This is a genomic window from Aliidiomarina iranensis (assembly GCF_003987135.1).
In the GTDB taxonomy this organism is placed as follows: Bacteria; Pseudomonadota; Gammaproteobacteria; order Enterobacterales; family Alteromonadaceae; genus Aliidiomarina; species Aliidiomarina iranensis.
This window is the reverse complement of record NZ_PIPJ01000007.1, coordinates 1-57,433: the sequence shown is the minus strand read 5'-3', so window position 1 is coordinate 57,433 and position 57,433 is coordinate 1. Positions and strand designations below refer to the sequence as shown.

55 protein-coding genes, 1 tRNA gene and 1 pseudogene (1 of these 57 cut by a window edge) are annotated in these 57,433 nt (G+C 46.5%); 42 read left to right on the top strand and 15 right to left on the bottom strand.

The genetic code is table 11. The annotated features are described in order from the left end of the window. The 5 genes from CWE08_RS09360 to CWE08_RS09340 form a co-directional block, all read left to right on the top strand. Window positions 1-204, top strand: partial view of a cellulose synthase subunit BcsC-related outer membrane protein gene (locus tag CWE08_RS09360; protein ID WP_126767757.1) — the 3' portion only. Its footprint begins 3,162 nt before the window's first position; 204 of the gene's 3,366 nt are visible here — the last part of the coding sequence; its start codon lies beyond the left edge, outside the window; it ends in the stop codon at window positions 202-204. A 68-nt stretch (window positions 205-272) separates the two neighbouring features. Then, the gene (locus CWE08_RS09355) at window positions 273-575 is read left to right on the top strand and encodes a helix-turn-helix domain-containing protein (RefSeq protein ID WP_126767755.1); all 303 of its coding nucleotides are present in this window, start codon (window positions 273-275) and stop codon (window positions 573-575) included. Then, window positions 565-1,758, top strand: a complete 1,194-nt coding sequence (locus tag CWE08_RS09350) for a type II toxin-antitoxin system HipA family toxin (RefSeq protein ID WP_126767754.1) — start codon at window positions 565-567, stop codon at window positions 1,756-1,758. The genes CWE08_RS09355 and CWE08_RS09350 overlap by 11 nt, the downstream gene beginning before the upstream one ends. Before the next feature lie 82 nt (window positions 1,759-1,840). Further along, complete coding sequence (rfaH, locus tag CWE08_RS09345; protein ID WP_126767752.1) at window positions 1,841-2,347, top strand: transcription/translation regulatory transformer protein RfaH; 507 nt, start codon at window positions 1,841-1,843, stop codon at window positions 2,345-2,347. Between the two features lie 400 nt (window positions 2,348-2,747). Continuing rightward, window positions 2,748-3,137 carry an HVO_A0114 family putative DNA-binding protein gene (locus tag CWE08_RS09340; protein WP_126767751.1) on the top strand — a complete coding sequence of 130 codons (390 nt, stop codon included), beginning with the start codon at window positions 2,748-2,750 and terminating at the stop codon, window positions 3,135-3,137. A gap of 73 nt (window positions 3,138-3,210) precedes the next feature. Here CWE08_RS09340 and pgi read toward each other — a convergent pair whose 3' ends face one another. Next, complete coding sequence (gene pgi / locus CWE08_RS09335) at window positions 3,211-4,731, bottom strand: glucose-6-phosphate isomerase (protein ID WP_241973880.1); 1,521 nt, start codon at window positions 4,729-4,731, stop codon at window positions 3,211-3,213. A gap of 439 nt (window positions 4,732-5,170) precedes the next feature. On the opposite strand from pgi, the gene CWE08_RS09330 reads away from it, so the two are divergent. The 17 genes from CWE08_RS09330 (at window position 5,171) to CWE08_RS09250 (ending at window position 22,357) form a co-directional block, all read left to right on the top strand. Further along, the gene (locus tag CWE08_RS09330; RefSeq protein ID WP_126767748.1) at window positions 5,171-6,337 is read left to right on the top strand and encodes a nucleotide sugar dehydrogenase; all 1,167 of its coding nucleotides are present in this window, start codon (window positions 5,171-5,173) and stop codon (window positions 6,335-6,337) included. Window positions 6,338-6,591: 254 nt separating this feature from the next. Then, window positions 6,592-7,752 (top strand): polysaccharide export protein, encoded by a 1,161-nt coding sequence (locus tag CWE08_RS09325; RefSeq protein WP_126767746.1) that lies wholly within the window; start codon window positions 6,592-6,594, stop codon window positions 7,750-7,752. Window positions 7,753-7,806: 54 nt separating this feature from the next. Next, the gene (locus CWE08_RS09320; RefSeq protein WP_126767744.1) at window positions 7,807-8,265 is read left to right on the top strand and encodes a low molecular weight protein-tyrosine-phosphatase; all 459 of its coding nucleotides are present in this window, start codon (window positions 7,807-7,809) and stop codon (window positions 8,263-8,265) included. Window positions 8,266-8,283: 18 nt separating this feature from the next. After that, window positions 8,284-10,566: a polysaccharide biosynthesis tyrosine autokinase gene (locus CWE08_RS09315; RefSeq protein ID WP_126767743.1), complete on the top strand. Its 2,283-nt coding sequence runs from the start codon at window positions 8,284-8,286 to the stop codon at window positions 10,564-10,566. Between the two features lie 43 nt (window positions 10,567-10,609). Further along, entirely contained in the window at window positions 10,610-10,861 is a 252-nt protein-coding gene (locus tag CWE08_RS09310) for a GNVR domain-containing protein (RefSeq protein WP_126767741.1), read from the top strand. A gap of 284 nt (window positions 10,862-11,145) precedes the next feature. Continuing rightward, the gene (locus CWE08_RS09305) at window positions 11,146-11,349 is read left to right on the top strand and encodes a hypothetical protein (RefSeq protein ID WP_126767740.1); all 204 of its coding nucleotides are present in this window, start codon (window positions 11,146-11,148) and stop codon (window positions 11,347-11,349) included. Window positions 11,350-11,375: 26 nt separating this feature from the next. Then, window positions 11,376-11,630, top strand: a complete 255-nt coding sequence (locus tag CWE08_RS09300) for a hypothetical protein (RefSeq protein WP_126767738.1) — start codon at window positions 11,376-11,378, stop codon at window positions 11,628-11,630. A 59-nt stretch (window positions 11,631-11,689) separates the two neighbouring features. After that, the gene (locus tag CWE08_RS09295) at window positions 11,690-12,994 is read left to right on the top strand and encodes a nucleotide sugar dehydrogenase (protein ID WP_126767736.1); all 1,305 of its coding nucleotides are present in this window, start codon (window positions 11,690-11,692) and stop codon (window positions 12,992-12,994) included. Then, window positions 12,994-13,947, top strand: a complete 954-nt coding sequence (locus CWE08_RS09290; protein ID WP_126767735.1) for a Gfo/Idh/MocA family oxidoreductase — start codon at window positions 12,994-12,996, stop codon at window positions 13,945-13,947. Before CWE08_RS09295 ends, CWE08_RS09290 begins: the two co-directional genes overlap by 1 nt. 2 nt (window positions 13,948-13,949) lie before the next feature. Beyond that, window positions 13,950-14,537, top strand: coding sequence for an acyltransferase (locus CWE08_RS09285; protein WP_126767733.1), 588 nt, complete (start codon window positions 13,950-13,952; stop codon window positions 14,535-14,537). Window positions 14,538-14,541: 4 nt separating this feature from the next. After that, window positions 14,542-15,696, top strand: a complete 1,155-nt coding sequence (locus tag CWE08_RS09280; RefSeq protein WP_126767732.1) for a DegT/DnrJ/EryC1/StrS family aminotransferase — start codon at window positions 14,542-14,544, stop codon at window positions 15,694-15,696. Between the two features lie 366 nt (window positions 15,697-16,062). Beyond that, a complete protein-coding gene (locus tag CWE08_RS09275; RefSeq protein WP_126767730.1) occupies window positions 16,063-17,325 on the top strand; it encodes a lipopolysaccharide biosynthesis protein in 1,263 nt (420 codons plus the stop codon). After that, window positions 17,322-18,458 carry a CapA family protein gene (locus tag CWE08_RS09270; RefSeq protein WP_126767729.1) on the top strand — a complete coding sequence of 379 codons (1,137 nt, stop codon included), beginning with the start codon at window positions 17,322-17,324 and terminating at the stop codon, window positions 18,456-18,458. Before CWE08_RS09275 ends, CWE08_RS09270 begins: the two co-directional genes overlap by 4 nt. Next, window positions 18,455-19,627: a carboxylate--amine ligase gene (locus CWE08_RS09265; RefSeq protein WP_126767727.1), complete on the top strand. Its 1,173-nt coding sequence runs from the start codon at window positions 18,455-18,457 to the stop codon at window positions 19,625-19,627. Before CWE08_RS09270 ends, CWE08_RS09265 begins: the two co-directional genes overlap by 4 nt. Further along, complete coding sequence (locus CWE08_RS12425) at window positions 19,600-20,094, top strand: acyltransferase (protein WP_126767725.1); 495 nt, start codon at window positions 19,600-19,602, stop codon at window positions 20,092-20,094. Before CWE08_RS09265 ends, CWE08_RS12425 begins: the two co-directional genes overlap by 28 nt. A 264-nt stretch (window positions 20,095-20,358) precedes the next feature. Beyond that, on the top strand, window positions 20,359-20,622 hold the full coding sequence (locus tag CWE08_RS09255; protein WP_126767724.1) for a hypothetical protein: 264 nt from the start codon (window positions 20,359-20,361) through the stop codon (window positions 20,620-20,622). A gap of 382 nt (window positions 20,623-21,004) precedes the next feature. Beyond that, window positions 21,005-22,357 (top strand): polysaccharide deacetylase family protein, encoded by a 1,353-nt coding sequence (locus CWE08_RS09250; protein WP_126767722.1) that lies wholly within the window; start codon window positions 21,005-21,007, stop codon window positions 22,355-22,357. A gap of 79 nt (window positions 22,358-22,436) precedes the next feature. Here CWE08_RS09250 and CWE08_RS12470 read toward each other — a convergent pair. Beyond that, window positions 22,437-22,852: pseudogene (locus CWE08_RS12470) on the bottom strand (transposase); the annotation flags it as partial. A 175-nt stretch (window positions 22,853-23,027) separates the two neighbouring features. Here CWE08_RS12470 and CWE08_RS09240 point away from each other — a divergent pair. From CWE08_RS09240 to rimI, 17 genes are all read left to right on the top strand, one after another. Continuing rightward, window positions 23,028-24,107, top strand: coding sequence for a glycosyltransferase family protein (locus tag CWE08_RS09240; protein WP_126767719.1), 1,080 nt, complete (start codon window positions 23,028-23,030; stop codon window positions 24,105-24,107). A gap of 542 nt (window positions 24,108-24,649) precedes the next feature. Then, complete coding sequence (locus CWE08_RS09235; protein WP_126767718.1) at window positions 24,650-25,705, top strand: hypothetical protein; 1,056 nt, start codon at window positions 24,650-24,652, stop codon at window positions 25,703-25,705. A 3-nt stretch (window positions 25,706-25,708) separates the two neighbouring features. Next, entirely contained in the window at window positions 25,709-26,950 is a 1,242-nt protein-coding gene (locus CWE08_RS09230; RefSeq protein ID WP_126767716.1) for a glycosyltransferase, read from the top strand. 47 nt (window positions 26,951-26,997) lie between these two features. Then, window positions 26,998-28,116 (top strand): GDP-mannose 4,6-dehydratase, encoded by a 1,119-nt coding sequence (gene gmd, locus CWE08_RS09225; protein WP_126767715.1) that lies wholly within the window; start codon window positions 26,998-27,000, stop codon window positions 28,114-28,116. Between the two features lie 17 nt (window positions 28,117-28,133). Next, window positions 28,134-29,099, top strand: coding sequence for a GDP-L-fucose synthase (fcl, locus tag CWE08_RS09220; protein ID WP_126767714.1), 966 nt, complete (start codon window positions 28,134-28,136; stop codon window positions 29,097-29,099). A gap of 17 nt (window positions 29,100-29,116) precedes the next feature. Further along, the gene (locus CWE08_RS09215) at window positions 29,117-29,563 is read left to right on the top strand and encodes a GDP-mannose mannosyl hydrolase (protein ID WP_126767712.1); all 447 of its coding nucleotides are present in this window, start codon (window positions 29,117-29,119) and stop codon (window positions 29,561-29,563) included. Window positions 29,564-29,698: 135 nt separating this feature from the next. Continuing rightward, window positions 29,699-31,102, top strand: coding sequence for a mannose-1-phosphate guanylyltransferase/mannose-6-phosphate isomerase (locus CWE08_RS09210; RefSeq protein WP_126767711.1), 1,404 nt, complete (start codon window positions 29,699-29,701; stop codon window positions 31,100-31,102). Beyond that, the gene (locus CWE08_RS09205; RefSeq protein WP_126767709.1) at window positions 31,102-31,917 is read left to right on the top strand and encodes a D-hexose-6-phosphate mutarotase; all 816 of its coding nucleotides are present in this window, start codon (window positions 31,102-31,104) and stop codon (window positions 31,915-31,917) included. The genes CWE08_RS09210 and CWE08_RS09205 overlap by 1 nt, the downstream gene beginning before the upstream one ends. 17 nt (window positions 31,918-31,934) lie before the next feature. After that, window positions 31,935-33,311: a phosphomannomutase CpsG gene (gene cpsG, locus CWE08_RS09200; RefSeq protein ID WP_198677144.1), complete on the top strand. Its 1,377-nt coding sequence runs from the start codon at window positions 31,935-31,937 to the stop codon at window positions 33,309-33,311. Continuing rightward, complete coding sequence (locus tag CWE08_RS09195; protein WP_126767706.1) at window positions 33,301-34,062, top strand: glycosyltransferase family 2 protein; 762 nt, start codon at window positions 33,301-33,303, stop codon at window positions 34,060-34,062. Before cpsG ends, CWE08_RS09195 begins: the two co-directional genes overlap by 11 nt. Beyond that, on the top strand, window positions 34,062-34,991 hold the full coding sequence (locus CWE08_RS09190; RefSeq protein WP_126767705.1) for an NAD-dependent epimerase/dehydratase family protein: 930 nt from the start codon (window positions 34,062-34,064) through the stop codon (window positions 34,989-34,991). Before CWE08_RS09195 ends, CWE08_RS09190 begins: the two co-directional genes overlap by 1 nt. Then, entirely contained in the window at window positions 34,988-35,539 is a 552-nt protein-coding gene (locus CWE08_RS09185) for a sugar transferase (RefSeq protein WP_126767703.1), read from the top strand. The genes CWE08_RS09190 and CWE08_RS09185 overlap by 4 nt, the downstream gene beginning before the upstream one ends. Further along, a complete protein-coding gene (locus CWE08_RS09180; protein WP_126767701.1) occupies window positions 35,536-37,437 on the top strand; it encodes a polysaccharide biosynthesis protein in 1,902 nt (633 codons plus the stop codon). Before CWE08_RS09185 ends, CWE08_RS09180 begins: the two co-directional genes overlap by 4 nt. Window positions 37,438-37,463: 26 nt before the next feature. Then, window positions 37,464-38,861 carry a hypothetical protein gene (locus CWE08_RS09175; RefSeq protein ID WP_126767700.1) on the top strand — a complete coding sequence of 466 codons (1,398 nt, stop codon included), beginning with the start codon at window positions 37,464-37,466 and terminating at the stop codon, window positions 38,859-38,861. Window positions 38,862-39,036: 175 nt separating this feature from the next. Further along, window positions 39,037-40,089 carry an NAD-dependent epimerase gene (locus tag CWE08_RS09170; protein ID WP_126767698.1) on the top strand — a complete coding sequence of 351 codons (1,053 nt, stop codon included), beginning with the start codon at window positions 39,037-39,039 and terminating at the stop codon, window positions 40,087-40,089. Window positions 40,090-40,099: 10 nt separating this feature from the next. Beyond that, window positions 40,100-40,552: a hypothetical protein gene (locus CWE08_RS09165; protein ID WP_126767697.1), complete on the top strand. Its 453-nt coding sequence runs from the start codon at window positions 40,100-40,102 to the stop codon at window positions 40,550-40,552. A gap of 7 nt (window positions 40,553-40,559) precedes the next feature. Then, window positions 40,560-41,057 (top strand): ribosomal protein S18-alanine N-acetyltransferase, encoded by a 498-nt coding sequence (gene rimI, locus CWE08_RS09160; protein ID WP_126767695.1) that lies wholly within the window; start codon window positions 40,560-40,562, stop codon window positions 41,055-41,057. Between the two features lie 24 nt (window positions 41,058-41,081). Here rimI and prfC read toward each other — a convergent pair whose 3' ends face one another. Further along, entirely contained in the window at window positions 41,082-42,671 is a 1,590-nt protein-coding gene (prfC, locus tag CWE08_RS09155) for a peptide chain release factor 3 (RefSeq protein WP_126767693.1), read from the bottom strand. A 225-nt stretch (window positions 42,672-42,896) separates the two neighbouring features. Here prfC and CWE08_RS09150 point away from each other — a divergent pair, with 225 nt between their 5' ends. After that, window positions 42,897-44,990, top strand: a complete 2,094-nt coding sequence (locus CWE08_RS09150) for a site-specific recombinase (protein ID WP_126767692.1) — start codon at window positions 42,897-42,899, stop codon at window positions 44,988-44,990. A 227-nt stretch (window positions 44,991-45,217) separates the two neighbouring features. Here CWE08_RS09150 and CWE08_RS09145 read toward each other — a convergent pair whose 3' ends face one another. The 6 genes from CWE08_RS09145 to CWE08_RS09120 form a co-directional block, all read right to left on the bottom strand. Further along, window positions 45,218-46,660, bottom strand: coding sequence for a DASH family cryptochrome (locus CWE08_RS09145; protein ID WP_126767690.1), 1,443 nt, complete (start codon window positions 46,658-46,660; stop codon window positions 45,218-45,220). Between the two features lie 63 nt (window positions 46,661-46,723). Further along, on the bottom strand, window positions 46,724-47,464 hold the full coding sequence (locus tag CWE08_RS09140) for a flavin reductase family protein (RefSeq protein WP_126767689.1): 741 nt from the start codon (window positions 47,462-47,464) through the stop codon (window positions 46,724-46,726). 22 nt (window positions 47,465-47,486) lie between these two features. Continuing rightward, on the bottom strand, window positions 47,487-47,627 hold the full coding sequence (locus tag CWE08_RS09135; RefSeq protein WP_126767687.1) for a DUF2256 domain-containing protein: 141 nt from the start codon (window positions 47,625-47,627) through the stop codon (window positions 47,487-47,489). A 46-nt stretch (window positions 47,628-47,673) separates the two neighbouring features. Continuing rightward, window positions 47,674-49,131: an FAD-binding domain-containing protein gene (locus tag CWE08_RS09130; protein WP_126767686.1), complete on the bottom strand. Its 1,458-nt coding sequence runs from the start codon at window positions 49,129-49,131 to the stop codon at window positions 47,674-47,676. 239 nt (window positions 49,132-49,370) lie between these two features. Further along, window positions 49,371-50,234, bottom strand: coding sequence for a TatD family hydrolase (locus CWE08_RS09125; RefSeq protein ID WP_241973879.1), 864 nt, complete (start codon window positions 50,232-50,234; stop codon window positions 49,371-49,373). Beyond that, on the bottom strand, window positions 50,234-50,872 hold the full coding sequence (locus CWE08_RS09120) for an AhpA/YtjB family protein (RefSeq protein WP_126767684.1): 639 nt from the start codon (window positions 50,870-50,872) through the stop codon (window positions 50,234-50,236). Before CWE08_RS09120 ends, CWE08_RS09125 begins: the two co-directional genes overlap by 1 nt. A 141-nt stretch (window positions 50,873-51,013) precedes the next feature. Between CWE08_RS09120 and serB the strand changes: the two genes are divergently transcribed. Continuing rightward, on the top strand, window positions 51,014-51,661 hold the full coding sequence (gene serB / locus CWE08_RS09115) for a phosphoserine phosphatase SerB (protein WP_126767683.1): 648 nt from the start codon (window positions 51,014-51,016) through the stop codon (window positions 51,659-51,661). Here the strand turns inward: serB and CWE08_RS09110 are convergent. The 4 genes from CWE08_RS09110 to CWE08_RS09095 all read right to left on the bottom strand — a co-directional run bounded on the left by CWE08_RS09110 (window position 51,653) and on the right by CWE08_RS09095 (window position 54,758). Beyond that, complete coding sequence (locus CWE08_RS09110) at window positions 51,653-51,904, bottom strand: DUF2442 domain-containing protein (RefSeq protein WP_241973876.1); 252 nt, start codon at window positions 51,902-51,904, stop codon at window positions 51,653-51,655. The genes serB and CWE08_RS09110 overlap by 9 nt on opposite strands. A gap of 75 nt (window positions 51,905-51,979) precedes the next feature. Next, window positions 51,980-52,681, bottom strand: a complete 702-nt coding sequence (locus tag CWE08_RS09105; protein ID WP_126767681.1) for an ABC transporter ATP-binding protein — start codon at window positions 52,679-52,681, stop codon at window positions 51,980-51,982. Further along, a complete protein-coding gene (locus CWE08_RS09100; protein ID WP_126767680.1) occupies window positions 52,678-53,799 on the bottom strand; it encodes a FecCD family ABC transporter permease in 1,122 nt (373 codons plus the stop codon). The genes CWE08_RS09105 and CWE08_RS09100 overlap by 4 nt, the downstream gene beginning before the upstream one ends. Then, window positions 53,796-54,758 carry an ABC transporter substrate-binding protein gene (locus CWE08_RS09095; RefSeq protein WP_126767678.1) on the bottom strand — a complete coding sequence of 321 codons (963 nt, stop codon included), beginning with the start codon at window positions 54,756-54,758 and terminating at the stop codon, window positions 53,796-53,798. The genes CWE08_RS09100 and CWE08_RS09095 overlap by 4 nt, the downstream gene beginning before the upstream one ends. A 118-nt stretch (window positions 54,759-54,876) precedes the next feature. Here CWE08_RS09095 and radA point away from each other — a divergent pair, with 118 nt between their 5' ends. Next, window positions 54,877-56,250, top strand: coding sequence for a DNA repair protein RadA (gene radA, locus CWE08_RS09090; RefSeq protein ID WP_126767677.1), 1,374 nt, complete (start codon window positions 54,877-54,879; stop codon window positions 56,248-56,250). A 127-nt stretch (window positions 56,251-56,377) separates the two neighbouring features. Here radA and CWE08_RS09085 read toward each other — a convergent pair. Continuing rightward, window positions 56,378-56,454: transfer RNA gene (locus CWE08_RS09085), tRNA-Trp, on the bottom strand. A gap of 103 nt (window positions 56,455-56,557) precedes the next feature. Then, a complete protein-coding gene (upp, locus tag CWE08_RS09080; protein ID WP_126767675.1) occupies window positions 56,558-57,187 on the bottom strand; it encodes a uracil phosphoribosyltransferase in 630 nt (209 codons plus the stop codon). Between the last annotated feature and the right edge of the window lie 246 nt (window positions 57,188-57,433).

The window sequence follows — 57,433 nt, the reverse complement described above, 5'->3', positions numbered from 1 at the left end:
GGCGGTGGTTTGAGCCATAGTTTAACCGGCAACTTTGAATACAAAGTTACTGAGGCTTTGTATGTAGGCTTAAGCTTGAACTTGGTGCGCTCCGATACTTTCTCGCCGGACCAAGGCTTGCTTTATTTACGTTACCACTTCGGCGGCTTCGATTTACCCGTGGCGCGGCCACCGGATCCACCAAGCCGGTACGTGGACCGGTAGGGTATATTATCCTTGTAATTTTAGTTTAATTAGCCATAATTATCTTATTAACGCTTTATAGGAATAATATGTCTAGTTCAAAAGTTTCAGAATGCTTGCAGGTTTTGGGGGCGCTTATCAAGCGCACGCGAGCAAAACGCATGGATCAAGAGGAATTTGCGCTTCGAGTGGGCTGTAGCAGCAAAACCGTGTCGCGAATGGAGCTGGGGCAACCGGTGAATTCGGAAACTTTGCTGCAGGCCTTGGAATTACTCGGGCTCATCGATGATTTTATTATCACCGCGGAGCAACAGCTGAAACTCGCTGCAACTAATCCTTCACGGCACCGCGCTGGTGCCGATCCCGATAAGGATTTCCCAAATGATTTCTAGCGCCTATGTGTTCATCGAGGGGTTAGAAGACAACCCTGTGATTTGTGGTGAATTTCGCCTTGATAGCAAAGCGCAGTTGGGCGAATTTCGTTATGGCCGCTCTTACCTTAATCGGGTAAATGCCTTTGCGCTGGACCCAATTCACTTACCGCTAACCAACGAAATATTTCGTACACCCTTGAATAAAGGGATGTTTGGCGTGTTAGCCGATGCGGGAGCTGATTCTTGGGGGCGTAAGTTAATCACACAACTTCACACTACAAAGCCAAAAAACGAGCTCGAGTTTCTCATTGCTGGGGCTTCGATGGGCGTAGGCGCTCTGAGTTTTAGCCTATCTCGCGAAAAAACGAAGGCGAAAATATCACCCAATTCCATTAACGATATAGGGCTTTTAATTGAGGGTAAAAATGCGATTTTAGCCTCGCAAGATGTACGGCCAGAGGTTAAGAAGGCCTTTACTTATGGTGTATCCATGGGGGGAGCACGGCCAAAAACATTGCTTACCCACGAAAACGAAGAGTATCTAGTTAAATTCAATCGCCCTGATGATCTTTTCAATGTGTGCAGAGTGGAACATGGCGCGATGCAGATGTTGCGTGAACTCACGGGAAATGTGGCCGAGGTTGAAGTTTTGTCCGGCAGTGAAGATTTCTTGTTGGTGAAGCGGTTTGATCGGGAACATGGCAAGGTTACGCAGCATTTTATCAGCGCCAATTCATTGCTTACGGAAGGGAAGGTTACTGAGCGCAGCGGTGCGAGCTGGTATTCATACCCAGCGCTGGCCGAAATATTGCGAAAAAACAGCGCCAACCCCCATGATGGCCATGAGTTGTTCATGCGTATGGTATTTAATATTTTATTGGGTAATACCGATGATCATGCCCGTAATCATGCCATGCTTTATGATTTGCAGGCGCAACGGTGGCAATTGTCGCCCGCTTTTGACGTGCTACCTATCAGCAATTCACGTCAGCACGGATTAGGAATCGGCGAGCAGGGGCGTTTTGGCAGTATTGAAAATGCCATTTCACAGGCAAAGCGCTTTGGTTTGCAAACTCATAAAGCAGAAAAGGTGGTGAGTAAGGTGCGCGAACTTGTAGCCGAATGGCCTGTTTATATGCAGCAAAGTGGTGTGCAGCCTGGTGATATTGAACGCTTGAAGAGTGTTATTCCTGAGCTGTAGTTTGGGGCCAGGTGTGGCTCATATTGCAGATATATGAAGGCTCACGTACACTGCGGGCTCAGAAGTAAAGGAGCTTGCTGGTATGGAATCATGGTACGTATTGCATTGTAAACCGCGGGAAGTGGAGCGCGCGGAGTGGCATTTGCAAAATCAAGGGTTTACTACGTTTTGCCCGCGCTGGAAGGTGCAAAAGCGCGTACGCGGTAAACGGCAGGTGGCGGTTGAGCCGCTGTTCCCCAGTTATTTATTCATTCAAGTTGATTTAGCCAAAGATAATTACACGTCGCTGCGCAGTACGCGCGGAGTGAACGGCTTTGTGCGCTTCGGCGGCCAGCCGGCGCAGGTTCCGGCCTCGGTGATTAGCGACATAGAACGTCGCACTAGCGCGAGTACCCTGGAAGAGGGTACCACGGGCGCTGCTGGGCTCTATGCGAAGGGCACGCCGGTGGAAATACTGAACGGGCCTTTTGCCGGCTTAAAAGGTTTATATGATATCGCCGATGGTGAAAGCCGCTGCTTTGTGTTGCTTGAGATGCTTGGTAAAGCGCAGCGATTAGAGCTTGATGAAGGGGATATTATTCCGAGCTAAAGAAAAAGAAAATGGGGTCGTTGTCGGTGTGCTCTGTCCCCTTTCTGCAAAAGGGGACAGAGCACACCGACAACGACCCCAACCTCCCATCCCCAGCCCTGCTGCACCCTCCGCGTGCGACACCTTTCTAGAAATAAGGGGACAGACTACACCGACTACGACCCCATCTTGAACGACTTCATCTTGAAAATACGCCATTGCCGTTCACTAATAAATTGCTCGGATCTTTGAATTTTGAGTACAGTAGTTTTACAGATACCTGTATGTATATTATGATTAACTCATAAGTAAGGATGCTTATGATATGAAGAATAATGATATTCAAATACTTCTAGAGTTTCATGGCCAGTCAGTGGTTAGAGATGATAGCACTATAGCGGATATTGAAAAGAGGTAATTTATGAAAGCGCGTATAGGTGTTATGTCCGAAGAGCTCATTCGAAAACGGATGATTGATGTGGCGTCTGGTAAAATAATCAACACAGAAAATGCACCCAAGTTTTGGTTTACGTCGCTAAATGCAGTGGCTCAGTTGCTTTGTAAGGAAAATACTGAGCTTTTAATCCTAATGCACAGAGAAAAGCCCAATAACTTGACTGAACTTGCGTTAATGAGTGGTCGCAGCCTAAGCAACCTCTCGCACACCATTAAAAGCTTATCATCTAAAGGGTTTGTAAGCATCGAAAGGAATGGCCGATCTTCTCGTCCCATCGCACTATTTACTGATTTCGAAATTGTGATGGGGGACTCGTTAGACCGTGAAGCGATGGGCGATTCTGTCGCCGCGTGATCGTGATGACGGGAGCCAGAAAAGAGAGAAAATGGGGACAGACTACACCGACTACGACCCCATCCTCCCCCAACTAAATCATGCGAATAATCGCATCGGTGGAAGCATCAAAGCTCTGCTCGCTCTTGCCTTCAATCCGCGCTAGCGTATCAATCGCCACTTTCTTACCTTGCTCCACACCCGGCTGGTCAAACGAATTCAGCCCCCAAATCAACCCTTGGGTAAACACCTTGTGCTCGTAGGCGGCAATAATGGCCCCGAACGATTCCGGCGTGAGTTCCTTTAACGCAAACAGCGAAGTTGGGTGCCCGCCAGGGTAATGTTCCGTGGGCGTCTCGCTCTCCTTACCAAACGCCATCAACCGGCGGTGCGCCAAACAATTCGCCACCGAAAGCTTCTGTTGTTCATTCAAAGCCGCCGCTACCGATTCAGAAAACTGCGGCGCCGCCCGGTGCAGCACACACACGAAATCCGCCGTAAAGGCATCGTAACCTTGGTGCAAATGCTGAAAAAACGCATGCTGGCCATTTGGCCCAAAACCACCCCACACAATCGGCCCGGTAGGCGCCGAAAGCGCAGCGCCCGTCGCGGTATATTGCTTACCATTCGATTCCATATCCAACTGCTGCAAATACGAAGGCAAATGCCGGAAACGGCCGTCGTAAGGCAAAATCGCAATATTATTAATGCCGCGCTCTTCCCGGTTATACACCCCAATCAGCGCCATCAACATGGGAATATTCTCGCTCAGCGGCGCAGTGGCAAAATGCTCGTCCATTTCCGCCGCCCCCGCCAGCAACCGCTGGAACACACGAGTGCCGCACGTGGTGGCGATGGCTAAACCAATCGAGCTCCACAATGAAAACCGCCCGCCCACCGACTCTTCAAACACCAACTGGTGCGCCGGTGGAATACCGTAATTTGTCATCTTCTCAACGTTGGCAGAAACCCCAATCACATGGTGCTCGAGCCAAGCCGTTAACCAGTCGTTGCCAACAGCATCATCAGAAAGCTCTGCAAAACACTCCTTTACCCAGCATTTCACGGTATCCACATTGGCAAAGGTATCGCTGGTGCCAAAGGATTTTGAAGCCACAATAAATAGCGTAGTTTCTGGGTCGCAAATGGGCAGCACCGCATACAGCTGGCCGCCATCCATCGAAGAAACAAAATGCGTGCGCAAATCGTGCTGGCGAATGTCCGAAGCGAACTCACGCAAGGCGAAACTTGTCATCAAGGGCCCAAGATCGGAGCCGCCCACACCAATATTCACTACATCGGTAATAGGTTTGCCGGTAGCGCCAAGCCATTGGCCGGAGCGCAAGCGCCGCACAATGCGCGCAAATTTAGAGTTTTCACCACCATTGGCGGCACCGGTATCGCGAAGCACCGAGTTGCGGCCGCGCGTTAGCACATGGCTCACTTCCCGCTCTTCAGTTACATTCATATAGCGGCCATCGAGCAATTCGCTGCGGCGCGCGGAAAAATCCTGTGGCAACCGCTTCGCGGCAAACTCCTGCAAAGCCTCAGGAGAAAGAAACTGATAGCTCCAATCAAAAATTAAATCGCCACAAAAGGCCTCACGCACTTTCATTTCACTGGGGGCAGAGCGAGCACCCATTTCGGGCAAGGTATTAGCAGGCGAAGAAGCATTGGCCATAAGATTTCATTCCCTTGGTTTATTTACAGTGGGTTTATTCACAATGGTTTATTTGTTTTAAGTTTGGTTTTTAGTAGTTGAAATATCGAAATGCGCAATCGTTCGCACGCTCATACTCTAAGCCATAAACTTGGCAAAAAACTGATGTTAACAAAAAGTAACCACATAACAAGCAGACACGTAATTTATCATAAAAATAATGGTGTAAAGTTAACACAAAAGTATGACATGGCGTATCAAAGTGCGTTAGAATCTGCAGCTTAAAATAAAAACGAAACGCGAAAAACACGAAGCGCGTAAAACACGAAGCGCGTAAAAAGAAACATGTAAGAGCAACATGTAAGTGAACAAGAAGAACACCAAAGGAATTTCTATGAAGATCGCAGTAGCAGGGACCGGCTATGTAGGCCTTTCAAACGCAGTGCTCCTTGCCCAGCATAACGAAGTGTATGCACTCGATATCGTTCCTGAACGTGTTGCAATGCTGAACCACAAAAAATCCCCCATCGTTGATAAAGATATCGAGCGGTTTCTAGCCAGCAAGCCGCTGTATCTGAACGCCACGCTCGATAAAGCCGAAGCCTATGCAGGCGCAAGCTACGTAATTATTGCAACCCCCACAGATTACGATCCACAAACCAATTACTTCAATACCGAATCGGTAGAAGCGGTGATTAGCGATGTGTTGGCCATTAACCCAAGTGCGGTGATGATCATTAAATCCACTATCCCTGTGGGTTACACCAAAGAGCTGCGGGCCAAATTCAATACTGAAAATATTATCTTTTCGCCCGAGTTTTTGCGCGAAGGCCTAGCCTTGCACGATAACCTTTACCCAAGCCGTATTATTGTGGGTGAAAAGAGCGAACGCGCGGAAACCTTTGCTAAATTGTTGCAGCAAGGCGCGATTAAAAAAGATATCGATGTGCTTTTTACCGATAGCACGGAAGCGGAAGCTATTAAACTTTTCGCCAATACCTATTTAGCCATGCGCGTAGCTTATTTTAATGAGCTCGATACCTATGCCGAAGCCCATGGTTTAGATAGTAAGCAAATTATTGAGGGTGTGTGTTTAGACCCACGCATTGGTAACCATTACAACAACCCAAGCTTTGGTTACGGTGGTTATTGCTTACCCAAAGATACCAAGCAGCTGTTAGCGAATTACGATGAAGTGCCACAAAACATGGTGCGCGCCATTGTAGATGCCAACCGCACCCGCAAAGATTTTATTGCCGATGCCATTATCGCGCGCAAGCCGAAAGTAGTGGGTGTGTATCGCTTAGTGATGAAAACCGGTTCCGATAACTTCAGAGCCTCGGCTATACAAGGCGTGATGAAGCGCATTAAAGCAAAAGGCATTGAGGTAGTAGTATTTGAACCAGCCTTAAAAGAAGAAAGCTTCTACAACAGCCGAGTGATTCGAGATTTCAACGAATTCAAACAAATGAGCGATGTGATTATTTCGAATCGCAACTCGAAAGATTTAAGCGATGTGGCCGAGAAAGTATATACGCGGGACCTATTTAATAGTGATTGAGCTAAATAGCGATTAAGCTTTGAGGTGAATCCGCTCTCAGCCGAATAACATATAGACAACAAAAGTATAAACATTTACAAAGTAGCAACATTTTTAGCAGCAGTGTTGTTGGCATAGTTGTCAGCATAATTACAAGAAACAATTTCATTAGGCATTTAGGAGCCGTAACCTAGGGGCGGTAGCGTGTCCTCAGGCCCACCAAGGCATCAGCCTCTTTTAGCACGAGAAAAGTACTTCATTCAAAGGTAGTGAATATGTTTAACCGAGCCAAAGTTTCGAAAAAAATCTCTGATTCCAGAACTGCGAAGTTCAGTTCTGTTAACGCTAAAACCCTAGTAGCAGGTTTGGCCGCTTTATTCGTGCTATCGGCTTGTGCCTATGCCCCCGGTAGCCATATGGAACCAGAAAAAGCGAGCGATGATTTAGAAGGGCAAGTTCTTTTTCACAGTATTACGCCGCAGTTAATTGCTGATTTACGCAAACCGCGGATCAGCCCGGAAGCCAACCCGGAGTTAGAGCAAGCGCAAGCGAATTATGATTATCGAGTAGGTAAGGGCGATGTACTTACGGTTACCGTTTGGAACCACCCGGAACTTACCATTCCAGCTGGCTCTCAGCGCAGCGCCGAAGAAGCGGGCAACTGGGTACATAACGATGGCACCATTTTTTACCCCTACATTGGCCGTGTACACGTTGATGGTTTAATGGTAACGGAAATTCAAGAGCTTATTACTGAACGCTTGAGCCGTTTTATTGAAGACCCTCAGGTAGATGTAACCGTAGCGGCATTTCGCAGTAAACGCGTATACGTTACCGGTGAAGTTAATCAGCCAGGAACACAGCCAGTAACCAACGTACCGATGACGTTACTCGATGCAGTAAACCGCTCCGGAGGTATTACCGAAATGGCGGATTGGCGCAATGTGGTGCTTACGCGTAATGGAGTAGAGCAACGTTTCTCTTTGCAAGATTTGTATACCCGTGGCGATACTACGCAGAATACGCTTTTACAGCATGGTGATTTAGTGCATGTAGAGCGGAACGATGTAAATAAAGTATTTGTTTTGGGTGAAGTAAATGATGCTAGCTCTGTGCCGGTGAACCGTTCACGGATGACTTTAGCAGAAGCATTAGCCGAAGCAGGTGGTGTATCAGAGCAGCGCGCCGATGCCAGTGGCATTTTCGTATTCCGGGAAGCACCTGAGGGTGCAGATTACGTAGTAGATGTTTATCAACTAAATGTAAAACAGGCTACTTCCTATGTGTTAGCTGACCAGTTCGAATTGCAGCCGCGTGATATTATCTTTGTAACCGCGGCACCAGTGGCGCGTTGGAATCGGGTTATTAGCTTGATTATGCCTACGGTTACTGGCCTCTACCAGGTGGCGCGTACAGATGGCGAAATTCGTGATTAAACTGGCCAAGCACTTAAATAAAATGCAACGCACGCAAGTGAACCGGAACCTTTAATGTTTGAGAAAATACTCATAGTTTGTGTTGGTAATATTTGCCGTTCACCAACAGCAGAGTTTTTGCTAAAGCGGGAGTTACCACACAAGCAAATAGCCTCGGCGGGTTTGCATGCCATGGTGAAGGATATTGATGGTAAGCCAGTAGGCGATGAAATGAATGCCCAAGCGCGGGAAACTGCCGAAAAACATGGTTTGGTATGCGGCACGCATGAAGCGCAGCAGCTTACCAGCGAGCTAGCACGGAAATATGATTTAATACTGGTAATGGAAAAGCGGCACCGTGATGAAATCGCCAAGCGCTTTCCAGAAGCATTAGCGAAAACCATGCTATTCGGCCAGTGGGATAACGCCAGAGATATCCCCGACCCTTACAAAAAAAGCGATGAAGTATTCGCACAGATTTATAAATTAATTGAACACAACACCATGCTGTGGGCAAATAAATTAAAACGTTAAAATTGGAACGCTAAATAAATGCAACAGATGAATGAGAAAGGCCAGAAAGGCAACACAAACATTCAAGCAAGCGATGAAATAGATTTAGGCCGTTTATTTGCCACCTTATTCGATTTCAAATGGTGGGTAGTTGGCTGCACCGCGGGTGCTGCCATTTTAGGTTTAGCCTATGGCACGTTAAGCACACCTGTGTATCAAGCTGATGCCCTTGTGCAAATTGAATCGAAAAGCTCAAGTTTTCCCGGCTTAGGTGAGCTGGGTGAAATGTTCGATCAGCCCTCAACTGCCGCCACTGAAGTAGAAATTATTCGTTCACGTATGGTGTTGGGTTCAGTAGTTGAAAATCTCCGTTTAGATATTTCAGTAACGCCAAATTATTTCCCAATCATTGGTGAATGGAGTGCGCGGCGTTATCGCGGTGACGAGCCAAATAGTGCTTGGCTATTTACCAGTTATGCGTGGGGTGGTGAACGGTTAGAGTTTGCGGAATTACGTTTACCAAATAGTTTGCGCGGCGAAGCACTTACCTTAATTGCAGGTGAAAGGCATGCTGGTGAAACCAATTCAAACAACCAAACAAACTTTAGTTTATGGCTTGAAGATGAAAAAATTTTAGATGGCATCTCGGGCGAGAATATTGATACGCAAACACCGTTTGGCCGAGTAGTAATGCGGGTAAGTGATTTGCACGCTAGAGCAAATACAGAGTTTACCGTAAGCCAACGTAGCACTCTGAGAGCGATTAATTCGTTGCGTGAGGTTATTGCCGTAAGTGAGCGCGGTCGGCAAACAGGCATTCTTGATTTAAAAATGACAGGTACTCATCGGCAAAAAACGCAAGAAGCGCTGAACGCGGTTGCCAACGAATATTTAATGCAGAATATTCGCAGAAACGCTGCAGAAATAGAGCGCAGCCAAGAGTTTATTGAAGCGCAAATTCCGCGAGTACAGGAAGAATTACAACTAGCTGAAAACGCATTGAACTCTTACCGTATGCAAAACGAATCGGTAGATATTGAATTCGATACCCAGCGCGTGTTGCAGCAAATGGTGGAGATAGATAGGCAACTTGCTGAACTTGAGGTGCAAGAAATCGAATTATCACGCTTATATACCACAAACCATCCAAGCTACCGTGCACTAAATCAACAGCGTGAGCGTTTGCAAGAAGATAGAGAAGTATTACGTTCTGAAGTGGGGGAGTTACCGGAAGCGCAACAACAAGTGTTGCGCTTGACCCGCGATGTTGAAGTAAGCCAGCAAGTTTACTTACAACTACTAAACCGCAATCAGGAAATGAATATATTACGAGCAGGAACTGTGGGTAACGTACGAATTATTGACGAGGCTACAGTAGCACCAAATTCTGTAGCCCCTAGAAAAGCTCTAATACTGGCACTTTCCATAATTCTCGGTGGCATGATAGGCGTTGGTATTGCTTTTGTTCTCGGCTTCTTGCGGCGTGGAATTGAAACCCCTAAGGAATTGGAAGATGTTGGTATTTCTGTTTACGCCTCGGTGCCGCTTTCTGAGCAACAATTAAAAATCGAAGAAAAAATAAAACAATCAGTGAGAAGAAGCCGCAACAAGGCACAAAAGCAAAAATTTAACACTTTGCTTTTGGCTCGAGACAATCCCGAAGACAACGCAGTTGAAGCGCTTCGAGGGCTTCGAACTAGCTTGCACTTTGCCATGTTAGAAGCAAAAAATAAGATTGTAATGATATCTGGCCCAAGCCCCGAGGTGGGCAAAACTTTCGTTACGGCGAACTTGGCTGTGGTGTTAGCGCAAGCGGGTATGAAAGTGCTTATTATCGATGCGGATTTGCGCCGTGGTTACTTACATACCACCTTTAACCTGAGCAACGAGAGTGGTTTATCTGATTTACTCGCGGGGCGAGTAAATAAGGAATCAGCGATTAATAGCACGAACGTTGAGCATTTAGACTTTATGGCTCGCGGCACCGTACCACCGAATCCATCTGAACTCCTTATGCACAAGAGCTTCAGTGAACTTTTAGATTGGGCTAACGATAATTACGATATAGTACTGGTTGACACACCACCTATTCTAGCAGTAACTGATCCCGCAATAGTGGGCCGTTACACTGGAACGAACTTAATTGTGGCTCGATTTATGAAAAACCAAGTTAAAGAAGTGGAATATACCATTGAGCGTTTTGAGAAATCAGGAATTGAAGTTAAAGGTGTGATTCTGAACGGTATCGAACGTACCGCACGAAGTAGCTACGGTTATGGAAGCTATGGGTATTATTCGTATGGATATGAAAGTGCTAAGTAAATCAATAGGTGTATTTGTAACTACTTAACCGTAATCATAAGAAATGAACATCTTGCGCACCGGTAGGGTGGGTACGGTGGGTAATGTGCGCATTATAGATGAAGCGTCTTTTTTTTCCGGAGCAGTAGCACTCCGCAAATCGTTTATTATAGCGCTAAGCACTATTCTTGGCGGCATGGTTGGGATAGGTATTGCCTTTGTGCTTGGTTTTATGCGCCGTGGTATAGAAACGCCAAAAGAGCTAGAAGATGCGGGTATTTCAGTAGATGCATCGGTACCACTTTCTGAACAGTAGTTAAAGATTGAAGAGAAAATTAAGCTTGCGGTGCGGCGTAAAAACAGGGCGTAGAAGTAGAAGTAGAAGTTTAATACCCTGTTATTGATTGGCCCGTGATAACCCAGAAGATAACGCAGTATGAGCGCTAAGGGCTCTGCGTACAAGTTTGCATTTCGCTATGCTAGAGGCGAAAAATAAAATAGTAATGATACCTGCCCCCAGCCCAGAAGTAGGCAAAACTGGTATTACCAGTAACCTAGCCGTGCTGTTAGTCCAAGCCTGGATGAAAGTGTTAATTATCGATGCCGATTTACGTCGGGGGCTATTTACACACCACCTTCAATTTAACCAATGAAAACGGTGTTTCCGATCGACTCAGCGGCCGCTGTGAAACCCAACAAGTCATAAAAGCTTTTGGTGTAGAAAATCTAGATTTCATTGTTCGTGGCGCCGTACCACCCAACCCTTCAGAACTAATAATGCATGAGCGATTAGCGAGCTATTAAATCGGGCTAATGAAGCCTATGATATTGTGCTGGTAGGTACGCCGCCTATTTTGGCAGAAACAGACCCAGCCATAGTGAGCCTTTATGCCGGAACCAACTCAATTGTTGCGCACTTTATGAAGAACCAAATCAAAAAAGTGGAATACACCATAAAGCGATTCGAAAAAGTCGGTATTGAAGTGAAAGGCGTGATTTTGAAGGGCATTGAGCGCACTGCCCGAAGTAGCTACGGTTATGGGGGTTATGGTTATTACTCTTATGCGTATGGTAGCGAGAAATAAGCGGTTTTATTAGCTTTTAACTTTTCCAACTACAAACATAGTTTATAAATGGATTTCAAATGAAAAATGAGTTAATTCAGAAACTAACTTCAAAAACAGCTGTGATCGGCGTGCTAGGATTAGGTTATGTCGGGCAACCGCTCTTGTTGCGGTACTCAGATATTGGCTTCAAGGTTATCGGCTTTGATGTTGATGAGGAAAAGGTCAGAGAGCTCAATTCCGGTCATTCTCGAATCGAACATATTTTAGACGAAAAAATAAATCAAGCAGTTCAGACAGGTTTCGAGGCGACGATAGATTTTTCGCGAGTTGCAGAGTGTGATGCGTTGATATTGTGTGTTCCAACACCATTGAACAAATATCGTGAACCTGATATGTCCTATGTTGTCGGTACAACAGATATGTTAAAGCCCTATGTTAGAGCGGGACAAGTGGTTTCACTTGAAAGCACTACTTATCCAGGAACCACCGAAGAAGAATTATTACCACGTATTGAAGAAAGCGGATTAAAAGTCGGAGAAGATATATTCTTAGTCTATTCTCCGGAACGTGAAGACCCGGGTAATCCAAATTTTGAGACACGCACCATACCAAAAGTGGTTGGAGGACACACAGGTGCATGTCGTGACGTCGGTATAGCGCTTTACGAACCAGCGATTGATCAGATCGTTCCTGTTAGTTCGACCAAAGCAGCGGAACTGACCAAGCTGTTAGAGAATATTCATCGAGCAGTGAACATCGGTTTAGTAAACGAAATGAAGATTGTCGCGGACCGAATGGGTATTGATATCTTCGAAGTTATCGATGCAGCAAAGACGAAACCTTTTGGTTTTACTGCCTATTACCCGGGCCCCGGCCTTGGTGGACACTGCATTCCAATTGATCCGTTTTACTTAACTTGGAAGGCACGTGAGTATGGCCTCCATACGCGTTTTATTGAGCTTTCTGGTGAAGTAAATCGTGCAATGCCCGAATATGTTGTTTCGAAGCTAATGGATGGCTTGAACGAGAAAGGCAAATCACTAAAAGGCAGCCGTGTGCTTGTTTTGGGGATTGCATATAAGAAGAACGTTGATGATATGCGTGAATCACCCTCGGTTGAAATCATGGAACTCATTGAAGCAAAAGGTGCAGTAGTGGCCTACAGCGACCCCCATGTTCCAAAATTTCCCAAAATGCGTGAACATAACTTCAATCTGTTGAGTGTTGAATTGAGCGAAGTAACTTTAAAAGAGTTTGATGCAGTTGTGTTAGCAACTGATCATGATCGTTTTGATTACGATGAGATTTATGCTCACGCGCAGCTTATTATCGACTCACGAGGTAAGTATCGCCATGTTAACGGAAAGGTGATTAAAGCATAATGAAAAATTTTGCATTGATTGGAGCCTCAGGCTACATAGCACCGCGTCACATGAAAGCAATTAAGGAGACTGGAAATCACCTTAGTGTTGCTTACGATATTAATGATTCGGTTGGAATTATTGACAGTATTTCTCCAGAAAGCGAATTCTTCACAGTTTTTGAGCAATTCTATGAACATACATGGCAATTAAAGCGTAATCCTGAAACACAACTAGATTATGTTGCGATTTGCACCCCTAACTACATGCATGCATCACAGATCGCTGCTGGCTTGCGTTTAGGCTGTGATGTCATCTGTGAGAAGCCTTTAGTGCCAACATCTGCAATTCTTGATGAACTGGCAAGAGTCGAAAAAGAAACTGGTAAGCGAGTTTACAACATTCTGCAACTTCGCCACCATCAAGCGATTATAGACCTGAAGCAAAAAGTTGCTAAAGCTGTTAACAATAAAAAACACGAAGTTGAATTAACCTATATTACTTCGCGCGGCAAATGGTACATGGAAAGTTGGAAAGGCGACCCAAGAAAATCATTTGGAGTTGCGACAAATATAGGTGTTCATTTCTTCGATATGTTGCACTTTATTTTCGGCAAACTTGAACGAAATGTTTTACATTTTGCCAATGATATGAAAGCTAGCGGTTACTTAGAATACGAGAAGGCTCGTGTTCGATGGTTCTTGTCTATTGACGTAAACGACTTACCTGAATCAGTGAAAGATAAACAAAGCACATTCAGAATCATTACCTGTGACGATGACGAGCTTGAATTTAGTAGTGGATTTACCGATTTGCATACAGTGAGCTATCAAGAGGTCCTAGCAGGACGCGGATACGGAATTGAAGACGCTCGGCATTGTATCGAGACGGTAGAGGCAATTCGTAACCAAATGCCACACCAAGCACTGCCTAGTGAAGCCCACCCAGTTTTATCGAAACTCTTAGGAGGATAACGATGAGTTATTACAAGCACGAATCAGCAATTGTCGATGAGGGAGCAGAGATTGGTGACGGCACTAGAGCCTGGCACTTCGTTCATGTTTGTGCGGGAGCAAAAATTGGCAAAGGAGTATCATTGGGTCAGAACGTGTTTGTAGGTAACCGAGTCGAGATTGGAGATCTCTGCAAAATTCAAAACAACGTTTCGGTTTATGACAATGTATTGCTTGAGGAAGGCGTTTTTTGTGGGCCTAGTATGGTGTTTACCAATGTATATAACCCTCGTTCATTGGTCGAACGCAAGGACCAGTATTTAGATACTTTAGTCAAGCGTGGGGCGACTCTTGGGGCTAATTGCACCATTGTTTGTGGCGTGACTATCGGTGAGTTCGCTTTTGTTGGTGCAGGAGCTGTCGTGAATCGTGACGTTCCTTCGTATGCATTAATGCTCGGTGTTCCTGCGAGGCATAAAGGTTGGATGAGCGAGTTCGGGGAACAGCTTGACTTGCCACTAAGTGGTCATGGCGAAGCAATTTGCAAACATACAGGAAACAAGTATGTTTTAAACGGAAGCTCCATAGTAAAAATTTCTAGTGAGTCTTAATTTTATGATGCAATTTATTGATTTAGTCGCACAGCAAGAACGTATTAAAGATAAAATCGATGCAGGTATTGCACGCGTTCTTGCGCACGGGCAATACATCTTGGGCCCAGAGGTAGGCGAGCTAGAGGAAAAGCTTGCAGTGTATACTGGTGCTAAACACTGTATTACGGTAGCAAACGGAACAGATGCGCTGCAAATTGCTCAAATGGCGCTTGGCATCGGTCCGGGTGATGAGGTTATTACTCCTGGCTTCACTTATATCGCAACAGCGGAAACAGTCGCGTTACTGGGTGCCAAACCAGTGTATGTGGACATAGACCCCCGCACCTACAACTTGGATCCAACCCAGCTGGAAGCCGCTATTACGCCGCGCACCAAGGCGATTATACCTGTAAGCCTTTACGGCCAGTGTGCAGACTTTGATGCTATCAATACCATTGCCAACAAATATGGCATACCAGTAATAGAAGATGCTGCACAGAGCTTTGGTGCCAGCTACAAGGGGAAAAAGTCTTGCAACCTCACCACTATTGCCTGTACTAGCTTTTTCCCGAGCAAGCCCCTGGGCTGCTACGGCGACGGCGGCGCTATTTTTACCAACGATGACGAACTGGAAAAAATCATGCGCCAGATTGCCCGTCACGGCCAAGACCGCCGATACCACCATGTTCGGGTGGGCGTGAACAGCCGGCTGGATACCCTGCAAGCCGCCATTCTGCTGCCCAAGCTGGACATCTTCGCCGAAGAAATCCAACAACGTCAGAAGGTTGCAGCTAGGTATCAAGCGAAGTTTGCAGAACTGTCAGATAGCCTCAGAACCACACAGAATCACACAGAAGAAAACATTCCGCGTCCTTCCGTTTCTTTCTGTGGCAAAGAAATCACTTTGCCCTTTATAGATGAACACAACACCAGTGTCTATGCCCAGTACACCATCCAAGTAGACAACCGCGACCAAGTACAAGCGAAGCTAAGCGAAGACGGCATACCTACTGCCGTACACTACCCAATACCCCTCAACAAACAGCCCGCGGTAGAAGACAGAAACGCACAGCTACCCACAGGCGATGCCGTAGCTGAGAAAGTCATGAGCTTACCGATGCACCCATATATGACGGAAGAAGAACAACAGAAGGTGGTTGTAGCTTTGCAGGGCTAACTTGCTTCTAAGCTTTTTTCTGTACCGTTCTTGTGCTTCCGTGGCCAAAAAGGCTCTTTACTTGAACTTTAAACCTATGAACTTCCGCCTAGATATCCGAGGCTTACAGGCCGTTGGTATTAGCTGTTATCATTTTCTACCTCAACCCTCCTGACTTGCAGGCGGGTGTGTTGGTGTAGATATTATTCTGATCATTTCAGGCTTTTTAATCAGCAATATTTTATTAAATAAAAAAACAAACCTATTAAACACAAGCATCCATTTGTGAGGGACAGCTGACCTATTAAGATGAACACTACTTAAATGAGGTAGGTGCAATAGAATACGCCAAGCAAGCCATACCAATAATTTCACAAGAAGTAATCAATGCGAACTAAGCTGTTCAAAAATAATGAATTCTCAAAAAATGTGCTCACTTTAATGACGGGCACTACGATTGCACAAGCCATTCCTATTGCAATTACACCGATCTTGACACGTATGTACAGCCCTGAGGATTTTGGGGTTCTTGCATTATTTGTTGCCATCACAGTAATAATGGGCTCTGTTGCCAATGGCCGCTATGAGCTGGCTATTATGCTGCCGACTGAAGATGATGATGCAATTAATATTGCCGCTATGGGGCTATTGATAGCTACTGTTTTATCTGTGGTACTGTTTGTTCCTGCTATTTTTCTAAATGACTATATTACAGAAAAGTTAGACAACGAGTTCATAGGGTTTTGGTTGTATTTTGTGCCGCCTGTGGTTTGGCTATTAGGTTTACATAACATACTTAATTACTTAAATAACCGAAAGAAAAGCTACAAAGATATGGCCAAAGCCACTGTCTATAAATCTGTAGCCCAAGCTGCTGTTCAGTTGGGAATAGGCGCGGTCAAAGCAACCGCAAGCGGACTTATATCAGGGCAGATTGTCTCGAATTTAGTAGCAAATACTCGACTAGCGCTAAATGCTAAGCGGCAATATCAGCTAAACAGAATAACCTGGTTTGAAATGAAACGTTTGGCCAAACGTTATATCAACTTTCCTAAATATTCTATGTGGGCAATCTTATCTAACACTTTGTCATATCAGTTGCTTAATATATTAATTACCGTTTTTTATAGTATAGCAACACTGGGCTTTTATTCATTGGCGCAGAGAATACTGGGTATGCCTTCAAGCCTTATTGGCGAATCGATTGGGCGGGTATACTTTCAACAAGCAACGCTTGAAAAAAACAAAACAGGCAAAGCGGTTAAGATATTTAAATCAACCACAAAAAAATTGATGGTGTTGTCTTGCGTGGTTTTTGTTCCGCTTTACTTTGTATTGCCCTCAGTATTTGCCATTGCTTTTGGTGAGGAGTGGCGTATTGCAGGCGAATACTCACAACTTATTTTGCCTGTTTTTATTTTCCGCTTTGTGAGTGGAGCATTAAGCAATACAAATAATGTTTTTGAAAAGCAAGGGCTTGCGCTTGCTTGGCAAATGGGGCTGCTTATATTATCAATGGCTACCTTGTTTGTTAGTGGCTATTATCAATTTGATTTCGAGACATTCTTAAAAGTTTACACTACAGTGGTTTCATTACATTATATTTTGTTGTATTTCATCTTGAAGTATGTAGCTGAGGCACGCTTATGAAAATATTTTTTACTGGTGATCTATTTCTTGGCGGTGATCTGCTTGGTGCTTCTTGTAAAGATACAATCAGTAGTAAGCTTTATGATCTGGCAGACTTTCGTGTTGTGAATCTTGAGCAAGCTGTTAGTGATTCTGACTATATTGAAGATAAATGTACGTTATACACTAGCTCACAAGCACTTCAGCAGTTGAAAAAAATGAAAGTAGATGCTGTTAATTTAGCGCATAACCATATTCAAGATAAAGGCTTAGATGGAATCGTTGAAACTGTTGAGCAGCTCAATAAAGTACAGATAAAAAACTTTGGAGCGGGTGAAAATATAAACGAAGCCAGCCAACCCCTAGAATTAACAGAAAATTTAGTGCTACTAGGCTATTGCGAATTTGGCAAGCCGTATCTAAACCAAATTGAAGTGGCTGATAATAACAAAGCAGGTGTTAACCCGTTGCGTTATGAGAAAATTCTTGCTGACTTAGATAATCTTCGACCTAATCAGCAAGCGGTTCTTTATTTTCATTGGGGTATGGAGCACGTATGGCTTCCACCAACAAATGATATTAAACTGGCAAGAAAATTATTAGCTGACGAGCGTGTAGCAACAATTATCGGTATGCATTGCCACCGTACCCAAGGTGTTGTGAGTTATAAAGGAAAAAAAGCCTATATGGGGTTGGGTAATTTTCTATTTCCCAATTTTTATATAGCACCACCAACACAAATTGCTTATCCAAGTGAGCAAGAAAAGCAGCAAGTAAAGTTCACTACCAGGCAATACCATTCAGTTTACGAGCCAACATATAAGAAATGGCGCTTAGTAAACCGTGTCTCAAGAGTTTTATTGTTTGATAATACAACACAAAAATTAAAAAGTGAGTTTGTTGTTCAAATAGATAACTTACCAAAGGTTGAAGCTGTTGGTGTTGTTTTAAACGGTACTTATACTTTATGGACAGCTTTGCTGTCAGCAGTCTATAAGCTTCCTTCACCTGTGTACAACTTACTTTTTAAACTGCATGCCAAGCAAACCTATTTTATCTGGCGAATGCAAATAAGACTCTTTCATTTACGACAGTTAGGCATAGTGAATTTTCTTAAAAAATTAAAAGTTAAAATTCGTAGGAAATTTGGATGAAGGCAACGGCACTAGTATTAGGTGGCTATATAAATGGTTATTCAATAGTTAAAGAGCTCCATGAAGAAGGCGTAGATAATATAGCTTTATTTCATGCTGGACGCACGATTGCTGGTTTTAGTAATAAAATAAACTATATGGCTACCATAGATAAAACCCCAGAAAGTTTGCTCAAAGAGCTACGAAAGCTAAATGAAAAATTTGATTACATTGTAGTTTTCCCTACTGACGACTTACAGGTTGAGAACCTCTACCATATAAGAGAAGAAATTAAAGATTTCTGCTATCTACCTTTAAACCCGGATACAGTGATGCAGTCTCTTGATAAATATTATCAATATGCTGTGTGCGAAAGAATCGGTGTGCCTTTTCCTAAAACTAAACTGATAAATATAGCGACAGACTTGGATGAAATTGATGAGCTTACATTTCCAATCCTTATTAAGCCTTCTACGCGTGTGGATATAGTTCAGAATGTATTTAGAAATATCTATCTTGAAGATGCTGAAAGTTATGCAGTTAATAAAGAGTTATTAAAAAGTTTTATCGATAAAGAGATTGAGTTTATAGCCTCAGAATTTGTGCCTGGAGACGACACAAATATCTATGCTTATACTTGTTATCGCTCGCAAGATGCAGTTATTCAGAACGAGTGGACCGGCAAAAAACTAACGCAGTACCCTGATGATTATGGTGTTTTCTGTAGCGCATCAAACGAAGCGCCAAGTGAAGTATTGGAGCAGGGTAGAGCTTTAGTGGAAGCGCTGGATGCGTTCGGGATTATTGAGCCTGAGTTTAAATATGACCCACGTGATCAAAGCTTTAAACTTATGGAAGTAAACCTGCGATCAATGATGTGGCATCGTACTGGAAAAGTAAGCGGTGTCCGTTTACATAAGTCTATGTATGATTTTGCTTTGGGTAATAATCCCATTAAAGATACTCAACACAAACAGCCTACAATACATTTTGTTTATATGGTCCATGAAATCGGTAACTTGATAGCAAGGAAAGGATACTGGAAGTATTTTAAACATAACGTATGGGGTGGCGATAAACGCGTTTGGGCTGTTTACGAAATACAAGATATTAAGCCATTTATTTATAGCTTATATTTATTAGTTAAAGTGAGTGCCAGTGTATGCCTAAAACGATTAAAAATAAGATAAAACTATTTTTTAAAAAAATAGTCCTGATAAGAACAGGAGTAAAAATAGCCAATAATGTCGTCTTTTCTGGCTGTGAATTCAAAGGCTGCGCAGTCATAGAGCCCTACTGTAGATTATCAGGCGATCCTAAAATTAGTATTGGAAACAACTTCTATATCAACGCCTTCTGTCATCTCCTAGGTAACATAACTATTGGTGATGATGTGATGATTGGCCCTAAAACTGTTATATGGGGGCGAGATCATGGTAAGGAGATGGGGTTGCCGATGAAGCAACAACCTCATAGCAAAGCAGATATTGTTATTAGTGATGATGTTTGGATCGGAGCTAATGTCACTATTTTGAAGGGTGTGAAAATTGGAAAAGGCGCTGTAATCGGTGCCGGCGCTGTGGTAACTAAAGATGTGCCAGAATATGCAATTGTAGTTGGTAATCCTGCTAGGGTTGTGAAGTATAGAAACCAATAGGGCTCAGTTAATTTAGAGAATTTCTACTTCCTGAAAAAAGAGTGTACTCCGGTAGCAATTTTGTTCGGAAAACCGGGCTGATGCTCAGTAAGAGCTTCTCAGTTTATTGATGACAAAACGCAAGAGCTCGAAATACGTTAACTATGAGCTGCCATATTGCGCGAGGTAATTTTAAGTCATGGTGTGACGCTGCCCTATGAGCGACATATTCACTATGTAAACATATTTTAATCGGTAACTAAGTTCCGTAAGTTTTCTCATGGCTTGGAAAAAATACTGGCAAAGCAAAAGCTTTGGCTCGACCTTAAAGCGCGTCACCATATTTTGCGGATTCAGGCTTATTTTGACACCAATAATACTGTGTTGGTTTCATTCAGCCGCGAGCTCTTGCCTAAAGGTGTTGAGTTAGGCAAAGACAATTTCACTAAGCTGGACGTTCATTTGTTGCTCATGCTCGACACCGTGCTTAATGAAGAGTTCAATGATCTGGTGATCGATTTAGAAGTGCTGATGGTTAGCTTTATCTAAAAACTCGATTTAAATCGGCGCAGGCATGGGCTTTTTGCCATAAGACGAGCCAGCAACAAAGTAAAACGCTTTGAGCTGTTTTTGTATGAGCAATCATTGCTGGGTGATTACATACGCACTATGCCCATACCCACCGTGCAGTTACTAGAGGCTTGTAAAGGAATATATGTTAGCGTAGACGATTCAATGAATTACTACACGAGTTTTGCAGGTACTTCAGTCACTGGCAAATGGCTTCATTTTGTATAAAAATACCCAAAAAAATACTTATAGTTCAGGCACAGAACCACACGGAAATCACAGGCATGTAATAACAAGATAATAAAATATATAAGTTGCGTGTTTCTGTGTCATTCTGTGGCCAATTGAAGGTGTTATTTTTATGTCCCTTTTTACCCATGCAGCCCTTAACTGGCTGTGTATAATTTTACAAGAACGTTTTGGTTTGTGCTTTAATCTGCAACCAAACCAGCAGGGCTTAATCCTCACTCTATCAGAGCACGAACAAGGTAGTATTTTCTTTCCTAGGTTAGAAAACAGGTTTCATCAATGTCGCTCTGCCTTGCCATTTACTGAGTGGAATGCAACTGCCGAGCGGTGGGAAAGCGTGTGTGGCGATTCATTGCCAGCGCCCGGTGTTGCCTCTCTGCCTAAGCCATTAATAGAGCGCCGGGCCGATCAAGCCATTGTTCACTATGATATTTTAGGTCTCACCTACTGGATGCTCTCCCGGCTGGAAGAAGTTGGACGTACCGATCTGGATAACCACCAGCGCTTTCCCGCCACTTCTTCGCACGCTTACCAGCACGGTTATCTGGAGCGCCCTATCGTGGATGAATGGCTGCATATTCTGGGGCAGGTGATCCGGCAGATTTGGCCACAACTCCCACTTAAAAAGCATCAGTTCAGCATTAAGGTCTCTCATGATGTGGATACCCCTAGTCGTTACGGTTTCCGCTCTGTCAAAGGTATTGTGCGCTCCATGGCGGGCGATGTGCTGAAGCGAAGGGACATTAAAAGCGCCCTTGTCGCGCCCTGGATACGTCTTAACAATCGACATCGGCTTCACCCGTTAGATACATTCAACACCTTCGATTGGATCATGGAGCAATCCGAGCGGAATGGCCTGGTCAGTGCTTTTTATTTTATCTGTGGCCGCACGGATCCAGCCAAAGATGCCGATTATGAACCGGAGCACCCGGCCATTGGCGAGCTGATGCAACGCATTCACGCCCGTGGCCATGAAATTGGCCTGCATCCCAGCTACAAAACTTTTCAGCAACCAGAAGCCATTGCCGCCGAGGCCGATCGCCTGCGATCTATTATGATGAAGGAAAGTATTAAACAGAGCATCTTAGGTGGACGCATGCACTACCTGCGTTGGGAGCATCCAACTACGTTAAAAGGTTGGGAACAAGCAGGTATGACCTATGACAGCAGTTTAAGCTATGCCGATTTGCCTGGTTTTCGTAGCGGAACCTGCTACGAATATCCGGCGTTTAACCCTGAAACGCAGGAACAATACAAACTTCGGATTCGCCCCTTGATTGCGATGGAGTGCACAGTGATGGCTGAACGGTATATGGGACTGGGTACAGGCGAAGCCGCCTATGCTAAGTTCCAACAACTAAAAGAAAGCTGCCGTGCGGTCAATGGCTGTTTTACCTTGCTTTGGCATAACTCACAGTTTGAAAGCAAAGAAGAGATGGTGCTATATCAGCGGCTTCTGGCTTAACAATGAAGGGCAATCAATGAGTAGCAACTTTTAGTTAGTTATTTCATTGATTACTATGTCCTTAATTTATTTTATTACACAAGCGTTTCTTGTACCGTTTTAGATTATATCGCAAGTGTGCGTGCAATTGACGATTTTGGTTGAAGTCGGCGAGTATGTGAGTATATACCCATTCATGGCTCACTAGCCGACCGATACGTTTGCAAATCGCCGATAGCAGCTCAGAGCTCCAATCGAGCTCTAACATGAACTCAACCGTTATTTTGGTTTTATCGCAGATGCGTCTTTTAAAACTTCTGAACAGCGCCTTAGCGTTTTTAAATGCGCTATTGATGGCTCATAACAACCCGATGTAATCGAGTTTCTTGGCAACTCTCGGCTAATCGTTGAGGGGGCAACGTCTAATCTTTCGGCAGTCTTTAGTCGTGAAAATTTCTCTGAGAGAAGCAACGAGATCTGGTATCGTTGTCTTTCGGTGAGCTGTCGATAACTCATGTTGGAACTCACTTTTTTGGTCAAAAAGTAAGACTAACCCATGTCGGTAGCTGACCTTCCTTCGACCTAGCCCATTACATGAATGTTTCGGTTATTATCTGAATTCAGGAAAATCATTTTACAGTCATCAATATGTATAAGCTTAAGAAACTGTTAGCATTTAGGAGGTTTTTTTATGGAAGAAGTTGTACACTTTTATCGCTTAAATCCAAACAGAAGCTCAAGGATTTATACTCAGTCGACTTGGTGTCAGTCGAGAGTATATCAAACGAAAGGGTTAGCAAGCTTTCTTTCATTTTGTTTTACGGACAAACAACTTTATAGATCTAGTTCCATTGTATTCCATGGGCAATCAATGTTGCCTTATCTATTTCTTTTTAAATGTTTTTTTGCGTATCGAATTAAAAATGTAAAACTAGTTTATGATATGCATGACCTGAATGAAAAAAGACAAGTTATAAATATTAAAAGTTTTATCAGGTATTATTTATTTGTAGTATTGGAAAAGTCCTTACGTAATATCCAGGTAGATATTATAACCGTTTCAGGTGGTTTGGCTAGGTTGTTTTATTATCGAAACAAAAAAAGTGCAAAAGTTGTTTGTAATGTGGTTCCGGAACATAGCGGACTGGCAGAAGAAAACGATGAAGATCATGCTTGCATTGTGAAATTAGAATCAAATTTTGCAAAACTTAGTCGAGATCCCACCATTGTTAGGTTAGTGTATTTTGGTCAGATAAAAGCAGATCGCTTGCCAGTTGATTTTCTGTCTGTGCTTTTAAACAGTACAGATAGATTGCAACTAGATGTATATGGAACTGTAAATGATGATTTTAAACATATATTCTTAAAGTTTTGCGAACATAATAGAGTTTGTTTTCGTGGTGAATATGACCCTAAAGACATTTCGTTCCTTAAAGCCTATGATTATTCGTTGATGCTATTTCTTTCTAATAGTATTAACATAAGATATTGCTTACCAAATAAATTTTTTCAGGCATTGAGTTACGGGGTAATTAGCATAGTTAGTCCTAACTTATTCGAAGTAGGCTTCAAGTATCCTAGCGCGGTCGTCAAATTAAGCGCAGATTCTCAATCTGGCTTTGATATAATTGATTTTGAAAATGAGTTGTATAAACGAAAGGATTTTGACAAGAATAGGTTAAAAAGTATAGCGAAATTGGTTCACGCTAAGTCTAGACGGAATTTTTATCAAGCCTGCTCTGTAAAAATCCGAAAGTCGAGAGATAGTTAATTACGGATGAGTCTATCGCTTCCCGTATATACTCAACATCTAAGTCAGCCTTTTGTTTGAGTTTGCAAGCGCATTTAAATATCAGGTAGTTACTATTTTTAATATACAAAATATTTTAACCTCCCAGATAATTATTACGTAAGCTAACTTATGGAGGATAGAATTAAAGCTTTATCGTTAGGGTTTTCATTGTTAGTTAAACCTAAAATTAGACTCAGAAATATTAGGGCTTATTAGTGGTATCTGTATACATATTTTCAATATTTGCCATGCTTTGGGTATTTTACTTCTCGACTAAAGGGACCATTTTTTCGATTTCAATGAAAAGAGGTTTTTTCGGAGGAGTTTTTGTTTTTCGAGAGTTGTTTCTCCTTGTTCTGCTTGGAGTATTAGTGTTTGGTCTAATGGGGCCTCAACAGTTTTCTGTAGTTTTTGTCAATTCAGATAATGTACACACGACAGGTCTGATAATCCTAATCACATTAGCCTCCTTAATACTATGCCTTGGCCTATTTGCGAAGACTATCTTTAAAGGAAGTTTAATGCTTGAAAAGGAGTCTACAGATATCAGTATAATGAATACAGAAACTAGCCTGTTGCGTATAAAAATTTGTGTAGTCATTACATTTGCAATGCTTATCATTTGTGTTTTATTAATGCACGCACTAGGCCTCGAGCATGCGTTTATCAAATCTATTTTTCTAGGGGAGGATCTTCTCACTGCCCGTTTTCACAATACTCACTTTGCAAATGTTCCAACCCACTTTCGATTGATGGTCTTGTTCTTGACGTCTCTGTTGGCTATATTAATCGGCTTGTATGGTAGAAAGTTATATAGTACAAGTGTTATCGGCCTCATGCTTTTGGTTCTCTTGTATTCCTCTAGCATTTACGGGGCTAAAGGACCGATTATTAAATTGATTATTTTGTATTTCATTGCGTTTAGTACAGGAAATTCAAAACATTTCCTCAAATTGTTTATAGCTTTTTTTAGTATAAGTGTGGTCACCGCGGTGTTACTGTTCTTTGTAGTGAGAGTTCAAATTCCAGATTTGAATTTAACCAGTTACTTCGAGTATCTATTAACACGTTTAGGTATAGGGCAAGTGCAAGGTGTTTATGAACAATTTGGAGTTCAATTACGGGACTTTAGTTATATTTTTGATGAAATTCCTTTCTCTGGTTTTTTCACTGATCCACCCGAGTATTCAAAGGACCTTATGATGGCTACGCTTGGGTTTAGTAAAGAGTTTGAAGAGATAGGGGTCATGAACTCTTTTTTTGTGGGAAAAGCCTTTGCGATAGGTGGTTACTTTTTAGTTTTTGTTTCTCCGGTAATCGTTGCATTTAACTACTGCTTGATTGTCTCTTTTGTTGTGTGTAGTTTTCGCAAACTTCTTTATCTACCCAAATACTCCGCGCAGATTATTAGTATTCTTTTTGTATCCTCAGTAATAGCATTTACCGGTGACTTCAATGGCCTATTGTTTGCGAAACGGATTTTTTTGATTTCATTTTTCTTTGGAATCACACTGATACCTGCCTATTTGATTGCCTACTTATCTTATCGTAATAGATTAATCAAAGGAGTTCGTTGAGATATGGAAACAATGGATCGGCGTGTATTGCATTTTGTTAGTGGTAACCTATCAGGGGGAGCTGCAAAAGGAGCTCTTCTGTTACATAATTCATTGCTGAACCTTGGTGTCAATTCTTTTATCATCACAAGCTCTAGGATAAAGGTAGACGCACCAAATATACTATATTTGAACGACAGGTTTCAAATCAGACTGTTGGCTCGTAAAATCTTTGATAAACTAATCCCACTTATGTTTGGGGCGCAGTTCTCGACCCCGCTTAGTATGGGTGTATGTGGTATGTCAGTCAAAGAACTAAAGGCTATTATAAGAGAGAGTGATATCATTCACTTACACTGGATTAATAGTGGTTTCGTGGATCTCAATGTTTTTGCGAAATTTTCAAATGATATAGTTTGGACTCTACGAGATATGTGGCCTTTCACTGGCCTTTGCCATTACACTCACGGTTGTGAGAAATTTAAAGTTCACTGTTATAAATGCCCTCAGTTGGCCAGTTCTTATGTGTTTGACCTTGTTGATTTTTTATTTAAGAGAAGGCTAGCGGTCTATCGGAAATTGAACTTTAAGGTAGCGATTGGCATCTCTGATTGGATTTCGGACCAAGCAAGGTCTAGTAGCCTTTTACGAGGCGTTCCTGTTCACACAATTTCAAATACCATAGATTTTGACAATTTTGACATTAGCGGTCCGAGAAAACTCGCTAGAACTCATTTAGGAATCAGTACAAAATGCAAAGTGATTCTAATCGGCGCTGTGAATTTAAAGTCTCCATATAAAGGCCTAGATTTATTTATAGAGAGTTTACAGTCTTTAAATAGTGAAGAATATCTAATCGTAACTTTTGGGGCGTTGGGAGATAAAAGCTTTATTAAATATGGGTTTAAATGCTTACACTTAGGAGTATTAAATAACGAGGAACTGCGAGAGGCATACAACGCAGCCGATGTTTTTGTTGCACCAAGTAAAATGGATGCCTTTGCTAAGACAGTGGCTGAAGCACTAGCGTGTGGTACTCCAGTAGTATGTTTTGATAACTCTGGGCCAAGTGAAATTGTGGTGCATGGTTTAACCGGATATCATGCAAAAGCTTTCAATGTGATTGATTTAGCATTCGGAATTAGCTGGGTATGCCGAGAAATAACAGGGGACCACGGCAGGCAGTTATTGAGAAACTCAGTGTTGACTCGATTTTCGCCAAGCGTTCTAGCCGAGCAGTACAAAGAAGTTTATAAAAAACTATAGGTATTTAGTGTTTTTCAATTAATTTGGGATTAAAAGTAGGAATTGTTGTGAAGAAAGCTCTTATTACCGGTGTAACCGGGCAGGACGGCTCATATTTAGCTGAGCTTTTGTTGGAAAAAGGATATCAGGTACACGGTATTAAGCGTAGAGCGTCGTTGTTTAACACTCAGCGCGTTGATCACATATATCAAGACCCGCATGTAGATAATCAGAATTTCATTTTACACTATGGTGATTTGACGGATAGTTCAAATTTGATCCGCATTATTCAAGAAGTTCAGCCAGATGAAATCTATAATCTTGGCGCGCAATCGCACGTAGCAGTGAGCTTTGAGTCTCCTGAGTATACAGCAGACGTTGACGGAATGGGTACCTTGCGCATTCTTGAAGCTATTCGTATTTTAGGCTTGGAAAAGAAAACTAAATTCTATCAAGCGTCTACTTCTGAGCTGTATGGTTTGGTGCAAGAAATTCCACAAAAAGAAACTACGCCGTTTTATCCGCGGTCGCCCTACGCAGTAGCCAAACTGTATGCATATTGGATTACGGTTAACTATCGCGAGTCATATGGAATGTATGCTTGTAACGGTGTCTTGTTTAACCACGAATCACCTCGTCGCGGAGAAACCTTTGTTACTCGCAAAATCACTCGTGGGTTAGCCAACATTGCACAAGGCCTTGAGCAGTGCTTGTATATGGGTAATATGGATGCCTTACGCGATTGGGGGCATGCAAAAGATTACGTGCGTATGCAGTGGATGATGCTTCAGCAAGAGCACCCGGAAGACTTTATTATTGCTACTGGCGTCCAGTACTCTGTACGTGAGTTCATTACGTGGTCAGCGAAAGAGTTGGGTGTTACTTTACGCTTTGAAGGTGAGGGCGTTGATGAAATAGCTGTAGTTGAGTCTATTGAAGGTCATGACACTCCTGCCTTGAACGTCGGCGATGTGATTGTAAAAGTTGACCCACGTTATTTCCGCCCAGCAGAGGTAGAAACTTTGCTAGGCGACCCGACTAAAGCGAAAGATAAACTAGGCTGGACTCCGGAAATTACCGCACAAGAAATGTGTGCTGAAATGGTAATGGAAGATCTGAAAGTTGCTAAACGCCACGCGTTGCTAAAAGAGCACGGGTATGAGATCCCTGTTTCGGTCGAAGGCTAAGTTAGAAAGGGTTGCCCATGTCTGTAAAAAAAGTATTTGTGGCTGGTCACAGAGGTATGGTTGGCTCAGCAATTGTTCGACAGCTAGAGCGCCGCAGTGACTTTAATCTTGTGACTCGCACTCGTAGCGAGCTTGATTTAACCAATCAGCAAGCTGTTGCAGATTTTTTTGCTGCCAAGAAATTTGATCAGGTGTATTTAGCTGCCGCGAAAGTGGGGGGGATTATTGCAAACAATACCTACCCAGCAGAGTTTATTTATGAAAATCTGATAATCCAAGCAAATATTATTCACTCGGCCCATTTAACGGATGTACAGCAGCTATTATTCTTGGGCTCGTCATGTATATACCCGAAACTTATCGAGCAGCCGATGGCTGAAATAGCACTGTTGTCCGGTGCGCTAGAGCCAACGAACGAGCCTTATGCTATTGCAAAGATAGCCGGTATAAAGCTTTGTGAAAGTTACAACCGTCAATACGGTAGAGACTACCGTTCGGTAATGCCCACCAATCTATATGGCCCCAACGACAACTTCCACCCAGAGAATAGTCATGTTATTCCAGCATTGTTGCGTCGGTTTCACGAAGCAAAACTTGAGGGTGCTGCAGAGGTTGTAGCTTGGGGCTCTGGTTCGCCTATGCGTGAGTTTTTACATGTAGATGATATGGCCGCGGCCAGTATTTTTGCTATGGAGCTTGATAAGCTAACCTACGAAGCCAATACTCAGCCTATGCTAAGCCATATAAACGTGGGTACTGGTGTTGATTGCACCATTAAAGAGCTTACCGAGACCATCGCTAGAGTTGTTGGGTTTGAGGGTGAAATCGTCTGGGACACTTCAAAACCCGATGGTGCACCGCGGAAACTGATGAATGTTGACCGTTTGAAAGCTTTGGGTTGGCAGTATTCTATTGAACTCGAAGACGGATTACGTGACGCTTATTCATGGTTTTTGGCGAATCAGGACAATTTCCGCGCTTAATCCATTTAAGGCTAGTAATGTTTTTATCCAAAGACGTCTTTACTACAGTACTAGACAGTACTCCCCTCGTTTCGATTGACCTCTTAGTGCAAAATTATGGAGGCCAAGTTCTTCTCGGGCAGCGTAAAAATCGGCCGGCGGAGGGAGATTGGTTTGTGCCTGGGGGGCGAATTCTTAAAAATGAATCATTGAGCGATGCATTTAGAAGATTGACTCTAGTAGAGCTTGGTCAGGCATTTGATGTTACTGAGGCAATTTTAAAGGGGCCTTACGATCACTTTTATAGCGACAGCGTATTTGGTGAATCGCCTTCGACACATTATGTAGCCATTGCCTATACATTGCATGTGAAAGCGCTTCCCAACTTACCAACTGAACAGCACAGTAGCTACCGATGGTTCGATGTTGACGAACTGCTTGAAGAAGATAACGTTCATGAACATACGAAGGCGTACTTTCTATAAACACTTACTTTGTTGATGCGGTTATAGTGCGAGGGTTGATATAAAAGGTAAGTAAAGCATAATCCTGAGTAGCATTTAAGCGTAGTCATACAGTACAGTGGATACGGCGTAGGCAAACGATTAAAGGAATAGAAAATGATCTTACCAGTGATTTTGGCGGGTGGCAGTGGGAGCCGATTGTGGCCATTGTCTCGCGCTGCGTATCCCAAACAGTTTTTGAAGCTGAATGGCGGCGGTACCATGCTGCAAGAGACAATTACTCGGCTTAAAAAAGATACTACTGATTCGCCTATTATCATTTGTAACGAAGAACATCGGTTTTTAACCGCGGAGCAACTTCGTCAAATTGGCCAGTTGAATCATAACATTATCTTAGAGCCTGTAGGCCGGAATACAGCACCGGCTATTGCTCTTGCTGCGCTGTGCGCACTTCAGCGTGGTAACGATCCCCTTCTTCTGGTACTTGCGGCTGATCACGTGATTCAAAACGTAGGTGCATTTCAAGAAGCCGTGGTGAAAGCAACGAAGTACGCTGAGCAAGGCAAATTAGTGACTTTCGGTATTGTACCTACGGGCCCTGAAACGGGGTATGGCTACATTGAACGGGGCGCAGAGAGCGACAATGGTTTTGCGGTTGCACGTTTTGTCGAAAAACCAAATTTGGAAACTGCTGAGAGCTATGTAAACAGTGGAAACTTTTATTGGAATAGCGGGATGTTTATGTTCCGCGCCTCGCGGTATTTGGATGAATTAAAGGCGCATCGACCAGATATTCACGCGGCTTGTGAAGAGGCTATCGGTGATACGAGTGCGGACTTAGATTTTGTGAGGATAGACAAAAACGCATTTACGAAGTGCCCTGAAGATTCCATTGATTATGCTGTTATGGAAAAAACCGATGATGCTGTTGTTGTGCCAATGGACGCAGGATGGAGTGACGTTGGTTCATGGAGCTCATTATGGGATGTTTCCGACAAAGACGAAAAGGGAAATGTGCATCATGGCGATGTAATGTCCTACAACAGCAATAACAACTATATATTTGCTGAGACTGGGTTGGTAGCAACTGTGGGCCTTGAAGACGTCGTGGTTGTGCAAACAAAAGATGCAGTGCTGGTGACGAAGAAAGACCAAGTGCAAGATGTGAAAAAAATTGTTGAAGAGTTAAAAGCTGCCGACCGCTCTGAATATAAGCTCCATCGCGAGGTATATCGCCCTTGGGGTAAATATGATTCAGTTGACGCTGGAGATAGGTACCAAGTGAAGCGCATTACGGTAAAGCCTGGAGAAAAACTTTCTATTCAAATGCATCACCATCGAGCCGAACATTGGATTGTTGTTTCAGGCACCGCCAATGTCACCATTGATGAGGAAACTTCACTGGTCACGGAAAACGAGTCCGTTTATATTCCTGTTGGCGCAGTTCACGCATTAGAGAACCCTGGTAAAATTCCGTTGGAACTGATTGAAGTTCAATCTGGTGCTTATCTTGGTGAAGACGATATTGTTCGATTTGAGGATCGTTACGGTCGAGCCTAATGGTGCAAGTATCGCCTGGGGTTATCGAAATAAAACACCCGCGCTTTACTGCGCGGGTTTCTGTTCGAGGAGCTCAACTTCTGAGCTTTATTCCGACGGGCCTTAGGGATTTACTTTGGTGCACAGCGCCAGAGTTTGTTGATGCAGCGCTTGCTAAAGGGAATAAACCTATCCGCGGCGGCATTCCGATCTGCTGGCCCTGGTTTGCCGCGCATCCGGAGCGATCTGATTTTCCCTCTCATGGCTTTGCTCGGTTTATGGATTGGAAATTAGTACACTCTGAAGATCTTGGAGAATACCATCAGCTTGTGTTTAAACTCCGCTCGTGTGCAGCAACATTAGTTTACTGGCCTCATGAGTTTGCTGCGACCGTAATAATGAAGCTCGGCGTTTCGTGCTCTGTTCAATTCCATGTAAAAACTCAAGGCGAGTGGACTGGTGCATTACATACTTATTTAGCCGTGGATGACATATATAAAGTGGAATTAGAAGGCCTAGGGGATCGTTATCAAGATAATCTGGACGGTCTCGTGCTAAAACAGGCAGATGAAGTAGCAACACTAAATAGAGCAACGGAGCAGATGTATGTTGAGCCTGAGAATGTGACTCGTGTGAAAGAACCTGATTTTGGCACGAAAGAACTATGCCACGAAGGCCATACTGATATTATGCTCTGGACCCCTTGGGAAAATGCTGGGAATAGCCCAGCGGATATGCATGCCGGGGACTACAAAAGGATGGTTTGTGTGGAGACATCTCGAATTCAAGCAACTCAACGGACAGGCATGTTGAGCGTGCGAATTGAACAAAGATAATAGGATTTAGAGAAATAATGGAAAAGCTAGAGTGTTTCAAAGCTTACGACATTCGTGGTCGGCTCGGCACCGAATTAAACGAAGATATAGCTTATCGAATCGGACGTGCTTACGGCGAGTATTTAAAGCCAAAAACGATTGTAGTTGGTGGTGATGTGCGGTTGACCTCTAAGGAACTCAAGTTGGCGCTGGCGGACGGACTTCGTGACGCTGGGGTTGATGTCTTGGATATCGGCTTATCTGGAACCGAAGAAATTTACTTCGCCACTTTTCACTTAGGCCTTTGTGGTGGTATTGAAGTTACGGCGAGCCATAATCCTATGGACTATAACGGCATGAAGCTCGTTCGGGAGGGAGCTCTTCCGATTAGTGGTGACACGGGACTGAGAGATATACAACGGTTAGTCGAAGCAAATAGCTTTGCAAAGCCATCGATCAAGCGCGGAGGATACAAATCGATTTCCGCACTCGATGAGTATGTTGAGCATTTGCTCGGCTATGTGGATTTAAGGAATTTCACACAAGCTATGAAGCTGGTGATCAATAGCGGTAACGGTGCAGCTGGCCACGTGGTCGATGCTATCGAAGCGCGTTTTAAGGCGCTGAATGTGCCGATTGAATTGATTAAAGTGCATAATGAACCTGATGGGAATTTCCCGAATGGTATTCCAAATCCACTTTTATCCGAAAATCGTCAAGGCACTATTGACGCGGTACGCGAGCACAATGCGGATATGGGCATTGCTTTTGATGGCGACTTCGATCGCTGTTTTTTGTTTGATCATGAGGGTGGCTTCATTGAAGGCTATTATATTGTGGGCTTGCTTGCTGAAGCTTTTTTACAGAAAAACGCGGGCGCAAAAATAATTCATGATCCTCGTCTAACCTGGAACACAATCGATCTCGTTGAACAATCGGGTGGCGTGCCCATTATGTCCAAAACTGGTCATGCTTTTATCAAAGAACGTATGCGGAAAGAGGATGCGGTTTACGGTGGTGAAATGAGTGCGCATCATTATTTCCGGGACTTCGCTTATTGCGATAGCGGTATGATTCCGTGGCTTTTGGTTGCAGAGCTTTTGGCAGTAAAAGGACAAACACTGAAACAGTTAGTGGAGCAGCGTATGGGTGCTTACCCCTCGTCTGGTGAAATCAACAGTAAACTGGAAGACGCCCCTGCAGCCATTCAGCGTGTATTAGCGGCCTTTGAAAATCCCGCGAAACTTAAAGATCTAACTGACGGTATTAGCTTAGAGTTTGACGACTGGCGGTTTAATTTGCGAAGTTCAAACACAGAGCCTGTGGTGCGATTAAATGTTGAGACTAAAGGTGACATGGAACTGTTACAGCGGAAAACTACTGAGATATTAGGGATTTTGCGGAATGAAAATTAGTATTATCACTGTTTGTTACAACAGTGAAAGCACCATTGAAGATACCATTAAATCAGTTTTGTCTCAGGATTATGACGATATTGAATATATCATTATCGATGGTGGCTCAACGGATAGAACATTAGACATCGTAAATAAGTATGCTGATCGCATTGAGTCAGTCGTATCAGAGCCGGATAATGGTATTTATGATGCCATGAACAAAGGTATTGAAATTGCAACGGGTGAACTGATTGGTATTTTGAACTCGGATGACTTATTCGCATCGGAAAGAACGATTTCAGAGGTGGCTGAAAAAGTAAAATCATTGCCACGTAATAGCCTTTTCTATGGTGCCGTTGCAATTGTGGACCGTGAAGAAATCGACAAGGTACGACGATATTATTCGATTAAAAGGTTCACAAAACGAAAGCTCAAAGTTGGAATTATGCCACCACATCCTGCTACCTTTGTATTTAAGTCAGTTTATGAGGATATAGGTAGCTATCAAACTGATTACAGAATAGCTGCGGATTTTGAGTTTTACGTAAGAGCTACTATTAAACATGATATACCTGCAGTAAACATCGGTGTTCATGTTGTTAATATGAGGGATGGTGGTATAAGTACTTCTGGTATCAACTTTTTTAAAATATCTTCAGGGGAAATGACAAGAGCTCTCAAAAATAACGGAGTATGGTCTAACTCTCTAATCACGTCTATCCGACTACCGCTCAAATTTTGGAGCAAGATTTCAGGGCGCCCCTTATAATGAATCCAACTCAGGAGAAAACAGGGCCGAACTACCTGCTCACTGGAAGTTCAGGTTTTATAGGACGGCACCTAGTCGACTGGTGCAAGCAAAAGCAAATTGATGTAATACTGCTAGCGCGAAACAAGAACGTCGAAAAACCTATTCGTTTCAGTGAAAATTTTTCGACAGTAATTCATCTTGCAGGTAGAGCGCATGTTTTAAACGAAAGTAGTGATCGTCATTATGACGAGTTTTACAAAGCGAATTGTGAATATGCTTTAAATGTTGCAAGAGCGGCGAGTAAAAAAGGATTAAAACGTTTCGTTTATGTAAGTACTATTGGAGTTTATGGAAAAAGCAGCTCCGAGTGTGTAATTACTGAAACTACTCCTCTCAATCCCGTTGAAAATTACTCTAAAACAAAATTGGAAGCTGAAAAGAAACTAAAAACTCTAAGTGAAGAGCTAGGTTTCGAACTCGTAATTGTGCGCCCCGCACTCGTTTATGGCTATGACGCCCCTGGTAACATAGCATCCCTTTTCAGGCTAATTGAGAAATTTCCGATAATTCCAATTGCTGAGAAAGAAAATAAACGAGCACTCATTTATGTTGAAAATTTAGTAAGTTTTTTGATGGTTGTGGCGACTCATCAGAATGCTGCAGGCAAAATTTTTAATGTTGCCGATGGTGCTATATCTACACATAATTTGATAGCAGGATTTGCAAGCGGAATGTCCAAGAAGCCAGTGCTTTTTTCGTTGCCTCGCATAGTCTGGAAAGTTCTACTGAAACTCATGGGGAAACAAAAGATGTACGAGCAGCTATTTGAAGATTTAGTAATTGATATGACATATGCAACAAATGAGCTTGGATGGTTTCCAAAGCATGACACCAAAACAGCTCTAGAGCAAAGTGGACGAATGTTTATGCAAAGGAAGATTTTGTGATACGTTTTTTTGATTTTTTATTTTCGTTGATTGGCTTAGTTGTAGGGCTTCCATTTCTAGTTATTTTATTTGTGATCGGGCTTTTCGACACGGGCTCGCCTATATTTCGTCAAGAACGAGTGGGGCGAAATGGCAAAGCATTCACGCTTATAAAATTTCGGACCATGCCCGTCAATACTGCTTCAGTTGCCACTCACTTAGTTAACGCATCGACAGTAACCCCTTTCGGCAACTTTTTGCGGCGTTCGAAACTTGATGAGTTACCACAACTTTGGAACGTTCTAAAAGGTGAAATGAGCTTAGTTGGGCCTCGGCCATGCTTGTTCAATCAAGAGGAGCTCATTGCGGAGAGAAGTGCGCGTGGTGTGCTTGAGGCACGGCCAGGTGTTACCGGCCTTGCTCAAGTGAACGATATCGACATGTCTACCCCAGTATTACTTGCCGAAACTGATGCGCGAATGTTGGAAACATTAAATTTGAAAGATTATTTTAAATATATATTGATGACAGCAACGGGTAAAGGACAGGGTGATCGGACTAGCAAATGATAGATAAACTCCTAAACCTACCCAGAGCTGTAAAGAACATTATTGCTTTAGTGCTTGATGTTTCTTTTCTTTTATTTGCGCTCTGGTTTGCGTTAAGTACACGCTTTGAAACTTTCTATATTCCGCCTGATTGGCGGGTATGGGCGGCCTCGGGTATTACCATGGCTACCTCTATCATTGTGTTTCAGCGATTAGGGCTCTATCGCGCTATTGTTCGTTATATCGGCTATCGAGCGCTTTTAGCCGTATGGCTCGGGGTTACCTTCTCGGCCGCTGCATTACTCTTTATGCGCGAGCTACTCAACGCCAACATTCCAGCCAGCGCTATTTTAAACTATGGCCTTATTGCTCTCTTACTTATCGGCGGTTCACGTTTATTACTGCGAGCATCGGTACAACGCGGCAACAACAGAGGCGAACGCCAACCCGTATTAATTTATGGTGCAGGCGCTTCAGGCCGCCAACTCGTGCAAGCTTTACAAAATGGCGGTGAGTTCAAACCCGTAGCCTTCATAGACGACGACACCACCTTACACCGCTCATCCATGCTCGGCCTCACCGTGCATTGCCCCAACGACATTCAAAGCTTAATCGAAAGCAAACGCGTTGTGCGCGTGCTACTCGCCATGCCCTCCGCTAGCTTATCAGAACGAAAAGCAGTACTTGAACGCCTAGAGCCTTTGGCAGTGCAGGTGCTAACCATACCCGGCATGGCTGATTTAGTCTCAGGCCGGCAAATCGATACCCTTGAAGAAGTACGCGTTGAAGATCTTCTTGGCCGCGACCCCGTGCCACCCCGTGATCATCTCATGGATAGAAACCTACGCGGAAAAGTAGTGCTTGTTACCGGTGCCGGCGGCTCAATCGGCTCAGAGCTCTGCCGGCAAATCCTCCGCTATGGCCCAAAAACTTTGGTGCTCTATGAGCTAAGTGAATACTCACTCTATGCCATAGAACAAGATTTACAGGCCATAGCCGCCCGTGAAAATATCACGGGTGTAAACATCGTGCCCATTATGGGTACAGTGCAACGCCGAAACCGTGTTGAAGCCGTAATGCGCGCCTTTAAAGTGCAAACCGTTTATCACGCCGCCGCCTACAAACATGTGCCCATGGTGGAGTACAACATTGTAGAGGCTGTGCGCAACAATGTATTCGGCACTTGGCACACCGCAGAAGCGGCCATTAGCGCCGGCGTTGAAAGCTTCGTATTAGTTTCCACCGATAAAGCCGTGCGGCCCACCAATGTAATGGGTGCCACCAAACGCATGGCGGAACTTGTGCTGCAAGGTTTAAGCAAACGCCAAGATTGGACATGCTTCTGCATGGTGCGCTTCGGCAATGTGCTGGGTTCTTCCGGCTCCGTAGTACCAAAATTCCGGGAGCAAATTAAAGCCGGTGGGCCACTTACCGTTACCGACCCTGAAATTACCCGCTACTTTATGACCATTCCAGAAGCGGCACAGCTGGTAATCCAAGCAGGGGCCATGAGCTGCAATGGCAGCGGCACTGGTGGTGAAGTATTTGTGCTCGATATGGGCGAACCCGTGCGCATTGAAAATCTCGCCCGCAAACTTATCCGTTTAATGGGCAAATCCGTAAAAGATGCCAATAACCCCTACGGTGATATTGAAATAGCCTACAGCGGCCTCCGCCCCGGCGAGAAGCTCTACGAAGAGCTTCTCATAGGCGAAGATGTGCGCGAAACCGACCACCCACGCATCATGACAGCCAATGAATCATACTTATCCTGGCTCGAACTTCTGCCATTACTCGAAAGCCTTGATGAAGATTGCCATAACTTCCACATTGATGCGGTTCACCAAGCACTGAGAAATGCCCCGCTAGATTTCACACCCAATGATGGGATATCGGATTTGGTGTGGAATGCGCGCTAATTTAAAGAACCCAAACGGCTACTCTGATGCCTAAAGCCATCACCCTGCAACAATATACCGGTGCCTCTTTGCTCAATGCACGGCAATTGAATTTGTCGGTGCAATTGATGGTAGGGGAGCGTGCGGCAAATTCAGCGAAACCATCGGTGCTCACCCGCCATAATGTGATGGAATTGCTGAACGTGATTGAATCGCTGGCCATGTCGTCACGGGTGTTGTTTGATGGCTCGATTCAAGCGCAAGATAAAGAGCCGCTCATTGCCAACAATGGCTTGTATCACCACTTGCTCCAGCCTACCACTCTGGCAACAAGCGAAGATTGGCTCGATTGCTGTGTAGATGCAGCAACGCAATCGTGGTTATTGATTGATGAGTGGCTTACCGATGTAAGCAATTGGTGTGAAGAACGCCCAGTAAACACTGATGATGCTGAAAAGTTTTGTGCCGCACTAAAAACAGGCCTAGACCTTGAAGGCACTGCTTTGCACCAATACGCCCTGCAAATCGTGCAGGATTTAAGCTTTTTAGGCGCCAAAGCCGTTGCCGGTGTTTTGCTTGCGATTCCTGATGAACAGGCGTTGGCCCGCATTAAAACCGCTCTGAACTTAGTAGCCAAAGATATCGACTTACAACCACATTTTGTAGCCGGGTTAGTAAATCGCTTTCGCGTTAACTTTGTGAATGAATTAGCCTCGCAGCATGAGGCCGCTTACGTTGCAGCCCCTGTGATTGAAGGCTTAAAAATCCAACAAAATATGTTGCTCTGGCGTTACTTGGGGCATCGGTTAGCTTCGGGCTTAAGCTCGGGCTCAAACGACAAGGCAGCTGGCGCTAAAGCTGAACGTTTAGAAGCCTTAAGTGCGGAAGAATCACAAGCGCTGAATAGCTTCCCTTATGCTTATGCGCTTTTAATGAATAAGCGAGTGAAAACACCTTCTCAGTTGCTCGATTTGCTATTTAAAGTGCGCGATGAATCGCTCATCAAAATGCAAACCACTGAGATGGGGAACCGCAAACGCTATATTCATAACTTCTCGGAAGAGGAATTTTTGGATACGCAGCGAGCCTTATTTGAAAACACCTATTTAGATTTCAGCAATGCCAAAAGTAGTTGGCGCGATAATGTATTAAATGTAGGGCGCTCGTGTTTACCTGCGATACTAACCGTGGGCTCTGCCGGGCTAGGCTTAGTGATTCCAGACAGTGTAATGGAGAGCGCCGCGGCTACCGGTATGGCGAGCGCAGGTCTGTTCGCTGAACGGAACCGCAACGTTGCCAGCGCCTCGCCCGTAAAGAAGGTTAAGCTATATCGCGATAACTACATGAAGTGGGAAAAGCTATTAGACCAAGCCGTAACGGGGAACTCGCGAAATATAAGCTTAATCGGCCGGGTAGAAGATTTGTTTGATGTGAAAGTTCGTTAGAATAGAGACTAGGTATAAGAGAAAGGGCAGTTAACCGTGGGTTAGCTGCCCTTTTTTCGCTTTCGGGCCCGGGGGTTGGCTTTTGGGTGCGCGTTGTGTGGAGGTATTCAAAGCTGGGTGGGGCGGCTATAATGTGGCCATTGCTTTGAATTTGGCTGTTTGAATAGGGATTCTTATGAAGATTTTAGTGACGGGCACGGCGGGTTTTGTGGGGTTCTATACGGCGGTGAAACTGCTGGAGATGGGCCATGAAGTGGTGGGCCTGGATAGCATTAATGATTATTACGATGTGAATTTGAAGTTTGGCCGTTTGGCGGAAAGTGGCATTGCGCGTGCTGATGTGGCTTATGGGGCGTTGCTGCAATCGAGTAAATACGCGAGTTATCGCTTTGTGCAGATGAAGCTGGAAGATACGGAGCAGGTGCAGGCGTTGTTTGCGGCTGAGAAGTTTGATGCGGTGTGCAATTTGGCGGCGCAGGCGGGGGTGCGGTATTCGCTGGAGAACCCGCGGGCTTATGTGGATGCCAATGTGGTGGGCTTTTTGAATATTTTGGAGGCGTGCCGGCATAACGGGGTGACGAATTTGAGTTACGCATCGAGCTCTTCGGTGTATGGGTTGAATGAAACCATGCCGTTTTCGGCGGAGCATAGCGTGAATCATCCGGTGAGTTTGTATGCGGCGACGAAGAAATCGAATGAGCTGATGGCGCACACCTATGCGCATTTGTATGGTATTCAGTGCACTGGGTTGCGGTTTTTTACGGTGTATGGGCCGTGGGGCCGGCCGGATATGGCGCCGTTTATTTTTACTAAGGCGGCGTTTAATGGTGACACGATTAAGGTATTTAACCACGGTAAGATGAAGCGCGATTTTACCTATATTGACGATATTGTTGAGGGTGTGGTTCGGGTGATTTTGCAGCCGTGCAGCGCGAATGCGGATTGGAGTGGGCTTGAGCCGGACCCTTCGAGTTCTTCGGCGCCGTATAAGATATATAACATTGGCAATAGTGATACGGTGGCGCTGATGGATTTTATTCAGGCGGTGGAGGCGGCGGCTGGGCGTGAGATTAACAAAGAGTTTATGCCGATTCAGCCGGGTGATGTGGTGGCGACTTTTGCGGATGTGAGCGCGTTGGAGCGGGGTATGGGTTATCGGCCTTCGACGCCGGTGACGGAAGGTATGCGACGCATGGTGGCGTGGTATCGGGCGTTTTATGGGGTTTGATGTGGAGAGAATGTGGAGTTCGCAGCAACGGGCGGCCATGCGAGCTTTGGGCGTGCCGGTTTATGATTTTTGCTTGGAGGATGGTGTGGTGGAGGATGGTGTCGTTGTCGGTGAGCTCTGTCCCCAGAGTGCGACAGCCGATGCCGCGCCGCCCGATACTAGTGCGCTAGAGGCTGGTGACACTGGTGCCATAGAAAGTGGTGTCGTTGTCGTTGAGCTCGTGCACTATCGTTTAGGACCTTGGTTTCTCAGTTTCCCAAGCGATATTCCGGCGGCGAGTTTTGACTGGCTGCGTGATTTATCTTCGTTTATTGGTGGCCGGCCGGTGCAGGTTTCTCATATTCCTGATGGCGCGGCGCAGGCTTCGGCGAGTGTTGTAGATTGTGGGGCTTTTGCTCAAAACGGACTGAGCCCGGAGCAAAAGCGGGCGCTTTGGGCCAAGCTGAAGCCGGCATTGAGCTGATATAGCTATGAAAAGAGATGAGCTCTCATCAGAGCGGGTGTTTGTTGCCAACGTAGAGCGCCTTACGCCGGACATGATGCAGATTGAAAAACAAGCGCATGCGGTGCCGTGGAGTGCGCAGGTTTTTGGCTTGTGTTTTGGTGGCGGTTACCGCGTTGTGGGTTTGTATTTGCTGGAGGCGAGTGGCGCTGCGCGGATAATTGGATATTCGGTGGTGCATAAGGTGCTGGATGAGCTGAGCTTGATGAATGTTGCGGTTGACCCTGAGTATCGTGGGCGGGGGTTCGGCCGCTTGTTGATGGACGATATGATTGCTTGTGCTTCGGATGAGCAAGGTGCGCTGCAATGGCGGATTTTTCTTGAGGTACGGGAGGGGAATGCCAGCGCTATTGGGCTGTACGAATCGCTTGGCTTTGAAGAGGTAGGCCGCCGTCCGGAGTATTATCAGCCTGCCCGTGCTGGGGACTCTCGTGAAGATGCCGTGGTGATGGTGCTTGGGGATTAGGTTGGGGGCACGCCCCCATTTTCTTCACACCTCTTTCGTGTGGGTAAAGGTAATCTCCGGGAACCGCTCTTGCGTGAGCGAGAGGTTTGCCATGGTTGGCGCGATGTAGGCGAGGTGGTCGCCGCCGTCGATGGCTAAATTGTGTTGTGCTTTGCGTTGAAACTCGTCGAATTTCTTGGCGTCATCGCAATACACCCAACGTGCCGTAGCTACCTGAATGTTTTCGTAAATCGCTTCCACCTTGTATTCCGCGCGCAAGCGGTGCACCACCACATCAAACTGCAGCATACCCACCGCGCCCACAATCAAATCATTCGAAGCCAGCGGACGGAATACTTGCACCGCACCTTCTTCTGAAAGTTGCACCAAGCCTTTCAATAGTTGCTTTTGCTTGAGCGGATCTTTCAACCGAATGCGGCGGAAAAGTTCCGGCGCAAAGTTTGGAATACCGGTGAATTTAAAATCATCACCCCAAGTAAAGGTATCACCGATTTGAATAGTGCCGTGGTTGTGCAAGCCGATAATATCGCCCGGCCACGCCTCATCCACGTGCTCCCGGTCGCCCGCAACGAACGTAAGCGCATCGGCGATACGCACTTCCTTGCCAAGCCGCACATGCCGCATTTTCATGCCTTGCTCATACTTGCCAGAAACAATGCGCATAAACGCAACCCGATCGCGGTGCTTAGGGTCCATATTCGCCTGAATTTTAAACACGAACCCAGAAAACTTCTCGTTCGCCGCTTCCACAAAGGCTTCTTTATCCGTGTTTCGGCCCATCGGCGTTGGCGCCCATTCCACCAAGCCATCGAGCATGTGATCGACACCGAAGTTACCCAAGGCGGTACCGAAAAACACCGGCGTAAGCTCACCGGCCAAAAACATTTCCAAATCAAAATCGTTGGAAGCGCCTTTCACCAAATTAATTTCTTCGCGCAGCTCATCGGCGTAACTGCCAATGCGCTTATCCAGCTCCGGGTTATCAATGCCTTTAATGATATCGAGTTCTTGAATGCGGTGGCCTTGGCCGGATTTGTAGAAAATCACCTCGTCCTGCGCAATGTGATACACCCCTTTAAAATTCTTGCCCTGGCCAATCGGCCAAGTAATCGGGGCGCACATGATTTTCAGGACATCTTCAACTTCATCTAACAACTCAAGCGGATCGCGAATATCCCGATCCAGCTTATTTACGAAGGTAAGAATTGGCGTATCGCGCAGGCGAGTGACGTCCATCAATTTAATGGTGCGTTCCTCAACACCCTTCGCCGCATCGATCACCATCAAACATGAATCTACCGCGGTGAGCGTGCGATAAGTATCTTCCGAGAAATCTTCGTGGCCCGGCGTATCGAGCAGGTTAACCAAGGAATCACGATACGGAAACTGCATCACAGAAGTGGTTACTGAGATACCCCGTTCCTTCTCCATTTCCATCCAATCAGATTTGGCGTGCTGGCCCGATTTTTTGCCCTTCACCGTGCCGGCTTTTTGAATCTTTTGCCCGTGCAACAACACCTTTTCGGTAATGGTGGTTTTACCCGCATCAGGGTGGGAAATAATGGCGAAGGTTCTTCGCATATTGATTTCATTGATTAAGCTTTGCTTCGACATGTACCCAACTTATCTTAATTATTTGCTGCTGTTGGCTGAAAAATGGCTCTTTTAGTTGCTTGAAACGCCTAACTTGAAACGCCAAAAAAGCCCCCAACGAATTGCCGCGCATTATACAGGCTTTATAGCGAAATATGTAGGGATAGCGTTCTTAGGTTGATTGTTAACAACAGGGGGCTGTGGCATGCTTGCTATTCTTCGAGGTTTTAAGGATATCTAGTTTAGATGCAAACCCACTCAGCAGATCCGCGGGCGCCGAAAGCGAAGCAAAAGGCTCGCCAAAGAGCGCATGAAACGGCGCAGCAAAAGAAGCAGGATAAGATTCATAAACAACTCACAGCTTTGTTTGCTGAGGAGCAAGCTGTGCCGGAAGTGTTGGCGGATTTAGTAGCATTTTTGCGGCGCGGTGGGGTGGCGCATGCGGCTGAGCGGATGGATGAGTTGACCATGTTCTTGCGCGAGAACTCGGAGCTTGCTGAGAATTTAGGTAGCCAATTGCATGGGCAGTTGGTGGGGCTCAACTTGTATCCGGCGTTGGTGAATTTGGGTATTTTTGCGCGCCGAGCGTTGCTGCGGGAGATGGCCACGCGGCTCTATGATCGCCTGATTCCGCCACCGCGGGAAGAGGGCAGCTCGCTGGATTTGTTGGCGCAGCTGTTTCACCGCAAGCGGGATGCCAAGTGGCTGATTACCATTCAGCCGGTGCAGTGGCTGCGTTTGTATGCGTTGCTGGCGCGCGCCAGTGATGAAGATAGTGTGCTCGCGGCGGAAGTGCATGTGCGGCAAGAAGTTTTGTATGTGCTGGAAATGCTCTCGATTTGGGTTGCGGCGGAGGAGCTGGAGCCGGAATTGATGCGCATTGACAAAAAGCTCATTGATATTGATTCACCGTTCATTGCTTTGCAGCGAGAAATGCAGATTTTTACCCGGCATGAAGCGCGGCGCATGGAAGGGGCGGATTTGCCGCCGTTTGATGCTAGCCACCTTTGGGTGATGCTCGAGCAAAGCCAGGAGCAAGTGAATAGGATTCGCAGGCGCGGACGCGGTACGGCGGGTTCTTCGCTAACGGTTGCGCATTTATTGGAGCGTTTGGAGCAAACGCTGGTGCGGATGAGTTCCTTGCTTTCGTTGTTAACCGCAGAAACGTCGTTTTTGGTGATGAAGCGTGGGGTGGCGCTTTGGCAGCATTTGGCGTTGGCTACCACGGTAAAAAATAGCACCTTGGACGTTTGGCGCACGAGCACGGCGATGGTATCGCGCAGCATTACTCAGAATAAGAGCGATCATGGTGAACATTATATTGCCCGCGATGTTGCTAGCTTTTACGCGATAATGCGTTCGGCAGCGGGGGCGGGTTTTGTGATTGCGCTGATGGCGCTGTTGAAGATTCACATTGAGAGCTTGGGGTTTGCGCCGCTGGCGAACACGATTTTGGTGAGTTTGAACTATGGTTTGGGCTTTGTGCTGATTCATATTTTGCGCTGTACGATTGCTACCAAACAGCCGGCGATGACGGCGGCGAGTTTTGCCGCGGAAGTTGAGCGTGGGGAAAGTGGTAGGGCGGTGCCGCGGAAGCTGGCGTCGCTTTTGATTGATGTGAATCGTTCGCAGTGGGCGGCGGTTTGGGGAAATATTTCTACGGCTGTGCTGACGGCGGCGATTGTGAGTGTGATGGCGTTTTGGTGGCTTGGCGGTAGTTTGTTGGACAGTGAAACGGTGCGTTATCAGCTTGCCGCGATTGAACCGATTAGCGGTATGGCGTTGTTTTTCGCGGCGATAGCGGGGGTATGGCTGTTTTGTTCGGGCCTGATTGCGGGCTACTTTGAGAACCGTGCCGATTACGTGCAATTGCGCGAGCGTTTGTTTCAGCATGTGCTTTTGAGTTGGCTGGGTGAGAAGTATCGTGAGCAATTTGCCAATTATTTGCATGAGAACTACGGCGCGATTATGGGGAATTTCTTCTTTGGCGTGTTGCTTGGGGTGACGGGGTATATTGGGTACTTGACGGGGCTGCCTTTGGACATTCGCCACGTGGCGTTCTCTTCGGCGAATTTAGGCTTTGCGGTGTTTAGTGATTTTCCGGGTGTGTTTGCGGTGTTGCAGGGCTTGTTTTTTGTGTTGCTGATTGGTTTTGTGAACCTGTGGGTGAGCTTTACGCTGGCGCTGTTGGTAGCGATGCAGGCGCGCGGGACAAGTATTCAGCGGTTCCGGCCGATGATGCGGTTTTTGTGGCAGCAACTGCGTGAGAACCCCTCGATTTTCGTGTTCCCGGCAGTGCCGGAAGGCGCGAGCGAGGAAGCGCGCGAGAAAGCGGATTAAGAGTGTGGGAGCGGGATAAGAGCGAGGAAGCGCAACGAAGCGAGAAAGCGCAACGAAGCGAGAAAGCGCAACGAAGAGCCGCGTAGGGCGCACAGAAAATGGGGTCGTTGTCGCGTTACTCTGGCACCTAACTCACCTTCGCCGCCCCCAACCTGTTGATAGTACGTTCAAAAATCGGGGTCGTTGTCGTGTTACTCTGGCACTTTTCGCGCTCTCCAAGACGCGATCTACGCATCCCAGAGCTTCTGATACTCGCCCTTGGTATCGTACATTTGCGCCTGTTTTTTTAGATTGAACCAACTACCGCCGCGAGGGTTTGCTGCGAGGCCGGCGATGTATTGCCAATTCCCGTAATTACTGCCGGGATCGTAATCAAGCAGGTTAGCTTCAAACCAAAGTGCGCCCAAGCGCCAATCGATTCCCATATCGTGAATCAGTGCCGACGCCGCGTTTTGGCGGCCTCGATTGCTCATGTATCCCGTTTTTTCTAATTCCCGCATATTCGCATTCAAAAATGCGTTCTCTGCTTTGCCCCAACACCAACGCCCGAACGCGCCCGATAGACCGGGGACAGAGAAATTGGGGTCGTTGTCGTGTTCCTCTGTCCCCTTTTCGAAATTGGAGCCAGAGTTAACATCCTCTGGCACCTTTCCGGAAGGCTTTCCTTGAGGTTCTCCCTTAGGTTCGGCAATACCTTTAAATAGCTCGGCACCGCGCTCCGCAGCAAGAAACTGGAAAAAATCGCGCCAGAGTAATTCGACGATTAGCCATTCCGTTGAAGCATTTTCACCATGTGCCCTCTCATACTCCCGAACTGCTCTAAGAACTTGCGAAGGCGCGATACACCCGAGGTTTAACCATGGGGAGAGCTTGCTTGAGTAATCAGCGCCAATTAAACCATTTCGAGTTTCTTTGTAGTGACCAACTGGTTTGCTGCAGTAATCATGGAGCCGCGCTCGCCCCGCTTTTTCACCGCCTTGAAATAGCAAAACTGAACGTTCATCGAGTTCTGCATCGATGGGGATAGGGCTTTTCGTTAGTGAAGTGTGCTCGAGAGATTGGTGCCAGAGCTTCGCGACAACGACACCATTTTCTCTGGCGCCGTTCTCATTTTGGTGCCAGAGCTTCGCGACAACGACCCCATTTTTTCGGGCACCGTTTTCGGGGGCGCCTACCTTGCGGCGAAACTTGCTGAAGCTGCTCAATGGTTGCGGGTGTGATGCAAAAACGTGTGCTGACGGCCAAAGTGTATAGCACTCGTGCTGCACGAGTTCTACACCAATGGCGTGCAAGGCCTGCAAAACGCGCTCAGCACTTTCCGATTCCTCATACGCAAATAAGCGCTGAGTATGTACGCGCGTAATCCCCAAGCTTTGGCATATTTTCGGGAGCAAATCTTCCGGCTCGCCTTCTTGTACCAAAAGCTCGCCACCTAAGCCTTGCAATTGCTCCTGCAAATCTTGCACTGATTCCCACAGGAACTTCGCGCGCAAGGGCCGGCAGCGCGGCATACCGAGCCAACTTCCGGTGTATTGCTGATCATAAAAGAACACGCCTAGCGGCGCGGCCTGTTTCGAATCGGCTAGAGCCGTCAACGCGGGGTTATCGGCAACCCGTAAATTGCGGCGAAACCAAACCAGCTCGGAAATTCCAGAACTTATATCATTCATTTGCACACCCACCTCGTACCTAAACTTTCGGCCGCTAAACGCCACAATAACTTGCTGCTTCCGTTATTTTTTCTCTGATTTTGCAGCCGCCGATTCCCGAAACGTAGAAAAATCCACCGGCGGCTCAATATCCTGCGCCCCCTCGGCAGGTATCACGCCCACTGGTTTTTCCGGTTCCGCATATTCCAGCCGGTTAATCAACGCGGTGCTGTGATAGCCATCTAGCCCAGAAATTGCCAGCGTGCTCAGATCCTCGATAGCCACATAACCATCACCACGAAGCGCTTGCTCGGCAAACCGCACCCATTCAATTTCGCCAATCACAAACTCCGTGCCATTCACCTTGAACGGAACAATTTCTACCAAGCGCAGGCCCATTTGCAACGGGCTTTCAGCTACAGCAGGCGCCGCAAAACCATCGTGCCAGTGCGGAGTGAGGCCGCAAGCTTGGAATTCACAAACCTCGGGCGAAAAGCTGGCGCTGGTTAAGTGCGCCGCATGTAGCATGCTCGCGCCCACATGGTTAATGGTGTAGTAACCAGTGGCCTCAATATTTTCCACCGTATCTCGTTGTACCGGCTCCCCTTTTTCGGTTGTCCGCGGACGCATGACCATGCCAATCAAGGGCGGATTCGCGCCCAGATGGACCACGGAGCTCACCATGGAAAGGTTCAAATTCTTATTCCTATCGGTAGTGCCCACCAAATTCGCACTTTTAAAGCCGGATAGGCTATTAATTAGCCGTGCCCGAAAACGCCTCGGCAGGCTTTTGAAATCATGCTTGTTAAATTGCAACTTACTCATAATCGTCCTTTTACTCACGTTTTTATTTTCGGCTTGATCGCGCGCGACGACACCGCTCGGAGCAATACCGAACGTCATCCCAAACTTTTTCCCACTTTTTTCGCCACGTGAATGGCCGTTGGCACGTGGCGCAAACTTTTGTGGGTAAGTGTTGTTTCTTCATCTCAAGCTCTCTTTTTGCCTGGTTGTTCGTGTTCTCTATTCGCTCTCTATTCAATATGGCGCTCAAGAATTTCCGGCAAATTCGCCCGCACCAGCGGATCTTTTCGCCATTTCCAAAGGTTATCGCGAGCGCGCTTGCCCGTTTCCTTAAGGTTAATGATGGGCTCAGGGTAATCGCGGCCGAGCTGAAAATCATGCAATATCTGCTCAAAAGGCGGCATTATCCAGGGCTCGTGAATGTATTCATTAGGAATGTTGCGCAGCTCCGGCAGCCAGCGCCGGATAAATACACCCTCGGGGTCGTGTTCCTGTGATTGTTTCACCGGGTTATAGATGCGAATGGTGTTAATGCCGGTAATGCCCGCTTGCATTTGAAACTGAGGGTAGTGAATGCCGGGTTCAAAATCCAAAAATAGGCGCCCGAGGTGGGCGGTACCCATGCGCCAATCAAGAAACAGATGATGCGTGAGAAAGCTTACCAACATGGCGCGCATACGAAAATTGATATAACCGGTTTTTTGTAACGCGCGCATGCATGCATCCACCAAGGGGAAGCCGGTTTTGCCGCGCAGCCAATGGGTTAGATGATCGATATCGCCAGTACGATGCAGCTTTTCGTAACCAAGATTGAGCGGCTCATGCTGCAGGCGCGGCTCTAACTCAAATTTTTGAATAAAATGACAATGCCAACGCAGCCTTGAGAGCACGCCGCGCGTCGCCATCTTCCAGCCATCTTCTTTGCTTTTCGCTTTGCAGGCTTGATATACCGTGCGCACGCTCAAATTTCCGAAGGCCAAATATGGAGAAAGCCGAGAGCAATGGGCGCGGCTGAGTTCCGGTTTGGAAATGAATTTGTGATATTGACGGCCGCGCTCGTGTAAGAAATCGTGCAGCCACTTTCGCCCTGAGAGCTCACCGCCATTCTGGTAATTTGTGTTTGTGGCCAGCCATGCGCTTGGGATTACCCAATCGCTTTTGCCCGCTGGAATCTTCGCGCTTGGGCCAAATGTTTCGGTTTGCGGCAGGTTTTGCAAATCAGCCTGAAGTAGGGGTTGGTGCATGGTTTTATACCAGCGTTTTCGCCACCCTTCGCGATTTTTAAGCGCGCGTTCAACGCCGTTGCTGGGAAACTCCTGCCAAGTTACTTGGTTCGCTTTGCACCATGCGCCAATGTGCCTATCTCGTTCGAAGGTGTTGGCGAGCCCGGTTTCTTCGGAGCTGAAAATTTTCTGGATGCCAAATTTAGCGTGCAGCTCTGCGAATATTTGCTCAGCATTGCCGTGGACAATTTTTACTTCCTGATTGAACGGCGCGAGTTGCCGGTTCATCTGCGCAATTGATTGCATCGCGAAGCGCCAGTGATGCTCGCCAAAATGCGTGTCTTCGAGCAGCATCGGTTCCACGATGTACAGCAATAAGGTGGGCGCGCCGCTTCCACACGCAGCGGCAAGCGGAGCGTGATCCCGAAGCCGAAGATCGCGTTTGAACCAGACAATGTTAATCATGCAAACCGTTACGAATCCGCACCGTTTTTAGTTCAGGGAGAGCGCTCTTTTAAAGCGCGTTTGGTGCCATAGAAAATGGTGTCGTTGTCGGTGTACTCTGGCACTTTTTCCGAAAAAGTGCCAGAGTACACCGACAACGACACCTTTCTCCGCCCGCCATACCGCGGTTTGCTTGCGTAAAAGTGGATTTAGGTGCCAGAGTAACGCGACAACGACCCCATTTTCTCGGGTACCGTTTTCTATCGGAGCTGCTGCAGGGTTAGGGCGATGCGCGCGATATTTGCAGGTTCGTTGCGTTGGCCTTGCTGGCCGGAAAGGGGCATGTCTGGGCTGTCGGTTTCGAGCACCAGTGCATTGAGTGGCACCCGAGCGATAGCATCGCGAGTTTTGCGGGCGCGTTCGTAAGTAATTACTCCGCCCACACCAAGGCGAAAGCCAGCATCAACCCATTGCATTGCCTGCTGGTAGCTGCCAGAAAACGCATGCACAATACCACCCCGCACCCCAGCCTTTTTCACCATCGGCAGCATGGTATCTAAGGTTTTCCGATGATGCAGAATCACTGGTAAGTTCATATCAGCCGCAATACTCAACTGCTTCTCAAACAGTGCGAGCTGCAAATCGAACAAAGGCCGCGTGGCATCTAACCCAATTTCACCTACCGCCAACGCGTCTTTTTGCAAAAACTCCGGCAACAGCGCCAAATCGTTCGCAAAATCAGAAAGTTCGGGCTCGCCCCCAATAACTCGTTCAGCTAAAAAATACGGATGCAGCCCATACGCCACTCGCCAGCGGCTAAAGCTCGCCGCCATTACCGCCAAACGTGGCCATTGCTTGGCAGTAACACCAAGCACCAAAAAGCGCTCCACTCCCGCAGCAACTGCACGTGCCATCACTTCTTCCCGATCTGCATCGAAAGCTGGAAAATCTAAATGGCAATGGGAATCGGTGAGGCCGGCAGGACCAGAATTGCTGCCTAAGAAGGAATTAGTTGCCGCAAAATCTGAGGCGCTCTCAGCCGCAGAATCTACAGCCTCAGCCTCAGAATCTAAGCCCGCAAGCATAGCTTCATTCACCGAGGGAAAGGCGCGCAATAACTCCATCACTCTTTCGGCGCTTCCACCGAAATAGGCCGCCGCCGGCGCAAGAATGAAAAGGTTACCAAAACCCCCGCCAAAAAGGCCAACAGCAACATAAAGGCCTGTTGCTGCAGGGAAGCCCGGTGATAGGGCCTAGATTCTGCGGTAATTCGATCATAATCAAAGGTAATGCGCACAAACCCAAGCAGGTGTGGGCCTGAATCGGAGCGATCATACACCGGCGCAACCATGGGTACCGCCCAAATGGAATCCGGCAGGTTGGTAAGGTAAGTGTGCACTGGCATATCGTGCCCTACGCGCACTAAATTTCGGCCGAGCTCATCTTGAATGCTTACCTCAAGAATGGCCTCTTGGTTTTGTAAATGTTGCGCTAAATTCTCTAAACCGTTGTAGTTATCTTCAATAAACCATATCTTGGCTTCGTTTTGTGCCTGCGCCATAATCACTTGGGCAAGGTTCTCGGTGTGTTCAACCAACACTTCTTCGCCTTTTTGGTTGGCTTGATACCAACTATTAGCGATAATACCGAGCAACGCCAGCGCCGCCACGATAAGGATAACGCGGCGATACGTGCGCTCACCGGGCAGCATCCAAGGCCGTTTCCTGCTCGCAGTAGGTTTTTCTGAGTGGGCTGTATTCATAACGGCAACTTTAGCCTAGCGCGGGCCTGCAAGCAATTGCTTGTGAACACAAACTTTTTGCCCGTTTAATTTAAAACGAATAACGATTCACGAACAACAAACAACGAACAACTAAGAGCGCCAGAGCGCGAGGAACCCAGAATGAGCACATTACCGGACATGCATAAACCTGGCTTAGCGGTTTTTGATATGGATTCAACCCTCATTCAACTCGAGAGTATCGATGCTATTGCCGCGGCGGCAGGCCACGGCGAAGCGGTTGCCGAAATCACCGAACGTGCTATGCGCGGTGAATTAGATTTCAAAGAAGCCCTCTACGAACGGGTAAAAATGCTCGCAGGCGTGCCGGAAGATGTTGTTTTCGCCATGGCCGATAACCTGCCATACACCGAAGGCGCCGATGAACTCATGCGTTTTTTACGCAAGCACCGGTGGCGCATTGCTATTGTATCCGGCGGTTTCACGTACTTCGCCGATATGGCTGCCATGCGCTGGGGCGCTGATTACGTAGCCTGCAACGTTTTAGAAGTAGCCGATGGCAAACTTACCGGACGTTTACTCGGCCCTATCGTTGATGCTGAGGCGAAAGCCGATGCACTCAAAGCTCTCATGCGCCAATACGGCTTACCGCGGGAACAAGTTGTTGCCATTGGCGATGGCGCAAATGATATTGCCATGATAGAAGCCGCCGGTTTAGGCGTGGCCTTTAATGCCAAACCGGCGTTAGCGAAAGTGGCCGATATACAAATTGAAGGGTCGCTCGCGAAACTGATCGAGGTTTTAGCCTAGCATACGATAAAGAGCATCCGGCGCATAATCTGGGGTGTGCTCACACCCCGGTAGCGGCCAATACACTGCGCCATACTCATCAACTGCCGCTAGTGAGAAGTTTTCTGGGTTGCGCAGAGGCTCAAATATCGGCCCATATAAAGATTGGGCAATACAAACTTCACCGGCTTTTCCATCAGTAAATTCGAGCGCCAAGATAAAGCCAGGCTTGGCAACTACGGTGCTTACTTTTGGCAAGGTCATAGGTTTACTCCAAAGGCTTTATTTTGATTAGAGGCTGCAATGCTTTTGCTAGCTTCCAGTTTAATTAGTTTTCGCTCAAACCCCAAACACATCAAATATATTTTCATCGCTAAGAACTTCCGTGGCGGTGCCGTGGGCGTAAACTTTGCCATTGGCGAGGAGCACAGCGTTATCGCAGAAGGTTTTGCCGGCGGCTAAATCGTGCATTACTACTAAAACAGTGCCGCCATTTTGCGCGTGCTGTTGCAGCAGGTTCATTACCGCAAGCTGATGGCGTGGATCGAGCCCCGCGGTAGGTTCATCCGCGAGAATTATTTTCGGTTTGCCAGCAAATACGCGAGCGAGCAGGGCGCGTTGCAATTCGCCGGTGGATATTTCCAATACTTTGCGCTCGGCTAGGTGTAAGCAATCGGTTTGCGCCATAGCTTCTTGCACCGCGGCTTGTTTTTCTTCCCGGCTCCAGCTCTCGCGCGACAATGTTCCGAGCTCCACCAGGGCACTTACTTTCAGCGCCCACGCTGGCGTAATTTGTTGGCCTAAATAGCCTATGTCAGCCTGCGGAAAATTCTGTAGCTCGCTGGCTTTTATCTGCTCAGCAGACATAACTCCGGCTAAAATCTTCAATAAAGTGCTCTTTCCGGCACCATTTTCGCCGAAAATGCCGGTAACTTTGCCAGTTTCAAACTGCAATGAGATATCGCTGAGAATGCCTCTGTTGTTGTACGCAAAGTTCAAGTTACTAAAGCTAATGGCGTTGGTATTGCGAGATTGGCTCATTTTGCATTCCCCCACAGGCTGCCAGACATATTGTGGCGCACCAACAACATCAAGAAGAACGGCCCACCAATCAGGGTGGCCATTACCCCTACTTGTAACTCTGCACCGGTGGGTAGAAGCTGCACGGCGATGTCCATGAGAAGCACTAATAGAGCGCCGGCGAGCATGCTGCTGAGCAATAATCGGCGGGGATCGCCATGCACTAAGGGGCGTAGCAGGTGTGGCACCACTAAGCCGACGAAGCCGATAACGCCGGTTACCGCAACTGCGCCACCTACGAGCAGTGCGGTGCCCATGAGTATTTTTCCGCGTTCGAATGCGCCATTGAAGCCCATGGAAGTGGCAGTTTCTTCGCCTAAGGTGAGCGCTTGCAAGTAGCGTCCACCGGTGAAAATGAGTAGGCCACCGAGCACGAGGAATGGTGCGATGAGCAGGATTTGTTCGATATCCCGGTTGGCGAGCGAGCCCATCAGCCAAAAGCTTATTTCTTGCATGGCAAATGGGTTGGGCGCCATGCTGAGGGCCAATGCGATTAGGCCGGAGAGGAACGCAGATACGGCCACACCGGACAAAATCAGGGTGGTAATGCTCGCTCGCATGCCGGCAATGAGCACTACGATGAGCAAGGCTAGAGCGCTGCCGAGCACGGCTGCTATGGGAAGTAGCCAGGAATACCAAGTGGCGAAACCGAAATATAATACGATTACCGCGGCCAGCGCTGCGCCGGACGATACGCCTAAAATTCCCGGCTCGGCCAACGGATTACGCAGCAAGCCTTGCATGCCAGCCCCCGCTAAACCCAAAGCCGCGCCGGTAATGAGTGCAAGCAAAATCCGCGGCAGCCGAATATCAAACAGAATCTGCCGCGCAACCTCCACTTCAGCGGTGCCATAGAAGTTGGTGCCAGACACCGTTTTCTCTGTCCCCATTTCTGAACCCGAGAAGTTGGGGTCGTTGTCGTGAAGCTCTGTCCCCATTTCTGCGGTGCTAGTTTCTTGGGTGCTAGTTTCTTGGGAACTAAAAGCAGAGAGCACGTTGATATCGGCGCTACCTACCCACATGGCGGCGGTTGCGGTAATCAAAATGGCGAGGGCTAGGAGAATGCGGTGTTGATTCATGGTTGGCTTTCTTGTGTTTTGAGTGGCTGCAGTTGGGCTTCAATAATAGCAATGGCTTCGGGGAGCCGTTGTGCCATGCATCCGCTGATTTCGCGCGGCATGTAAATAGTTTGTACGCCTTGGCGCTGCTGATAATTGCGCAGTGATTTATGCATTAAATTTAAATTCGCCAGCGCAAATGAACTCGCCGCTGCCGCGCTAAGCGCATCGCTTGCCGAACCATCTTGAGCAAGCAGTTGGCCTTCGAGCATAAGAATATCCGGTTGCCATTGCAGGATATCTTCCAAACCAACTTTCACTAAACCATCGCCGTTGCGCGCGGCGAGGTTTTCCAACCCAAGGTACTGAAAAAGCTCGTTTAGCAAATTATTGCCGCCAAAACTCCATTGGTTTACCTGCATGGCTAAAATAGTAGGCTTTGAACTTTCATGCTGAACTGAATGAGCAGCCTCTGAGTTTGCAATAGCCACAACATCTGCGGCGGCCAACTCGGGCTGCTGCAAAAGCGCGGCTAACTCCCGGTAAAATCGCTCAGCACCGGCGAAACTGTTCGGTTCATCGAGCACCGCCACTGGCAAACCATTATTACGGAAATTGTTGATGCGGATAGGCGAATTAAATTGTCCGGCGATAATCATATCCGGCTCGAGCCGCATAACCTGCTCGATACGGCCATTGTGTTCGGCCACCGGATAAAACTCAAAATGCGGATTTTGCCAGCGCGAAAGCACAAAATCGATGCAGTAATTCATGGAAACAATGCGCAGTTTATTGGCCTCCGCGGCTTCGGCACCTGCTTGCACTGCTAGCTCAGCTTTTGCGTCTGCCCCAGCTTTCGCCCCAGCAGCGCTTTTTACTCCGGGCATGGCCATTGCTATTTCCCCATCACCCGCTCTCGCTGAAGCCAAGAAGGCAACCGCAAAGAAACATAGGAAAAAGCGGAATCGGGTTCCCCTCATGTTGCGCTTCCCTTATTATGTTGAGTGATGAATGGCTGGCCTCAATGTTTAAGCCCTTATGTATCAGCCACAGTTTATCAGCCCCTTCGCGGATTAGCACTTTAGCAGAGAGAGAAATATGGCCAAGGCGAAACAGAAAACCGCTTATGTATGCACCGAATGTGGCGCTGATTTTCCGCGTTGGCAAGGCCAATGCAGCGAGTGCGGCGAGTGGAATACGGTAAGCGAAGTGCGCTTAGGTACCGCCACGCCAAGCTCTGGGGGGCGCAGCCGCACTGGTTTTTCTGGCCTTACCGAATCGAAAGTGCAAACGCTGAATGAAGTAGATTTGCAACAGGTGCCGCGCTTTTCAACGAGTTTCCAAGAGTTTGATCGGGTGCTTGGCGGCGGTATCGTGCCCGGTTCCGCTATTCTCATTGGTGGTTCGCCGGGAGCGGGGAAGAGTACCTTGTTGCTGCAAACCATGTGCAAGTTAGCCGAGCACATGCCGGCGCTTTACGTAACCGGTGAAGAGAGTTTGCAGCAGGTGGCAATGCGCGCCCAGCGCCTGAATTTGCCCACGGATAAGTTACGCATGTTGGCGGAAACATCGGTGGAACTTATTTGCCAGCTCGCCGATAAAGAAAAACCCAAGATTATGGTGATCGATTCCATTCAAGTGATGCACCTTACGGATATTCAATCGGCGCCGGGAAGTGTTTCTCAGGTGCGCGAAACTGCGGCCTACCTTACGCGCTACGCCAAACAAAATAATGTGGCTATTTTTATGGTGGGGCATGTAACCAAAGATGGTTCTTTGGCCGGCCCGAAAGTGTTGGAACACTGCATTGATTGTTCGGTGATTTTGGATGGTGATGGTGATTCCCGTTATCGCACCTTGCGGGGCACGAAAAACCGCTTTGGGGCTGTGAACGAGCTCGGTGTTTTTGCCATGATGGGCGATGGCCTAAAAGAAGTGAAAAATCCCTCGGCTATTTTCTTGAGCCGCGGCCAAGAGCACGGCAGTGGTTCGGTGGTGCTCACAGTTTGGGAAGGTACCCGGCCGTTGTTGGTGGAGATTCAGGCGTTAGTGGACCACTCGCAACTTTCTAACCCGCGCCGCGTTGCGGTTGGCACCGAGCAAAATCGGCTCGCGCTTTTGCTTGCGGTTTTGCATCGCCATGGTGGCCTGATGCTTGGTGATCAGGATGTGTTTGTGAATGTGGTGGGCGGCGTTCGAGTAGTGGAAACAAGCTCGGATTTGGCTTTGCTGTTAGCTATTGTTTCCAGTTTTCGCGATCAGCCTATTCCGCAAGATATGGTGGTGTTTGGCGAAGTGGGGCTAAGCGGCGAAATTCGGCCGGTGCCAAATGGCGGTGATCGCCTTAACGAGGCTGCGAAACATGGCTTTAAACGCGCCATAGTGCCGATTGCCAATGTGCCGAAAAATATTCCGGCGGGCATGCAAGTGCAGGGTGTGAAAAATATCGCTGAGGCATTGGAGCTAGTTTAGTTGTTGTAGGCGCGCATTGGCCGCTGAAGGCTTTTGTGGCTCTGGCAGTTTGGGCGCTCGCTATAAAACCTAAGCGCCGCGCACAAAAAAAGCGCAACTAGTTTAACACCATGCGCTTTCAAGAGATTGGCAGGGGCGGAGGGATTCGAACCCCCAACCATCGGTTTTGGAGACCGCTGTTCTACCAATTGGAACTACGCCCCTGCAACAGCGCTGAATTATACCGAGCATCTAATCCGCGGCAAGTGTTTTATGCTAAAACCAAAACGTTTGCACGGTTTTTAATCGATTTAAGCGGTTTGTGTAATTACTTAGTACCAAATATTTTATCACCGGCATCGCCGAGGCCTGGCAAAATATAACCATGTTCGTTGAGGCGATCATCGAGTGCGGCCGCATAAATTGTAACATCGGGGTGGGCTTTTAAAACGCGCTCTACGCCTTCTGGCGCGGCTACTAACACCAAGATACGAATTTCTTTGCAGCCATGTTTTTTCAGCATATCTAATGTGGCTACCATGGAGCCGCCGGTGGCGAGCATTGGGTCGATCACGAGCGCCATGCGCTCATCGATGTTGCCGGCGAATTTCTCGTAATAGGGCACTGGCTCGAGTGTTTCTTCATCGCGGTAGAGCCCAACGACACTCACTTTCGCACTTGGAATTAGCTGCAAAACGCCGTCCATCATGCCTAGGCCGGCACGGAGAATCGGCACGATGGTAATCTTTTTGCCTTTCAGGCGTTGCACCTGAATTGGCGTATTGTTCCAGCCATCGATTTCGGCTGTTTCGAGCTCTAAATCTTGGGTGGCTTCATAGGTTAAAAGGTTGCCGAGCTCGTTGGCCAACTCACGAAAATCTTTGGTGCTGATATCGGCCGCACGCATTAAACCGATTTTATGCTGAATGAGTGGATGATTGATAACGTGAATGCTCATTGGGGCCTCTTTAAACACATGAATTTGCAACAGTATAACGGAAAATCCCGCGCTTGGGGGATTCACGGATAGAGCTAGCTTCCGGGAGAGCGTGTCGAGCCTGCCGAACCGCTCGAGCACATATATGGACACCTCACATTACGCAAGTTGTTTAGTGACATAGTTTTACTTTGTTTTTAACCAGCTTTGCGCGATGTGAACAGGATAAAACTGCACTCGTATATACGGCCTGTTATGAGCTTCAAG

What these genes read in the sequence shown, in the direction of transcription:
- CWE08_RS09355 (WP_126767755.1), top strand. Translation starts at nt 273, where the DNA reads ATGTCTAGTTCAAAAGTTTCAGAATGCTTGCAGGTTTTGGGGGCGCTT.
- CWE08_RS09350 (WP_126767754.1), top strand. Translation starts at nt 565, where the DNA reads ATGATTTCTAGCGCCTATGTGTTCATCGAGGGGTTAGAAGACAACCCT.
- rfaH (WP_126767752.1), top strand. Translation starts at nt 1,841, where the DNA reads ATGGAATCATGGTACGTATTGCATTGTAAACCGCGGGAAGTGGAGCGC.
- CWE08_RS09340 (WP_126767751.1), top strand. Translation starts at nt 2,748, where the DNA reads ATGAAAGCGCGTATAGGTGTTATGTCCGAAGAGCTCATTCGAAAACGG.
- pgi (WP_241973880.1), bottom strand. Translation starts at nt 4,731, where the DNA reads ATGAAAGTGCGTGAGGCCTTTTGTGGCGATTTAATTTTTGATTGGAGC.
- CWE08_RS09330 (WP_126767748.1), top strand. Translation starts at nt 5,171, where the DNA reads ATGAAGATCGCAGTAGCAGGGACCGGCTATGTAGGCCTTTCAAACGCA.
- CWE08_RS09325 (WP_126767746.1), top strand. Translation starts at nt 6,592, where the DNA reads ATGTTTAACCGAGCCAAAGTTTCGAAAAAAATCTCTGATTCCAGAACT.
- CWE08_RS09320 (WP_126767744.1), top strand. Translation starts at nt 7,807, where the DNA reads ATGTTTGAGAAAATACTCATAGTTTGTGTTGGTAATATTTGCCGTTCA.
- CWE08_RS09315 (WP_126767743.1), top strand. Translation starts at nt 8,284, where the DNA reads ATGCAACAGATGAATGAGAAAGGCCAGAAAGGCAACACAAACATTCAA.
- CWE08_RS09310 (WP_126767741.1), top strand. Translation starts at nt 10,610, where the DNA reads ATGAACATCTTGCGCACCGGTAGGGTGGGTACGGTGGGTAATGTGCGC.
- CWE08_RS09305 (WP_126767740.1), top strand. Translation starts at nt 11,146, where the DNA reads ATGCCGATTTACGTCGGGGGCTATTTACACACCACCTTCAATTTAACC.
- CWE08_RS09295 (WP_126767736.1), top strand. Translation starts at nt 11,690, where the DNA reads ATGAAAAATGAGTTAATTCAGAAACTAACTTCAAAAACAGCTGTGATC.
- CWE08_RS09290 (WP_126767735.1), top strand. Translation starts at nt 12,994, where the DNA reads ATGAAAAATTTTGCATTGATTGGAGCCTCAGGCTACATAGCACCGCGT.
- CWE08_RS09285 (WP_126767733.1), top strand. Translation starts at nt 13,950, where the DNA reads ATGAGTTATTACAAGCACGAATCAGCAATTGTCGATGAGGGAGCAGAG.
- CWE08_RS09280 (WP_126767732.1), top strand. Translation starts at nt 14,542, where the DNA reads ATGATGCAATTTATTGATTTAGTCGCACAGCAAGAACGTATTAAAGAT.
- CWE08_RS09275 (WP_126767730.1), top strand. Translation starts at nt 16,063, where the DNA reads ATGCGAACTAAGCTGTTCAAAAATAATGAATTCTCAAAAAATGTGCTC.
- CWE08_RS09270 (WP_126767729.1), top strand. Translation starts at nt 17,322, where the DNA reads ATGAAAATATTTTTTACTGGTGATCTATTTCTTGGCGGTGATCTGCTT.
- CWE08_RS09265 (WP_126767727.1), top strand. Translation starts at nt 18,455, where the DNA reads ATGAAGGCAACGGCACTAGTATTAGGTGGCTATATAAATGGTTATTCA.
- CWE08_RS12425 (WP_126767725.1), top strand. Translation starts at nt 19,600, where the DNA reads ATGCCTAAAACGATTAAAAATAAGATAAAACTATTTTTTAAAAAAATA.
- CWE08_RS09250 (WP_126767722.1), top strand. Translation starts at nt 21,005, where the DNA reads ATGTCCCTTTTTACCCATGCAGCCCTTAACTGGCTGTGTATAATTTTA.
- CWE08_RS09240 (WP_126767719.1), top strand. Translation starts at nt 23,028, where the DNA reads ATGGAAGAAGTTGTACACTTTTATCGCTTAAATCCAAACAGAAGCTCA.
- CWE08_RS09235 (WP_126767718.1), top strand. Translation starts at nt 24,650, where the DNA reads ATGCTTGAAAAGGAGTCTACAGATATCAGTATAATGAATACAGAAACT.
- CWE08_RS09230 (WP_126767716.1), top strand. Translation starts at nt 25,709, where the DNA reads ATGGAAACAATGGATCGGCGTGTATTGCATTTTGTTAGTGGTAACCTA.
- fcl (WP_126767714.1), top strand. Translation starts at nt 28,134, where the DNA reads ATGTCTGTAAAAAAAGTATTTGTGGCTGGTCACAGAGGTATGGTTGGC.
- CWE08_RS09215 (WP_126767712.1), top strand. Translation starts at nt 29,117, where the DNA reads ATGTTTTTATCCAAAGACGTCTTTACTACAGTACTAGACAGTACTCCC.
- CWE08_RS09210 (WP_126767711.1), top strand. Translation starts at nt 29,699, where the DNA reads ATGATCTTACCAGTGATTTTGGCGGGTGGCAGTGGGAGCCGATTGTGG.
- CWE08_RS09205 (WP_126767709.1), top strand. Translation starts at nt 31,102, where the DNA reads ATGGTGCAAGTATCGCCTGGGGTTATCGAAATAAAACACCCGCGCTTT.
- cpsG (WP_198677144.1), top strand. Translation starts at nt 31,935, where the DNA reads ATGGAAAAGCTAGAGTGTTTCAAAGCTTACGACATTCGTGGTCGGCTC.
- CWE08_RS09195 (WP_126767706.1), top strand. Translation starts at nt 33,301, where the DNA reads ATGAAAATTAGTATTATCACTGTTTGTTACAACAGTGAAAGCACCATT.
- CWE08_RS09190 (WP_126767705.1), top strand. Translation starts at nt 34,062, where the DNA reads ATGAATCCAACTCAGGAGAAAACAGGGCCGAACTACCTGCTCACTGGA.
- CWE08_RS09180 (WP_126767701.1), top strand. Translation starts at nt 35,536, where the DNA reads ATGATAGATAAACTCCTAAACCTACCCAGAGCTGTAAAGAACATTATT.
- CWE08_RS09175 (WP_126767700.1), top strand. Translation starts at nt 37,464, where the DNA reads ATGCCTAAAGCCATCACCCTGCAACAATATACCGGTGCCTCTTTGCTC.
- CWE08_RS09170 (WP_126767698.1), top strand. Translation starts at nt 39,037, where the DNA reads ATGAAGATTTTAGTGACGGGCACGGCGGGTTTTGTGGGGTTCTATACG.
- CWE08_RS09165 (WP_126767697.1), top strand. Translation starts at nt 40,100, where the DNA reads ATGTGGAGTTCGCAGCAACGGGCGGCCATGCGAGCTTTGGGCGTGCCG.
- rimI (WP_126767695.1), top strand. Translation starts at nt 40,560, where the DNA reads ATGAAAAGAGATGAGCTCTCATCAGAGCGGGTGTTTGTTGCCAACGTA.
- prfC (WP_126767693.1), bottom strand. Translation starts at nt 42,671, where the DNA reads ATGTCGAAGCAAAGCTTAATCAATGAAATCAATATGCGAAGAACCTTC.
- CWE08_RS09150 (WP_126767692.1), top strand. Translation starts at nt 42,897, where the DNA reads ATGCAAACCCACTCAGCAGATCCGCGGGCGCCGAAAGCGAAGCAAAAG.
- CWE08_RS09145 (WP_126767690.1), bottom strand. Translation starts at nt 46,660, where the DNA reads ATGAATGATATAAGTTCTGGAATTTCCGAGCTGGTTTGGTTTCGCCGC.
- CWE08_RS09140 (WP_126767689.1), bottom strand. Translation starts at nt 47,464, where the DNA reads ATGAGTAAGTTGCAATTTAACAAGCATGATTTCAAAAGCCTGCCGAGG.
- CWE08_RS09135 (WP_126767687.1), bottom strand. Translation starts at nt 47,627, where the DNA reads ATGAAGAAACAACACTTACCCACAAAAGTTTGCGCCACGTGCCAACGG.
- CWE08_RS09130 (WP_126767686.1), bottom strand. Translation starts at nt 49,131, where the DNA reads ATGATTAACATTGTCTGGTTCAAACGCGATCTTCGGCTTCGGGATCAC.
- CWE08_RS09125 (WP_241973879.1), bottom strand. Translation starts at nt 50,234, where the DNA reads ATGGAGTTATTGCGCGCCTTTCCCTCGGTGAATGAAGCTATGCTTGCG.
- CWE08_RS09120 (WP_126767684.1), bottom strand. Translation starts at nt 50,872, where the DNA reads ATGAATACAGCCCACTCAGAAAAACCTACTGCGAGCAGGAAACGGCCT.
- serB (WP_126767683.1), top strand. Translation starts at nt 51,014, where the DNA reads ATGAGCACATTACCGGACATGCATAAACCTGGCTTAGCGGTTTTTGAT.
- CWE08_RS09110 (WP_241973876.1), bottom strand. Translation starts at nt 51,904, where the DNA reads ATGACCTTGCCAAAAGTAAGCACCGTAGTTGCCAAGCCTGGCTTTATC.
- CWE08_RS09105 (WP_126767681.1), bottom strand. Translation starts at nt 52,681, where the DNA reads ATGAGCCAATCTCGCAATACCAACGCCATTAGCTTTAGTAACTTGAAC.
- CWE08_RS09100 (WP_126767680.1), bottom strand. Translation starts at nt 53,799, where the DNA reads ATGAATCAACACCGCATTCTCCTAGCCCTCGCCATTTTGATTACCGCA.
- CWE08_RS09095 (WP_126767678.1), bottom strand. Translation starts at nt 54,758, where the DNA reads ATGAGGGGAACCCGATTCCGCTTTTTCCTATGTTTCTTTGCGGTTGCC.
- radA (WP_126767677.1), top strand. Translation starts at nt 54,877, where the DNA reads ATGGCCAAGGCGAAACAGAAAACCGCTTATGTATGCACCGAATGTGGC.
- upp (WP_126767675.1), bottom strand. Translation starts at nt 57,187, where the DNA reads ATGAGCATTCACGTTATCAATCATCCACTCATTCAGCATAAAATCGGT.